59 protein-coding genes and 1 pseudogene (2 of these 60 only partly in view) are annotated in these 55,668 nt (G+C 61.5%); 3 read left to right on the top strand and 57 right to left on the bottom strand.

Going from position 1 to position 55,668, the window contains the following annotated elements:
- From IF690_RS29265 to IF690_RS06855, 38 genes are all read right to left on the bottom strand, one after another.
- A protein-coding gene (locus IF690_RS29265) for a phage tail assembly chaperone (RefSeq protein ID WP_502710166.1) crosses the window boundary here: on the bottom strand, positions 1-82 show its 5' end (the start). 569 nt of this gene lie to the left of the window's left edge; 82 of the gene's 651 nt are visible here — the first part of the coding sequence; the start codon lies at positions 80-82; its stop codon lies off the left edge, out of view.
- 12 nt (positions 83-94) lie between these two features.
- A complete protein-coding gene (locus tag IF690_RS07035) occupies positions 95-1,306 on the bottom strand; it encodes a carbohydrate-binding protein CenC (protein WP_202699518.1) in 1,212 nt (403 codons plus the stop codon).
- Between the two features lie 72 nt (positions 1,307-1,378).
- Positions 1,379-1,864, bottom strand: a complete 486-nt coding sequence (locus tag IF690_RS07030) for a tail fiber assembly protein (protein ID WP_202699517.1) — start codon at positions 1,862-1,864, stop codon at positions 1,379-1,381.
- Between the two features lie 2 nt (positions 1,865-1,866).
- Positions 1,867-2,787 carry a gp53-like domain-containing protein gene (locus tag IF690_RS07025; RefSeq protein WP_202699516.1) on the bottom strand — a complete coding sequence of 307 codons (921 nt, stop codon included), beginning with the start codon at positions 2,785-2,787 and terminating at the stop codon, positions 1,867-1,869.
- Between the two features lie 167 nt (positions 2,788-2,954).
- On the bottom strand, positions 2,955-3,446 hold the full coding sequence (locus IF690_RS07020) for a phage tail assembly chaperone (protein WP_202699515.1): 492 nt from the start codon (positions 3,444-3,446) through the stop codon (positions 2,955-2,957).
- Complete coding sequence (locus IF690_RS07015; protein WP_202699514.1) at positions 3,446-4,366, bottom strand: glycine-rich domain-containing protein; 921 nt, start codon at positions 4,364-4,366, stop codon at positions 3,446-3,448. The genes IF690_RS07020 and IF690_RS07015 overlap by 1 nt, the downstream gene beginning before the upstream one ends.
- A gap of 96 nt (positions 4,367-4,462) precedes the next feature.
- The gene (locus IF690_RS07010; RefSeq protein WP_202699513.1) at positions 4,463-4,969 is read right to left on the bottom strand and encodes a phage tail protein; all 507 of its coding nucleotides are present in this window, start codon (positions 4,967-4,969) and stop codon (positions 4,463-4,465) included.
- Positions 4,966-6,126, bottom strand: coding sequence for a phage tail protein (locus IF690_RS07005; RefSeq protein ID WP_202699512.1), 1,161 nt, complete (start codon positions 6,124-6,126; stop codon positions 4,966-4,968). The genes IF690_RS07010 and IF690_RS07005 overlap by 4 nt, the downstream gene beginning before the upstream one ends.
- An 11-nt stretch (positions 6,127-6,137) precedes the next feature.
- On the bottom strand, positions 6,138-6,737 hold the full coding sequence (locus IF690_RS07000) for a YmfQ family protein (RefSeq protein WP_062823510.1): 600 nt from the start codon (positions 6,735-6,737) through the stop codon (positions 6,138-6,140).
- Entirely contained in the window at positions 6,725-7,765 is a 1,041-nt protein-coding gene (locus tag IF690_RS06995; RefSeq protein WP_202699511.1) for a baseplate J/gp47 family protein, read from the bottom strand. Before IF690_RS06995 ends, IF690_RS07000 begins: the two co-directional genes overlap by 13 nt.
- Entirely contained in the window at positions 7,755-8,153 is a 399-nt protein-coding gene (locus IF690_RS06990; protein ID WP_009047315.1) for a phage GP46 family protein, read from the bottom strand. Before IF690_RS06990 ends, IF690_RS06995 begins: the two co-directional genes overlap by 11 nt.
- The gene (locus tag IF690_RS06985; RefSeq protein WP_009047314.1) at positions 8,153-8,662 is read right to left on the bottom strand and encodes a phage baseplate assembly protein V; all 510 of its coding nucleotides are present in this window, start codon (positions 8,660-8,662) and stop codon (positions 8,153-8,155) included. Before IF690_RS06985 ends, IF690_RS06990 begins: the two co-directional genes overlap by 1 nt.
- A gap of 111 nt (positions 8,663-8,773) precedes the next feature.
- Positions 8,774-9,814 carry a phage baseplate assembly protein gene (locus IF690_RS06980; protein WP_202699510.1) on the bottom strand — a complete coding sequence of 347 codons (1,041 nt, stop codon included), beginning with the start codon at positions 9,812-9,814 and terminating at the stop codon, positions 8,774-8,776.
- Between the two features lie 3 nt (positions 9,815-9,817).
- Complete coding sequence (locus IF690_RS06975; RefSeq protein WP_202699509.1) at positions 9,818-11,056, bottom strand: DNA circularization protein; 1,239 nt, start codon at positions 11,054-11,056, stop codon at positions 9,818-9,820.
- Positions 11,043-13,118 carry a phage tail protein gene (locus IF690_RS06970; protein ID WP_202699508.1) on the bottom strand — a complete coding sequence of 692 codons (2,076 nt, stop codon included), beginning with the start codon at positions 13,116-13,118 and terminating at the stop codon, positions 11,043-11,045. The genes IF690_RS06975 and IF690_RS06970 overlap by 14 nt, the downstream gene beginning before the upstream one ends.
- A gap of 130 nt (positions 13,119-13,248) precedes the next feature.
- Positions 13,249-13,545 (bottom strand): phage tail assembly protein, encoded by a 297-nt coding sequence (locus IF690_RS06965; protein ID WP_202699507.1) that lies wholly within the window; start codon positions 13,543-13,545, stop codon positions 13,249-13,251.
- Positions 13,542-13,889 (bottom strand): phage tail tube protein, encoded by a 348-nt coding sequence (locus IF690_RS06960; protein WP_007923973.1) that lies wholly within the window; start codon positions 13,887-13,889, stop codon positions 13,542-13,544. Before IF690_RS06960 ends, IF690_RS06965 begins: the two co-directional genes overlap by 4 nt.
- 66 nt (positions 13,890-13,955) lie before the next feature.
- Positions 13,956-15,452 carry a phage tail sheath subtilisin-like domain-containing protein gene (locus tag IF690_RS06955; protein WP_202699506.1) on the bottom strand — a complete coding sequence of 499 codons (1,497 nt, stop codon included), beginning with the start codon at positions 15,450-15,452 and terminating at the stop codon, positions 13,956-13,958.
- A complete protein-coding gene (locus tag IF690_RS06950; RefSeq protein ID WP_007923975.1) occupies positions 15,452-15,634 on the bottom strand; it encodes a DUF2635 domain-containing protein in 183 nt (60 codons plus the stop codon). Before IF690_RS06950 ends, IF690_RS06955 begins: the two co-directional genes overlap by 1 nt.
- On the bottom strand, positions 15,631-16,215 hold the full coding sequence (locus IF690_RS06945) for a phage tail terminator protein (RefSeq protein ID WP_202699505.1): 585 nt from the start codon (positions 16,213-16,215) through the stop codon (positions 15,631-15,633). The genes IF690_RS06950 and IF690_RS06945 overlap by 4 nt, the downstream gene beginning before the upstream one ends.
- Before the next feature lie 143 nt (positions 16,216-16,358).
- The gene (locus IF690_RS06940; RefSeq protein WP_202699503.1) at positions 16,359-17,375 is read right to left on the bottom strand and encodes a phage late control D family protein; all 1,017 of its coding nucleotides are present in this window, start codon (positions 17,373-17,375) and stop codon (positions 16,359-16,361) included.
- A 9-nt stretch (positions 17,376-17,384) separates the two neighbouring features.
- Entirely contained in the window at positions 17,385-17,597 is a 213-nt protein-coding gene (locus IF690_RS06935; protein WP_009042420.1) for a tail protein X, read from the bottom strand.
- Positions 17,590-17,973: a phage tail protein gene (locus IF690_RS06930; protein ID WP_202699501.1), complete on the bottom strand. Its 384-nt coding sequence runs from the start codon at positions 17,971-17,973 to the stop codon at positions 17,590-17,592. Before IF690_RS06930 ends, IF690_RS06935 begins: the two co-directional genes overlap by 8 nt.
- Positions 17,973-20,180 carry a phage tail tape measure protein gene (locus IF690_RS06925; protein ID WP_202699499.1) on the bottom strand — a complete coding sequence of 736 codons (2,208 nt, stop codon included), beginning with the start codon at positions 20,178-20,180 and terminating at the stop codon, positions 17,973-17,975. The genes IF690_RS06930 and IF690_RS06925 overlap by 1 nt, the downstream gene beginning before the upstream one ends.
- 128 nt (positions 20,181-20,308) lie before the next feature.
- On the bottom strand, positions 20,309-20,920 hold the full coding sequence (locus IF690_RS06920; protein WP_202699482.1) for a phage tail assembly protein: 612 nt from the start codon (positions 20,918-20,920) through the stop codon (positions 20,309-20,311).
- Between the two features lie 126 nt (positions 20,921-21,046).
- Positions 21,047-21,553 carry a phage major tail tube protein gene (locus IF690_RS06915; protein WP_009042415.1) on the bottom strand — a complete coding sequence of 169 codons (507 nt, stop codon included), beginning with the start codon at positions 21,551-21,553 and terminating at the stop codon, positions 21,047-21,049.
- Positions 21,553-22,719 carry a phage tail sheath protein gene (locus IF690_RS06910; RefSeq protein WP_202699480.1) on the bottom strand — a complete coding sequence of 389 codons (1,167 nt, stop codon included), beginning with the start codon at positions 22,717-22,719 and terminating at the stop codon, positions 21,553-21,555. The genes IF690_RS06915 and IF690_RS06910 overlap by 1 nt, the downstream gene beginning before the upstream one ends.
- A 2-nt stretch (positions 22,720-22,721) precedes the next feature.
- Positions 22,722-22,943 carry a hypothetical protein gene (locus IF690_RS06905; RefSeq protein ID WP_202699478.1) on the bottom strand — a complete coding sequence of 74 codons (222 nt, stop codon included), beginning with the start codon at positions 22,941-22,943 and terminating at the stop codon, positions 22,722-22,724.
- A gap of 99 nt (positions 22,944-23,042) precedes the next feature.
- Entirely contained in the window at positions 23,043-23,474 is a 432-nt protein-coding gene (locus IF690_RS06900) for a phage tail protein (protein WP_202699476.1), read from the bottom strand.
- 11 nt (positions 23,475-23,485) lie between these two features.
- Complete coding sequence (locus tag IF690_RS06895; protein ID WP_202699474.1) at positions 23,486-25,045, bottom strand: phage tail protein; 1,560 nt, start codon at positions 25,043-25,045, stop codon at positions 23,486-23,488.
- The gene (locus tag IF690_RS06890) at positions 25,046-25,681 is read right to left on the bottom strand and encodes a phage tail protein I (RefSeq protein ID WP_202699473.1); all 636 of its coding nucleotides are present in this window, start codon (positions 25,679-25,681) and stop codon (positions 25,046-25,048) included.
- The gene (locus IF690_RS06885; protein ID WP_202699471.1) at positions 25,678-26,673 is read right to left on the bottom strand and encodes a baseplate J/gp47 family protein; all 996 of its coding nucleotides are present in this window, start codon (positions 26,671-26,673) and stop codon (positions 25,678-25,680) included. The genes IF690_RS06890 and IF690_RS06885 overlap by 4 nt, the downstream gene beginning before the upstream one ends.
- A complete protein-coding gene (locus tag IF690_RS06880) occupies positions 26,670-27,002 on the bottom strand; it encodes a phage baseplate protein (RefSeq protein ID WP_007924012.1) in 333 nt (110 codons plus the stop codon). Before IF690_RS06880 ends, IF690_RS06885 begins: the two co-directional genes overlap by 4 nt.
- A 13-nt stretch (positions 27,003-27,015) precedes the next feature.
- A complete protein-coding gene (locus IF690_RS06875) occupies positions 27,016-27,624 on the bottom strand; it encodes a phage baseplate assembly protein V (protein WP_202699452.1) in 609 nt (202 codons plus the stop codon).
- 3 nt (positions 27,625-27,627) lie between these two features.
- The gene (locus IF690_RS06870) at positions 27,628-28,152 is read right to left on the bottom strand and encodes a hypothetical protein (RefSeq protein ID WP_202699444.1); all 525 of its coding nucleotides are present in this window, start codon (positions 28,150-28,152) and stop codon (positions 27,628-27,630) included.
- Positions 28,153-28,373: 221 nt separating this feature from the next.
- Positions 28,374-29,138, bottom strand: a complete 765-nt coding sequence (locus tag IF690_RS06865; protein ID WP_202699438.1) for an N-acetylmuramoyl-L-alanine amidase — start codon at positions 29,136-29,138, stop codon at positions 28,374-28,376.
- Positions 29,139-29,304: 166 nt separating this feature from the next.
- Complete coding sequence (locus tag IF690_RS06860) at positions 29,305-29,652, bottom strand: phage holin family protein (RefSeq protein ID WP_053277657.1); 348 nt, start codon at positions 29,650-29,652, stop codon at positions 29,305-29,307.
- Positions 29,653-30,190: 538 nt separating this feature from the next.
- A complete protein-coding gene (locus tag IF690_RS06855) occupies positions 30,191-30,925 on the bottom strand; it encodes a LexA family transcriptional regulator (protein ID WP_202699436.1) in 735 nt (244 codons plus the stop codon).
- A 187-nt stretch (positions 30,926-31,112) separates the two neighbouring features.
- Here IF690_RS06855 and mutS point away from each other — a divergent pair, with 187 nt between their 5' ends.
- Both mutS and fdxA read left to right on the top strand, forming a co-directional pair.
- On the top strand, positions 31,113-33,692 hold the full coding sequence (gene mutS / locus IF690_RS06850) for a DNA mismatch repair protein MutS (protein ID WP_202699434.1): 2,580 nt from the start codon (positions 31,113-31,115) through the stop codon (positions 33,690-33,692).
- 142 nt (positions 33,693-33,834) lie between these two features.
- Entirely contained in the window at positions 33,835-34,158 is a 324-nt protein-coding gene (gene fdxA / locus IF690_RS06845; RefSeq protein WP_023969808.1) for a ferredoxin FdxA, read from the top strand.
- A 189-nt stretch (positions 34,159-34,347) separates the two neighbouring features.
- On the opposite strand, the gene IF690_RS06840 is transcribed toward fdxA, so the two are convergent.
- From IF690_RS06840 to IF690_RS06795, 11 genes and pseudogenes are all read right to left on the bottom strand, one after another.
- On the bottom strand, positions 34,348-37,434 hold the full coding sequence (locus tag IF690_RS06840) for a beta strand repeat-containing protein (protein ID WP_202699428.1): 3,087 nt from the start codon (positions 37,432-37,434) through the stop codon (positions 34,348-34,350).
- A 248-nt stretch (positions 37,435-37,682) separates the two neighbouring features.
- Positions 37,683-38,377 (bottom strand): annotated as a pseudogene (locus tag IF690_RS06835) (IS3 family transposase); the annotation flags it as partial.
- Positions 38,361-38,498 (bottom strand): hypothetical protein, encoded by a 138-nt coding sequence (locus tag IF690_RS29260; RefSeq protein WP_502710165.1) that lies wholly within the window; start codon positions 38,496-38,498, stop codon positions 38,361-38,363. The pseudogene IF690_RS06835 and the gene IF690_RS29260, both read right to left, overlap by 17 nt.
- Before the next feature lie 491 nt (positions 38,499-38,989).
- Positions 38,990-39,994 carry an RNA polymerase sigma factor RpoS gene (rpoS, locus tag IF690_RS06830; protein WP_007924026.1) on the bottom strand — a complete coding sequence of 335 codons (1,005 nt, stop codon included), beginning with the start codon at positions 39,992-39,994 and terminating at the stop codon, positions 38,990-38,992.
- 106 nt (positions 39,995-40,100) lie between these two features.
- On the bottom strand, positions 40,101-40,934 hold the full coding sequence (locus tag IF690_RS06825; protein WP_202699426.1) for a peptidoglycan DD-metalloendopeptidase family protein: 834 nt from the start codon (positions 40,932-40,934) through the stop codon (positions 40,101-40,103).
- 209 nt (positions 40,935-41,143) lie between these two features.
- Complete coding sequence (locus IF690_RS06820; protein WP_193725245.1) at positions 41,144-41,779, bottom strand: protein-L-isoaspartate(D-aspartate) O-methyltransferase; 636 nt, start codon at positions 41,777-41,779, stop codon at positions 41,144-41,146.
- A 41-nt stretch (positions 41,780-41,820) separates the two neighbouring features.
- Positions 41,821-42,570, bottom strand: a complete 750-nt coding sequence (gene surE / locus IF690_RS06815) for a 5'/3'-nucleotidase SurE (RefSeq protein ID WP_202699425.1) — start codon at positions 42,568-42,570, stop codon at positions 41,821-41,823.
- A complete protein-coding gene (gene truD, locus IF690_RS06810; protein ID WP_023969805.1) occupies positions 42,558-43,616 on the bottom strand; it encodes a tRNA pseudouridine(13) synthase TruD in 1,059 nt (352 codons plus the stop codon). Before truD ends, surE begins: the two co-directional genes overlap by 13 nt.
- A complete protein-coding gene (gene ispF / locus IF690_RS06805) occupies positions 43,613-44,086 on the bottom strand; it encodes a 2-C-methyl-D-erythritol 2,4-cyclodiphosphate synthase (protein WP_007924033.1) in 474 nt (157 codons plus the stop codon). The genes truD and ispF overlap by 4 nt, the downstream gene beginning before the upstream one ends.
- 52 nt (positions 44,087-44,138) lie before the next feature.
- On the bottom strand, positions 44,139-44,990 hold the full coding sequence (gene fghA, locus IF690_RS06800; protein ID WP_189635829.1) for an S-formylglutathione hydrolase: 852 nt from the start codon (positions 44,988-44,990) through the stop codon (positions 44,139-44,141).
- Positions 44,991-45,073: 83 nt separating this feature from the next.
- Positions 45,074-46,186, bottom strand: coding sequence for an S-(hydroxymethyl)glutathione dehydrogenase/class III alcohol dehydrogenase (locus tag IF690_RS06795; protein ID WP_016705316.1), 1,113 nt, complete (start codon positions 46,184-46,186; stop codon positions 45,074-45,076).
- A 108-nt stretch (positions 46,187-46,294) separates the two neighbouring features.
- Here IF690_RS06795 and IF690_RS06790 point away from each other — a divergent pair, with 108 nt between their 5' ends.
- Complete coding sequence (locus IF690_RS06790; protein WP_023969803.1) at positions 46,295-47,191, top strand: LysR substrate-binding domain-containing protein; 897 nt, start codon at positions 46,295-46,297, stop codon at positions 47,189-47,191.
- 50 nt (positions 47,192-47,241) lie between these two features.
- Here IF690_RS06790 and ispD read toward each other — a convergent pair whose 3' ends face one another.
- The 8 genes from ispD to dnaE form a co-directional block, all read right to left on the bottom strand.
- Positions 47,242-47,949 carry a 2-C-methyl-D-erythritol 4-phosphate cytidylyltransferase gene (gene ispD / locus IF690_RS06785; RefSeq protein ID WP_202699423.1) on the bottom strand — a complete coding sequence of 236 codons (708 nt, stop codon included), beginning with the start codon at positions 47,947-47,949 and terminating at the stop codon, positions 47,242-47,244.
- Positions 47,946-48,224: a cell division protein FtsB gene (gene ftsB, locus IF690_RS06780; RefSeq protein WP_007924039.1), complete on the bottom strand. Its 279-nt coding sequence runs from the start codon at positions 48,222-48,224 to the stop codon at positions 47,946-47,948. The genes ispD and ftsB overlap by 4 nt, the downstream gene beginning before the upstream one ends.
- A gap of 173 nt (positions 48,225-48,397) precedes the next feature.
- Entirely contained in the window at positions 48,398-49,687 is a 1,290-nt protein-coding gene (gene eno / locus IF690_RS06775) for a phosphopyruvate hydratase (RefSeq protein ID WP_009042397.1), read from the bottom strand.
- Between the two features lie 157 nt (positions 49,688-49,844).
- A complete protein-coding gene (gene kdsA / locus IF690_RS06770; protein WP_009047224.1) occupies positions 49,845-50,690 on the bottom strand; it encodes a 3-deoxy-8-phosphooctulonate synthase in 846 nt (281 codons plus the stop codon).
- Between the two features lie 5 nt (positions 50,691-50,695).
- A complete protein-coding gene (pyrG, locus tag IF690_RS06765) occupies positions 50,696-52,327 on the bottom strand; it encodes a CTP synthase (protein ID WP_202699421.1) in 1,632 nt (543 codons plus the stop codon).
- A 274-nt stretch (positions 52,328-52,601) separates the two neighbouring features.
- Entirely contained in the window at positions 52,602-53,930 is a 1,329-nt protein-coding gene (gene tilS, locus IF690_RS06760) for a tRNA lysidine(34) synthetase TilS (RefSeq protein WP_202699414.1), read from the bottom strand.
- A gap of 119 nt (positions 53,931-54,049) precedes the next feature.
- The gene (locus IF690_RS06755) at positions 54,050-54,997 is read right to left on the bottom strand and encodes an acetyl-CoA carboxylase carboxyltransferase subunit alpha (RefSeq protein ID WP_202699412.1); all 948 of its coding nucleotides are present in this window, start codon (positions 54,995-54,997) and stop codon (positions 54,050-54,052) included.
- 139 nt (positions 54,998-55,136) lie between these two features.
- Positions 55,137-55,668, bottom strand: partial view of a DNA polymerase III subunit alpha gene (dnaE, locus tag IF690_RS06750; RefSeq protein ID WP_202699410.1) — the 3' end only. It continues 2,993 nt past the right edge of the window; only the last 532 of its 3,525 coding nucleotides appear in the window; its start codon lies off the right edge, out of view; the stop codon is at positions 55,137-55,139.

Here is a 55,668-nt window from a genome sequence, read left to right as displayed (position 1 = left end):
AATCGCGGTTAGCCAAGTCTTCTGGAATAAAAACCGAATCGGCAAGGCGATAGACCCCATTAGCGGTCAGTTGATAGCTCATATGGTTTTATCCCTATAGTTCGGCATCTGCCGTTGCATGGATGTAATAGGTCTGAGGTGCCACTGCCACATCCGAATTATCCACCCAGGCCCCTCGTGTAGAGACTGAATAGGGACGCGCATTGCCTGACGAAATCGCATCGCTCCCGGAGCGCCACTGACCAACAGTTCCGCTTTGCGAGATCCTGTACAGGGCAATGCTGGGAGTCGTTCTTTTTTCTACCTTGAAAGACCACTGTGCCAAAGGTTGAGAAGAGAAGCCTGCCTGCCCTTGCTTGACTATTGATACAAGAGCCCCAGCAACAGAACTTGATGTGTCGCCTGGCTGAATGTCCTGTCTGAGTGTCTTCTCGTAATAACGTTGACACAGTATCAACTCATCGGCGGGAGTTCTAAATTCAAAAGGCGTTGAAATCGCGCCTTCTTCAAGTTGAATTTGCGCCAGATCGATTGTTTGCAGGACATTCAATGGCAAATCGAAGGCCAACCTAAGAGAGTCGTTCTCCGCACCGCCCAGGACTTTGCCTGCAATCGATGGGATTTTCACAGTCGCTGTATAACGCGTCCATGCACTGGTCAACTTAAATACCCCCACCGTCGTGACCACAGATTCCGAACCACCACCAAAAAACTGGGTGACTGTCACCGTGATGTTTCTCTCTGCATCGGCTTTCGCCCAGAAAGTCACGGTTGCCTGCTTTCCGGTTAGAGTTCTGACAGACTCAATATATTGAGAAATCTTATGTGTATTGGCCCCTGCACCGGCCGTGACTTGCTGCCAACGTAGAAAAAATCGCGGTTCATTGGGAACTTCTTTTTGTCCCAAAGTAAAGTTCTGACGCGAAATATTGACTCCAGCATTGCCGTTCCAGTCACAACGAAACCGATCTGCAACATATCCTCCAATATTGGTCCCCTGGTTAGCGGGCCCACGCTGCCAAATATCGAAGTTCCCATTAATCACATGATTCTTTCGATAGACCTGAACCGGAAATGCTTGCAACGGATCCAGCTTGGCCAGTTCTTTGATGGCCAGCGTCAGTTGATTATTCTGATTCTCCACAGGAGACATTCCTGCCGCATCGATTGCATTAACAATCTCTTGAGTGACCGCATTCCCCCAACTCGCGGGGATCAGAGATCCTGGCGTTCCAGCGATCGGATTTTCATCGACAAACTTTCCGTTTACCAAACCAGCACTCGGCACACTCTTTGGGTAGTCCACTGTCTAGCTCTCTTACAAATCAAACATAAAAAATTTCAGCGTTCGGCAAAGCCCAACACGGAACCGACAAACTCAAACGGACTCGGTCACCTGCACCGGTTTTCTCACCCTCTTTCTTTTCACCGTCGCTCCCGTAGTACCGGAAGTCATTCGCAGCACGGGTCGATCCGTGACGGCAGGAAACTTGCGAGATTTTGGCCAGCTGCGCAGATCGCAGCGATAGGCTTGCAGGGCGTTGTAGTCGGCATCGGACAAGGTGGTGACGGCTTGAGACTCCAGTTCATCGCGGTGCCGGGCGACCGACGCATCGGTCTTGAGCAGTTCCGCGTCTCGCCAAGCGCGTTCAATTGAAATCAATTGTTCAGGCGAGGGGCCGGCAGGGTCGACAAGAATGGGCGCGCCGTTGTCATTGGCCGCAATCCGCTTGCCCACGCCCTGCCCGGCAAAGAGTTCGGCATATTCAGCCTGGCTAATCTCAACTGCGCCCTCTGGCGGAGAATCATTGGAAAATGCGACCACATCAAAACCAAGGGTCTTTGCATAAAAATAAATCTTCATGATTATCGCCCCCACACAATAATTCGCCCGGATATAGCCGCGGCCACTTTAATGACCCCAACTTCGACCGATCTGACACGGGCAACCGCTGTTGAAGTATTGGATGCACTCAGATCAAACGACCAGACCGTGACATTCGCCCCACCCCAGCCGGTTGGGTATGCTTCGTCTGCAATACCTCCCAATATTGCATTGGGAAATTTTATGGGTAATGACAGGGACATAACTCCATTGGCGTCAGACCCACCTATCACCCATTGTTCAATCAAGCCACTCGGATATTTTTGATAACCCGCTGTCGAAAGTTGCGCCCCATACAACGCTGAGTATTTAAGACTGGCCGTACCATAAAGGGTCCAGACACCTGACTCCCGAACCAGATTTGCGCTTTCCCCACTACTCATCACAATGGAATTCAGAAAATTCCCTTGTGGGCTGATTTGCGCCCCACTCTTGCTAGCAATGGTAACTACTGCACTATTACGGCAATGCAAACTGATGGTTGCGCCATTTGGAACAGTCGAAACATCCGGTAGGGTGACGGTATAACCGGTAGTCCCACCCAGGCCGATCGAACAACCGACATCGGCAACGGTCAGTTGCGTGCTTTCCGATATTCCTCGAGCGCTGGAGTAATTACCCAGCGCGCGCTGTACAAACTCTGGAGTAGCGACCGAACGACTTACATCAAAGCGCGGAGGTGTAGAAAAAAGTTTTGAACTTTGCAACGCACCCAGCAGTTGATCATTCGCCCCCTCGTCCGGCGTCATACCCGCCGCCTGAACTACACCGAGAATCTCTTGGGTAACGCTATTCCCCCAACTTGCCGGAATAAGCGAACCTGGCGTACCGGCCAGCGGGTCTTCATCAACAAACCTTCCATTCACCAGCCCTACACTGGGCACACTCTTTGGATAATCCAAGGTCTTGCTCCTGATAATAAATTCTGTTGGCCCACCTGCGGACCGGGATCATGAAGCGGCCAACTGCGCGCCCATAAAAAACGCCCGCTTGAAGCGGGCGTTTTTATTGATGAGCGCGATACAGATAAATACGCTGCCGGTCCACTTGAAATGAACGCAGCATTCGATCAATTGGCTGTATGAAAAAAACTCACTGACCACGCTGGAATCGACGGTCGGGCGGTCATCTCGGGAAAGCTATCGGATGTCGGCCAATCGCGCAGTGCCTGGCGATACTCGAGCAACTCCAGATACTGTTTCGCCGTCAGCGTCGTGCCCCGCCCCAGCTCCTGTTCATCGCGATGGCGGGTCACCAGCCATTGGCTGGTCGATAGCATCGATTGACGCCAGTTGCGCTCCTGAACCAGAGCATCCTCGTCAGTCGCCTTGACTCGCACTTCGGGAGCAAGCGCCACTGCTGTCGCCACATCCACCACGGGGGAAAGCGACGCAACCTGTCCAGGAAGGTGGATCGGCTTCCCCAGCTCAACCTCGACGCCTTCAGGAACAGCGACCATCGAACTCAGAAAATCCGCGGCAAACAGCTGGGAAATCATGAAGCCACCGGTCTCGATCAGCTCGACGACAACGTCGTCTTCGACTCGTGCATAGAGGGCCATTATTCGTACTCCCAGATTTCACAAAAGGCGTTGCCGCCGGAGCCACTCACATACGAAGCAGATGGATGGCTCGAACAGCTGCCGCTGCCGCCAGAACCTCGCTGACCCGCATTGCCATTGCCATTCACCCCGTTGAAGGGGCCGCCGCCATCGAACGGGCTGGCGGCTCCCCATCCAGAAAGCAGACCCCAATTGGGATTGCTCATCGCATAACCACCCGTTGCACCACGCGCATTGGCAAGGTTGCCACCCGTTACGACTTGGCCGCCCATGCCGCCCTGGACAAATCCAGGGGTGTTCGACACGAAGGTCAGAATCTGCCCCCCTCCTCCCCCTGCGGCGCTCATGAGGCTGCCAAACGACGCAGCGCCTCCCGCGGCCCCCATACTGGTTCGAGCGGCCCCACCGGCACCCAGTGTGATGGGTACACCCGCCAACATTTCCGGAGTCACGTCGTAAAGACTCTCCGCATAGGCGCCAGCCCCTCCGCCACCGCCCAGGCTTTGATAAGTGGCCGCTACCGGCGGACAACCGGCGCCGGAACCGCCCGCCCCCACCAGTCGGACACGAATCCGTCTGGCCTTGGGGCTGGGGCGATAAACCGTGACGCCGACGGTGTCGAACTGCTTGACCGCCAACAGGCGCCCGCCGGCATCCGTGATGCCATAACCGCTCAAGGTGGTCGGGGTGTTTTTCAATTTGTTGAAATCCACCAGCGCGGCAATCGCCAACGCCAGTTGATCGTTCTTTGCCTCGTCCGGCGCTAGGCCGGCGGCCTTGATGACGCTGAGGATCTCTTGCGTCACCCCGTTGCCCCAGGCAGCAGGAATCAGGGAGCCTGGCGTTCCGAGAAGCGGGTTCTCGTCGACAAACCAACCATTGACCAGCCCCACACTGGGAATACTTTTTGGATAGTCCATATCATTGTCCTACGATCCCGCTTACCGGGGAGCCTCGTACGTAAAGGCACTCACCTATGCCATGAGTGCACTGAATGTCCTGCAGCAAGGCACGACTCAGCCACTGACAACCTTGCCAATCGCCTGGATCGCTGCCTCGCAGGTGTCTTTTGCCGCATCCTGCTTGCCCTTGCCGGCCTGGGCCCGAATACGCTCTTTTGCCTGCAATCGCAGCGTGCGAAGTGCGAGCAGCTTGCTGTTGAGCTCGGCCGCCTTGTCGAGAATCTGGTCGGCCGCTGCCTTGGCGGTACGGCCTTTCACCACCCAGGCGCTTACCGCGAGGGGCACTGCCTTTTTCGGGTACCCGGCTTCCTTGAAAGCCTGGGCGTCGCTGGCGGCCTGGGCATACTCCGCGGCCTTGAGCGGATCACCAACCAAAGCGGCACGGGCGCTGTCGGCGATGGCATCGACCCTGGCACACAGGCGCTCGGTTTCCTGCTGCTCCAGCAGGACTGCTTTCGCAGCGTCCAGAACCCAGTTTTCCCCATCCCAGTCATGGGCAACGGAGGGCTGTGCAGGACGCAGGCCGTCCTCAAACTGATGCATCTCTTGAATGACTCTCATCGGATCAGTTCCCAGGACAGTTGAAGATTGACGGCATTGGAAAAGTTGACGGCGATACCGGCGCTGTAATCGGTGATCGGGTGGGTCTTGATGCCCATGCTCATCAACAGCTCGTCGCTTTCGGCGTTGTTAGCCCCCAACAGGTGTTCCGCCTGATAAGCCTGCCAAAGGGAGCGCAATTGGTTGTGATCGAAGCTGGCGGTCAATGAGGAAACCGTCACATCGCCCACCACGTTGTTGGTGAATAAGCTGCAAGGGGTTGGATTCGCTGGGTCCGTCCAGCCTGCCGCATGGTTCGAACTGTTGGGCGAAACCGGTGACAAGTAGCAATAGTTACCGCCCAGCCAACCAGCCTGAGGGAATGCCAGGGAAGTAACAGCGCTGGCGGACGGCGTCGGGTTGCCCGCGACCAGACGCGCAGCACGGGCATGCGGGTCGAGGGGCAGGAAGACAGTTCCCGAACCATTCAAGGTCTGGCTCCAGCTCAGGCGCGCCCGGTTGTAGATCTGTCGCACGACAGGTGCGGTACCCGGTACACCGGTAACCACCCAGGCCACGCACATATCCAGCGGCGTCGACTGGAAACCGCCGCCGGCACTGCCATTGACGACGCCTTTAAGCGAGTCGGGAGTCGTGTCATAGACGGTTCCGCGCTGCATGTAGAACGTCAGCACGCCACCTATCACTTGGGCCCTGAGGAAATACCCCGAGCTGGGCAACAAGTCCGCGCTGCTCCAGGCACTGGTCTGGAAGGTACGCGAACGACCCAATTGCCCGGCCAGCACTTCCTGGCCGAGGCTGACGTACACGCCCGCCGGGATCGATACCCTGCCGCCACTGGTCGAAACTGCGGTCGGCGTCACCGCCAGACGCGCGTCGGCCGTTGCCACGGTCGGCAACGCCAGGGCATTGAGCGGCAACGCCAGGTCCTGATTCCAGCCTTTGGCAGCGACGGTCTGGATCGCCAGCAGCAACTGGTCAGTCTTCACCTCGTCCGGCGTCAGTTCAGCCGCCTTGATGACATTCAAAATCTCCTGGGTCACCCCGTTCCCCCAGTCCGCCGGAATCAGCGATCCCGGGGTGCCGGTCAGCGGGTTCTCATCGACGAACCTGCCGTTGACCAACCCGGCACTGGGCACACTTTTCGGATAATCCATCGGTCTATCCCCTAGTCATAATTGATGTGCACCCGCGTATGGGCCGGTGCGCTGCGGTGGATCTGGCATTCCAGGGCGGAGCCCGGGTTCATGCCGAAACGCTCGCCCCAGTAACTCGCGCCAAAGCGCCGGCCCAGGAGCAGTCGTCCACCGGTGTTGAGCGTCCACATGAATTGCGCCTGCCAGGTGCCGAAATGCGCGTCACCAAACCGTGCACGGCCCATGCGCGGGGCTTCGTGCTCGGTGATGGTGGCGTTCGGATAGCCCTGGCTACGGGCGATCTCGATGTAGTAGGCGAGCGCCTGGCTGCCGACGGCCAGCAGTCGCCGGCGCACCGCCAGGCGGCGGTCGTCGAACAGCGGGGTCGGCCCCAGGCAGGGGTCGGGCAGGTTCATCACCCGTTCCCAGTCCGGTACCAGCTCGCTGGCGCCGGCCGGGTCCATTTCGTTGAGCAGGTCGGCGGCACGAGCGTCGAGACGGGCCAGTTCCTGGGAGACGCCTTCGAGCACCTCCTCGAGTTCCGGCACCCGCTCCGGATCCCAGGCCGGGCCGCTGGGCAGCAGGCTGCGCAGCTGGCTCTGGTACTGCGCGGCGGTTCTTACTCCAGCCATACGCAACCTCCGAACGTCAGCAACTGGTTACTGGCCGCAGGGACATCCGCGATCGGCGCGCTGAGCCGGTGATCGTTCTCGCCGGCGGCACTGCTGATGGCCTCGCGGATATGGCTGATCAACAAGGTGTCGCCCAGGCCGGCCTCGCGGTTGTGCAGATCGCGCAACTGGGCCTCGACCGCCGCGCGCACTGCGCTGGTGTCCGGTGACAGCCGCAGGCTGTAGGTCACCGGCAATTGCTGCGGTGCCAGCACATGCAACTCGGCCGTCACCGGGCGCAGCGGTTCGATGTAGGCCTTTACCTCCGCCAGTTGTTCGGCATTCGGGATCGGTTGCGCATCGTCATCGCGCATCACGAACAGCCCCACGGTGCCCGGCCCCAGGTAGCTGCCACGGCACCAGGCGCGGGTGATGCCCGGGCACTCCAGCGCCCAGGTTTCATAGTCCTGGGCCGAGCCGCCGTGGGGGATGATGCGGTAGGAGCGGATCACCCGCGCGCGCAGCGATTCCAGGCTTTCCGCGGCGACGCCGCCGCTCAGGCCGGGGGCGAGCACGCTGAAGCTGTTGCCGATGCCCTGGATCGGTTGCACCGGGATCAGCTCCAGGCCGGCCTCGGCATTGCCCAGGGTGCCGGCGTCGAGAGCCTGGACGGTGGTGCTGTTGTGGCCGGCGCTGGTGGTGCGGGCGGCGGTGACTTTGTAGGTGCGGCCGTCACTGGCCTGCAGCAGGGTATCGACGTCCAGCACCGCGCCCGCCGCGGCGCTGAAGCCCACCGAACCGCTGGCCGCCTGGGCGGCCTTGCGTGGCTGGTTGAGGCGCAACGCGGCGATGCGTTCCAGGGTCGATTCGTCGGCCTTGTCCGGCAGGATCTGATCGGCGATCCAGTCCAGGTAGCCGTAGAGGCCATAGGCGGCGCCACCAAGGGCGCGGGCCAGCACTTGCGCATCGGACTGGCGCAGCGCATCGCTGGCCAGGTCGCTTTGGGTGCGCTTGATCAGCACCGGCAGCGAAGGGGTATCAAAGGGCATAGGTCACCTGCCAACTGTTATCGGGGTTGATGTCCAGGCGTTCACCGTTGGCCAGGACCAGCGTCGTGCGCAGGTTCAGGCGCTGGTCGTCGAGACGTTCGCTGATGATCTCGACCGCGCTGCAATGGCCATCGTCGATCAGCCATTGCAGGGCTTCGCGGGCATAGAACTCGGCGTCGAGCTGGGTCTGGCGGGTGAGCTTGACCCGCCGCAGCAGCCACAACCGCGAGCCGATGCGGTCGTCGGCCACGGTGGGAAAGCTGTCGCCCCACCAGCCGAAGCGCTCCTCGTCATCCAGTGGGTCGTCGTCCGCTGCGCGGCGCCAGGTGAACAGGCTGATCAGCACGGCACGGGTCAGTGCGCGGTGCAGGTCTTGGCTGATGAACATCATTGGCCTCCCGCCGGCGCGCCGGTCTGCCCGCTACCCGACTGCACGCCGCCATGCACGTGCTGGATCTGGCTGATGCCGCCAGCGACCTGATCGCCCTGGGAGACGATCTTGCCGGTCTGGGTCAGGGTCGGGGTGTCGATGTGCACCGCGCTGCTGGCGCGGATATTGAGGGTGGCGGTCTCGATGTCGATGATCCGCCCGCGCTTGAAATGAATCTTGTCGCCTTCGTCGGTGTAGATCGCCACTTCGCCGGGGGCCAGGGCCTTGAGGCGAAAACGGCGGTCGGCGACCACCAGCACGACGGCATGGGAGCGATCGCCGCCGAGAAAGGTGGCGATGCCTTCGGCGCCGGCCAGCGGGTTGCTGGTGAAGCCGTAGGGTTCGAAATGCTCCATGTCGTCGTTCACTTCGCCGGCGGTCAGGCGCATTTGCAGCGATTGCAGTTTGTTGGCCGAGTTGGCGAGCACGACGGTGCCGCGCGCCAACAGGCGTGTCAGTAGGCTCATGGGTTCTCCTTGCCTTTTGTAGGAGCGAGCTTGCTCGCGATAGCGACCTTGCAGGCACACCGCGTCGCCCCCATCGCGAGCAAGCTCGCTCCTACAGGTAAAGGGGCGGCATCAGGTTTTGGGGGGTACGGGACTGGCGTCGAAGGTGTGGGGCGGCGCCACCTGCAGGGTGGTGATCGAGCCCTGCTCGGAGAGCGAGTAGGTGACTTTGGAAATCAGCAGGTCCTGGTCGAAACCCAGCACCGGGTCGATCACCCGCACCAGGGTGTTGTGGCGCCACAGGTCGCCGTTGCTCTGGCGCCAGCCCTGCACCTTGTAGGTGCTGGTCAGGGCCTTGCCGGTGCGGATGGCACTTTCCCAGTCGGCCCGTTGCTGGGCCAGCTCCTGGGTCAACTGCGCCGGCTCATTGATTACCGTGACCCGCTTGCGCTTGGCCGCGCTGTCGCGGGCCACGCCCGACACTTCGCTGACCGCGGCGCCGCTTTTCTGGTCGTTTCCCTTGTGCTGGCCGATTACCCGGTACTCGGAAAACACCTGGCTGAAGTCCATCGGCGCGCTGGCCGCGAGGATGTTCTTGCCCAGCTCCAGCACATCCACCGCGCGCCCGCCGCTGCCCGGCCGGGCCAACAGCACCCGGCCTTCGGCGTCGTCGGTGGAGAACACCCGGAACAACGTCAGCAGGCGGTCGATGGACTGGAACACGGTTTCCCCGGGCACGATGCTGTGGCTGCTCAAGCGCGTGGTTTCCGCGATCTCGCTGACCACCCCGACGCCGTAGGACGCGGCCAGGGCCTGGACGATTTTCAGCAGGCTCTGTTCGCGCCATTGGCCGGGCTGGTTGATCGCCGCGCAATCCACCAGGTCCTGGGTCAGGGAGCTGCCCTCGATGCTCAGGCCGATCTGCCGACCGTCATAGCTGATCGGCGCCTTGAACACATGACCGCTGAGCAACAGGTCGGCGCCGATCCGCACCTGGCACTTGGCGCCGGGACGGATGCGCTGGTCCAGGGTCTGCCCCGGCCATTGCCAGGTCACGTCGAGCTTGAAGGTGCGAAACTGGCGCTCCAGGTCGGCGCTGATCTCGACGCTTTTCCAGCCGCCGTAATCCTGGCCGTCCACCGTCAGCAACACCCGGTTATCGAAGTTGCTCATGGCTCACTCCCCCGCCACTTTGACGTTGGTCGGCGGCAGGAAACCGGGATGGGCCACGCCGTTGCGCTGCTGCACTTCGGCCGCTCGGGTGGCATCGCCGAACAGCCGGTAGGCGAGCACCACCGTCGGCAGGCTCTGCATCGGGTTCTTGACCACCAGCCGCACACCGGACGAAGCCACCGCGGTGAGATGGCCGTAGACCAGCTGGCGCAAGCCGTTGAGCACCTCGTAGTGCACAGCATCGGCTTTCTCCGCCGCCTGCCAGATCGCTTCGTTGATCGAGTTGCGCAGCGCCAGCACCTCATCGGCCACCGGCACTTCCGCACGGGTCACCGGCTGGATCGCCTGTTTGGCCAGTGACGGCGTGCCGCTCAGCTTGACCGCCGGGGTCGCCACCGGCAGCGACGCCACGGCCTGGGCGATCCGCACCAGCACAGCGTCCTGCACCAGGTCCGCCATGGCTTGCGCCGCGGCGGTGGTGTCCTTGCCGGTGGTGAGTTTCGGCGTGTCGATCTTCTTCACCGCCTCGACCTGCTGCGAGACATTGGCCAGCACGCCGCGATAACCGTTGCGCGCATAGTCCTTGAGGTCCTTGATGTCCCCCAGCAAGCCCTTGAACTCGGCGCTCACTTCCTTGGGCAAGTCCTTGATCGCCCGCACCAGCAGGTTGAGATCGCGGTAGGTGTCGATCAGCGGCTTGAGCTCCTGCTCGATAGTCTGGTAGACCTCCTTGAGGCTGTTGCGCAGATCGGCGATGCCGATGCGCGCGGCCTTGACCAGGGTCATGGCCTCCTCGAAGCGGCGCACCGCCGAGCCGATAAGGCTGTCGGCCGACACCAGCAACAGCTGCCGGGTGTTGACCGTGGCGCTGGGGAACTGCAACGGCTGGTCGGGGTAGAACTTCAGGGTGAAGGTCACCAGGCCGCCGTCCTGGCGGCTCTGGGTCATCTCGCATTCACCGACCTTGACCTGCAGGCGCCCCAGCCACGGATGCACCAGTTCGCCACTGCCCTGCTCCAGCGCCTGGAGCAACTTGTCGCGCTGTTCCAGGCAATCGGCACCGACGATGAACGCCGTCAGGTCGTGGGTCCGTGCCTGCCGCCCCAGGCTCTCGTAGAACGGCAGGTCACGCTGCGGGTACTCGTGCAACTGGCCCTTGTGGCCGACCGGGGTTTTCGCCTGGTCGACCCAGAACCCGACGCCACGAAACGACGCCGGCAACAAACGATCACGCCAGCTCATTGGAACCTCCTAGCGAAAGTGAGCGATAGCCGACACGCGACGACAGCGCCACGCCGGGTTGGTTGATTTGTGGCGCGCTGGTACGCAGGCCCGCCGGGGCGTTTTCGAAGCTCACCGTCAGCCCGCCCTGCAATTGCGTGCGGTTGTTGGCCGCGCTCTGTTGCAGCAGCGAGGTGGAGCTTTGCGGCAAGCTGCCGGAAAGCGCCGAAGAACCCGGCACCGGCTGGCCGCCACCAAAAAACGCCGGCGCCAGCGCGCCTTTGCCTTCGGCATTGGTTTGCCGCTGCGCCTCGGTCAGGTTTTCGACCTTGCCGGTGACGCGGGCGACGAAGCCGGCGAAACCACCGTCGAACAGTTCCCTGATCGGTGCGATCACCGCCTGCAGCCGTTGCCACAGGCTACTGAACCACTCGGTGATCGGCTCCCAGTTCTTGATGATCTGCCCCAGGGGCGACCACTCGAACATACCGCGCATAAACTCGATGGCCGGCGCCGCCAGGGCTTTCAACACATCCCAGAGGGCCGCGAACACGTCGCTGATGGGCTGCCAGTTGGCAATGATCTGCCCCACGGGCGACCACTCGAACAGGGTGACAAAAAAGTCCTTGATGAGCTGCGCCGCGCTTTTCAGGGTCGCCCAGATGGCGTCGAAGTAGGTGCTGATCGTGCCCCAGTTATTGATCACCAGCCCCAGTGGCGAGGTATCGAACAATGTGACGAAGAAGTCCTTCACCTGTTGCGCCGGACCTTGCAGGCCGGCCCAGAACGAAGCGAAGTAGGCGCTGATGGCGCCCCAGTTATTGATCACCAGCCCCAGCGGCGAGCTGTCGAACAGCCCGATGAAGAAGGCCTTGACCCGTTGCGCCGGACCTTGCAGGCCGGCCCAGAGCGAGGCGAAGTAGGCGCTGATGGCGCCCCAGTTGTTGATCACCAGCCCCAGCGGCGAGCTGTCGAACAGCCCGATGAAGAAGGCCTTGAGCCGTTGCGCCGGACCTTGCAGGCCAGCCCAGAGCGAAGCGAAGAAGCCGCTGATCGCTCCCCAGTTGTTGATCACCAGCCCCAGCGGTGTCCAGTCGAACAGGCCTTTGAGGAAGTTCATCGCCGGAACGGACAACGCCTTGAGCAACTCCCACAGCGCCGAAAACAGGCCGCTCAGGGGCGTCCAGTGTTCAATCACCAGCCCCAGCGGGGTCCAGGAAAACACCTGTTTGAAGAAGTCGACCACTGACGCGGCCATGGTCTTGAGCTGTTCCCAGAGACCGGCAAAAAAGCCTGTGATCGATCCCCAATTGGCGATCACCATGCCCAGCGGCGTCCAGTCGAAGACCGTCCTCAACCCCGCCATCAGTTGTGTGGCGGCGTCCTTGATGCCCGCCCAGAGGGTGACAAAAAACGCCGACAGCGGCTCCCAGTTGGCCACGATCAGGCCCGCCGCCACAGCGATCCCCAGGGCGATCAGGCCGATGGGCGAGGCCAGCAGGCCGCTGCTGAACAGGGTCACGGCGGACGAAGCCAGGGTCATGGCGCCACGGATCGCGGTGAAGGCCAAGGCCCCGGCGGCGAGGCCCTGGACCAGCTGCGGGTTGCTTTCAATGACCTTCGCCACAAAGCCCAGCAGCGGCTGCACGGCGGTCACTACCGAGTTGACCGCCGGCAGCAGCGCGCTGCCGAACTTTTGCGAAATGTCGTCGACGCTGTCGCCAAACGCCTTCAGGTTGGTACCCGTCTCGCCCAACACATCCTTGGGCGGTTCGATGCCCTGGGCCACCAGCTTGGCTCGCGCCGCCTGGTTCTCGAATTCGATGGCGGAATTGACTCCCGCCACGAAGGGCGCGGCCAGGCCACCGCCCTTGATCAGGCCGGAAAAATCCAGCCCGCCCAGGCCGCTGTCTTCGATGCTTTTCTTGAAGTTGCTGACTTTCGAACGAACCTCGCCCAGCTCGGCGTCCAGTTTCTGCATGCCTTGCATGACCACCTGCATGTTCACCGTGGTCTGCACATGGGTCACGCTCAGACGCTGTTTGATGCTCGTCTGATTCAAGCTTTGATTGATGTTCGCCATCACTGCACCTGCTGCATCGCATTGATCCGTTGCGCGTGCTCCAGGGACTCCCGGAGCACATCCAGTGGCCTGGCCATCATCTGTTCGGGGTCAACCTTCCAGAACCAGGCCAGGTCATAGGCAACCGCGATCAGGTCGCTGATGGCTCCGATGCCGCACTCATGAAAAAACTCGCGACCGCCCAGCTCAGGGCGTTGAGGTCAGCCAGGTCCAGCTGGTTGACCGAGGACGGAGGGATGCCGGCACAGACCGCGATGTACTTGGCCGCGACATCCATGTCGAGGCTGACTTCTTCGCTCTTGTCGATCTTGTACGGCAGCGCCTTGATCACCCGCACTTCCTGCACCGTCGGGCGACGCAGGGTCAGTTCGGTCAGCGGTTCGCCGTGGGCTTCGATGGCCACACGCAGCTTTACGCTATCGCTCATTGCCAGGTCCCCTTGATGCCTTCGAACTTCAGTTCGATGCTCGCGTCGTCACCCTTGGAAACCGGCTCTTCCACCAGGTAGGCGCCAGCCAGGACGTAGACCTTGCCGTTGCTGAACTCGCAGGTGACGGTCATGTCGGAACCGGCCACCAGCTGCTTGAGCGGGAAGTCCGGGGTGTGCAGCGCCGTGACCTTGAAGGACGGGGCAATGTCGGTTTCCTTGTAGAAACCCGGCACGATGGTTTCCCGTTTCACGGACATCAGCGGTGCTTCGCAGCCGCCGTTGATGGTCAGTTGAGCGCCGTCCACTTTGACGTAGCAGGTGCCCGCAATCAGTTGACCCATGGTGTTTCTCCCAAAAAATGAGCCCGCGCGGGGCGGGCTGGAAAAGCGCAGTGAAAGAGGCTCGGCTTAGGCCGCCGCGTCGTACTGCAGACGGAATTGGTTGAGCAGCGCGAACACTCGCAGGCCGTTGATGTAGTCCGGCGGGAACAGCACGTTGACCCGGCTCGGGTCCTGGCTGTCGCGCTCGACGATCAGGTGCTCGGCGAACAGCTCGGCGTTCTCCACGTGGCCTTCCAGTTCGAGCTTGGCGTACTGGGCGATCAGCTCGCCGCGGATGGTGCTCGGGGTGACGATCGGCTGGCCGGCGCCGAAGCGGGTACCGTCGGCGGCCAGTTTGTGGCGCCCGTACTTGCTGGTGATCACGCTTTGCAGGCGACGCACGATAAAGGCCGACTGGTGCATGGTTTCGCTGTCCAGGTAGGAGTTGTCGGCCTGGCCGTAGGCGTTCTTCTGGTAGGTGGTGATCGAACGCTGGATGCGCACGTAACCGCCTTCGTAGTAGGCGGTGGCGATGCCGTAGCTGAGCAGCGACTGACGCTCGGTCAGGGTGAAACGCTCGCTGGCCGGCGCCGGATCGACGCCCGGCAGGCTGCCGCTCTGGGTCGGACGGCTGGCATCGGCGGAGATGAACACCGAGGTGCGCGCGGCCAGCGCGGCGGCCTGCACCCAGAACGGCTGCGGTACGCCCGGCTCCAGGGCCTGGATGGTGATGTGCTGGTCGTTGCGGGCCTGGCCGGCCGCCACCAGGGTGCCGACGGTGCCGCGCTTGGCGCTGTAGACGTGACCGAACAGTTGCTTGGCCCAGGACCAGCGACCGGTGCTGTCATCCATGACGGCTTGCCAGGCGTTGAGGGTCGCGGTGTCGGTCCACGGCATGCAGATGAACTCGAAAGGCTCATCGCCCAGGGCCGCCAGGGCGGCGACCTGATCCGGCACGCCGGCGCCGCCGGCCATTTTGCCGACCGTCACGCTCAAGCCAGCCGGGGTTTCTTCGCCGTTGCTCTTGCCCAGGCGGTTGAGCTGCAGGCTGATGTCGTTAGCGCTGTCGCCGGTCCATTTGGCGGTCAGGGTCAGGGTGCCTTCGACCGCCGCGGCGCTCACCGACAGGTCGGCGGCGGCGTTGATTTTCAGCGCCAGCGCACTGGCCGCCTGGGCTGCGGTAGCGGCATTGACGATGGCGGCCTGAACCCGCGCACCACCGACATACAGGTTGAGCACGCCGCTTTCGCTGGCGGTGCCGGTGAACGTCAGCTCGGCCTTGGCCACGCTGCCTTCGACGTTGTGCAGCGGCAGGCACCAGATCTCACCGACCGGGTCGGTCTTGCGCCAGGTCTCGTACATGGAGGCGAGCATCGAGCCCTGACCGCCGATGCGCTTGGCCAGCGCGACGCTGGATACCAGCACCAGCTTGCCGGTTTCGGCAGGCGCGACGTTGTCGTTGACCTGGGCCACGATCAGTCGGCGCATGGCCGAAGAAGCGCTATTGGCCGCCGAATTGTCCATCTCGGCGTAGAACAGCGGCACACGAATGTCCGCCGGAATGTTGCTGAATCCGATCGCCATTATTTGGCTCCTTGTGGTTTGGCCGCCTTCGCGGCCTTGAGGGTGATATCGCCATCGGCCAGACGCCGGCGCCACCAGGCGTTGTCGTCGACTTCACGGCCTTCCAGCGGCAGCAGGTCGCCGGCTTCGGGGTCCGGCACGGCGCGGCCCGCGGCCGGCAGCACAGTGATGCGTTTGCTCATTGCGTTACGTCTCCAGAGAAAGTCAGTTCCAGGCGCCCGTCGGGCCCCGGGTGTTGCAGGTTGGGGTCCGCCGGATCGATGGCATCGACCCGTACCGTGACCCCGGTAAAGGACGGCAAGCCGTCCAGTTCACGCTCACGCCAGGTTTCCGCCGGCTGGCTGGCCAGGTTGCGTCCCAGCTGGAACTCGGCGAAAAAGCGCAGCTGATAGAACAACCGCGTGGCGCTGAGCGAAACCAGCTCGCCACCGTCGTATTCGATCGGGTTGTAGTCCGCGCCCGGCTTGAACCCCACCAGCGCCCGCCACGCCTCGGCACGCAGGCTTTCGAGTTGCTCCAGGGCCTGCCGGGCGTCGCTGGCATCCAGCACCAGGGTGATCACAAAACGGTCGCGGATGGCCTGGCGGGTAACGTTCTGCCCGGTGCTGGGGCTGGCCAGATCGGCGATCGGCGTCACATGGGCACTGGGGGTGGGCAACGCGGTATTGCTTTGCAGCAGCGCGAGATCGACGCCGACGGCCACCTGATTGGCCAGGCCGGGGCAGTGATCGCGCAGTTGCGTGAGGATCGGAGTGATCTTCATGAAGAAGCTCCAAAGCTGAGTGAATGAAGAAACCGTCGGACGCGGCCACAACGGATCGCCCAGGCAGCGGGTCCCCGGGCAACAGGATGGAGCCGTAGAAAAGAAGGACGCGGGAGAACAGGAGGCCGGGCAAGGCCCGACGATCAAGGCTGCTGTTCCAGGCAGGTTGCCTCGATCATGCAGCGATAGTTTTTCTCGCGACTGCCGCTGGCGGTCACCTTGTCGATCGACCAGGTGCCCTGCATGAACGCTGGCCAGCTGTCGTCCAGCAACACCAGCCCCTCGGCCGACAGGGCCGGATCGCCGGGACAGTCGAGCTTGAGCTTGATCGCTTCACGCTCGATCCGGCGCATCGCCCCTTGGGCCGCGCTGCGCGCCTCGCCCTCCCCCGGGTAACGCTGGCGCAGGGTCTGAAAGGGAGCCTGCCCCAACTTGACCACACGCTCCTTGCCGGCCGCCAAATCCCACCAGCTGGCCTGGCAGCCCTTGTGCTTGGCCCGGCCGTTCTCATCGATGCTGGCGGAGATGAACGCCGGATCCCCCGGGCGGTTATCCCGGGTGACGCTCAAGCGCACCGGCGAAAGGATTTTCCCGGACAGCGACTTCGCCTGCCCTCGCAGCGCCAGCACATACATCTCGTTGAGCGGCTTGGTGACGGCATCGTGCGGCCGCGCAATGCGCGTCAAGAAGCTCATGTCGGTCTCGTTGCACTGATCGACATGCGCGATAGGGATCGAGTCCAGTTCGGGCGCCACCCGGGGTGAAAAACCGTGGCGGGAAGTCAGCTGGCGAAACAGCGCGCCGAGGGTCGTGGGGCCATGGCTGGCGGAGCGGCGCTGCTTGAAGCCGGTCGCATCCGCCACCTTGAAGGGGGCTGCCGTGGCCACCAGGGTCAGGCGCGGCGGAAACAGGTTGGGCGTGCGCCGGGTGATGATGAACTCGCCACGATCCACCAGCCCCGACTCCAGATACCCCACCCGCAGTCCGACTTTCCCACCCAGCGCGGGGAGCCCTTCCAGGCCGTCGATATCGAGGGTCAGCGTGAGCTGGTCGGACTCGATACCCGCCGCGTCGATGTGCGTCCAGGCGATCAGCCGTTCGTTGAGGCGCGCGGCATTGGCGCCATAGAGCTCGATGCTCGGGGTGAATCCCAGGGTCATATGCCCTCCTTAGTCCCAGGCCGAGACCGGGGTCGCGGCAACCGGCCGGGACTCGATCTCGGGCACTATCACCCAGACGCCCGCCGGCAGCACCGGGCCCTTCTCGGCCAGCAGCGGATTGAGGCGCCAGAGCGCTTCCTCGACCGCATCGTCGCAACGCCCCACCTCGCGATAGAGCAGCAGGTTGACCGAATCGCCGGCAATACTTCGAACCCTACGCATTGACGAATTCCTCAAGGTTGATGGTCCAGTTGATCACCAGCGCCGTGCCGTCATCGATGATGGAGGTCTGCACCTCCGTCACCAGGTTGACGCGCCAGCGCCCCCAGTTGCGGCCGATGCCATCGACCAGCGGCAAGGGCACACGGGCGGCCTGCAACTCGCGCAGTTGGTCCAGGCGCGCCATGCCCGTGGCGTACATCGACTTGCCACTGATCTGCAGCGTTTCCAGCTTCTGCCCGGCCTGCTGCGATTTCGGCTTGCTGGTGATGATGTCGATACTGGCCCAGCCACCGTCCGTCTTGCGTTCAAGCCGTTCGTAGGCGAAGCCGGTGGACAGGCCGAAAATGAAATTGCCCAACGCCATCTGCTGTCGCATCACATCACTCCATCGGTCAGGGCCACATCGCGCCGTACCGCGAGCGGGTTGGTCATCATCAGAGGCATGACCTGCATCTGCATTTGCTGGATCACCATGTCCACCAGTTGCCTGGAGGTGGCCTGGTCCTGGCCGTAGATATTGATGACCGGGGCGAAGGTGACCTGCTGGCTGGAAGCCGAGCTGGCTGCGAGGTTCTTGCTCACTTCATCCGGCGACTTCAAGCGGTTCGCAACCTCGCCCCCCAGGCGACCGAGCGCTTCGCTGCCCAGCCATCCGCCAATGGCCCCGCCAACCAGCCCGCCGACAGCCGTACCGAGGATCGGCACGACGCTGCCCAGGGTCGCGCCCAACGCGGCGCCGGATGTGCCACCGGCCCAGGCACCGCCCAAGGAACCCAGGCCGGAACCAATGGCCCTGGGGTCGCGGTTACGCACACCCCCGAACACATCCAGGCCGGCCCTGAGCAGGTTGAGCGGCCGACTGACCACCCGACCGGTCACTGCCCGCAGGCCGGCGAAACTGCCACGCAGCCCACGGCCAATGCGCGACATCAGCCCGGCGCGTGGCGCAGTGGTGGAGGTGTTTTTGGGGGCGGGTTTTGCCGCATTGGCTTGTTTCTTTTGCTGCTCTTTCTTTGCTTGCTTGTCCTGCCGCCTTCGCTCTTGTCTGTTCTGGCCACGGGTTTCGCCACCACCCGGAGGACCGCCACAGCAGCCCCCGCCTTCGCTGAACAGCTTGCCAATACTCGACGGCAGGCGCGGAGCCGCGAGGCTCAAGAGTTTCTTCGCCACCTGGGTAAAGACTTCGTCCAGCACCGACTTGAGCAGGCGCCCCACCACCGGTGCGATGGCCGCCCCAGCCAAGGCCAGGCCGGCAGCGATCTTCGGAAACTCCGTAGCCAGGCTGCCCAAGCCATCGACCACCCCACCGATAGGCACCATCGCCCCTTCCGCCACTGGCGCGAGGGCGGAACCGAACGCGCTGTTCATCCGGTTCAAGCGGGCGTCGAAGGTATTCGCCTGGGCCGATGCGGACTGGCGTACCGAGCCCTTGTCGCCCAGCTCGGAGGTGGCGTACTGCTGCTTGTCGGCGACCTGCGCCAAGGCCTTTTGAACTTCAGGCAGCTGTTGCGCCAGGCGCAACGCCGCTTCATCCGCGCTGCCGAACAGGGTCGCGGCCAGCGTGGAGCGTTCCCGGCTCGGCAAGTCAGGCGCTTGCAGCGCCTCCAGCACCTTGGTCAGACCGCCCGCCCCATCCAGCTTCAACGGGTCGATGTGCAACCGTTGCAAGGCCACTTGCTGCGCCTCGGACTTCGGTTCGCCCTTGCCCAGCACGGCAGCGATGCCTTTGAGCGCAGCCCCGGCATCGGTCTTCTGCGTGCCGGTGTTGAGCAGTGCCGCCGTCAGCGCCGCCGCCTGCTCCGGGGCCAGCCCCGCCGCCGTGGCAGCCGCGCCATGCCGTTGCAGGATCACCCCGATATCGGCCGCCTCCGCGTCTCCCGGACGCTTGCCGAGGTGGTGGGTCGCATCCGCCAGATCGAGCGCCTGTTTACGATCCAGGTTCATCGAAGTGCGCCAGCCGGCCATCATGTCCCCGGCGTCCTTGGCTGGCATCTTGAACGCGGTTGCCGTGAGCGCGGCGTCACCGGCGAATGCCGTCAGCGTCTGCCGTCGAGTCGCGTCTTTATCGTCCCCGATCCCGGCCTTGGCAGCGGCGTATTCAAGCTTCGCCAGATCGACCGCCGTGGTTCCACCCGCGACGATCCCTCGATAACTGGCCATGCGGTAGTTATCTTGCGCGAGCTCCTCGCGCTCATTGCCAGGGAGATAAACCACCCTGCCCAGATCGGCCAGCGCCGCATCCATCGCCATCGCCGACTTGAACAGGCCAGGCGCTTGAATACCACCAGCGGCCTTGTCCGTGGCGTTAGCGCTACTCGCCTCGGCCTTGGCGCTACCGGAGGATGCCAGCTGCAACGGACGTTGCGACGACAGCGTCAACTTCAACGAGTCGATGGCCGTGGTCAGCAGACGAATATCCACGCTGGCGGTATTCAGGGCCAGGATGAAACCGCTGGATAACAGGCCGGTATTTGCCTGGCTCGCCACGGCTGTGCCCGGGTCGCCTGGCTGGCCGGCGCCAGCAGGCGCCAACCAGGACGGCTGCATGCTGGCGTTCTTGAGCGAAAACTGATTGTTCGCCATCCCGCTCTACTCCTCTTTCACGCCAAGGCGAGTGATCGCGATGTCGTAGCGGCGCAAGGCCTTGCCAGCGTCCCACTCCAGGATTTGCGTCTCACTTACCGAGTAAATGAGCGGCACCACATCGAGAATCACTTCGATGTCGCGCTCCGAAAGAAGGCCGCCGGTTTGTTTAAAAAATCGTCGATGCGCTCTTGCAACTGCGTCCAGTCAGGCACGCTGAGCAACGCCAGGTCGGGCAGCATCAGGCCGGTGCAATGCGCGGTGATGAATTCGGCGCGTTCCTTGGTGGTCTTGAGCTTCTTCATCACCTTGGTCGCTCGCAGCGCGGGCATTTCCAGGGTCAGGGAAGTCAGGCGCTGACCCGCCACATCGAGTGGCAACAGCAGGTTCACCTGATCCAGGCCGTCCTGCGCCGACGCATCGTCGAGGGTGTCGCTGGCCGCTTCGGACTCGGCGCCCTGCTGGAGGAAATACGCAGCCGGGCGCGTCGACATGTCGTGGACGTACTGAGCGATGCTCACGTAGTCCGGGCGCTTGAGCTGATCCAGCTCATTGGCCGACAGGCCGGTGGCCAGCTTGGCCAGCTCGAAGAACTGATCGTCCTCATCGTCGCCGGCGCGGGCCAGCGCTTCTTTCTGCGCGGCGTAGAACAATGGCTTGAGCTGAATCTGCGCGATCTGCGACTCGTCGTCGGCAGTGATCGGGCACAGCAGGGCATGGATCGGAGGCGTCCAGGACATGAATGAATTCCTATGTAAAAGGTAGGAGCGAGCAGGCTCGCGACAGGAGATGAACAGCGCTTGCGATGCGGGCTGTCAGGCCGTCATCGCGAGCCGCTCGCGCCTACAGAGGGGAAGTGTCGCGGGTTACGGCATCAGTACGGCGCGGCGGGCGTCGCCGAGAATGTCGACGCCGCTGAGCACGAACTTCTGGGTGCGCACGTCGATATCGATCACCGGCACGCCGTTCTCGATACGGTTGTAGGTGCGGCAGGCGAGTTCCAGGGTGGTGGTGGGCTTCTCATTCATCTTCATGGCCGTTTCGGCCAGGGATTTCAGCTTGCCGCCCACGGTGTGGTAGGTGAACCAGGTCTTGCCATCCTGGTCCTGGCCCGCCTCGCGGACATTGAGCAGGATGTCGTCACCCAGCTTCACGCCCAGCGCCAGCATGATTTCCGGCCCCAGCCCCTGCAGCTTGAGGGTGGCCGTCAGCGCCTTGCCGCTCTTGGCCATTTCTTCAGCGATGAAGCGTCCACCGGTCATCGCTTCCATTTCGAATTCGATCTTCGGCGGGGTGAACTCTTCCACGGTCGCCGACAACGGCAGGCCTTGCAGGGTGGCCGCGATGGCCTGTCTTACGCGGTTGGTAAACATTAGAGAACATCCTCCAGGAACTGCTCGATGATTTCATCGCGGGCGTTGAGCTGATACACCATGTGCTCGTTCGGCGCGTAGCGGCCGTAGTCGATGACCACGTACCAGGTACCGTTCTTGTACTTCTCGACGCTGTTCAACTCGGGGTGCAGGTACACGCTGCCGCCCGGGATGGTTTCGTCGGCGACCAGGGTCTGCAGCCAGTCGTTGATGCGCTTGACCTCCTGGTCCATGAAGGACTTGGTCAGGTTCTTGGCCATGGCTTTCTGCCCGGCCTTGACCAGCTTGCGGCTGATGGCGTCTTCCAGGCCGACATAGCTGATGAACTTGCCGGTGATGGAGCGGTTACCCAGCAGCGAGAAGCCGCCGAGCACGGTGCGGGCGTAGTAGCTGACGCCGTAGCGGTTGAGCAGGTCGCCCTCGGTCGAGGTGTCGAGGATGTTGTATTCCACGGTCCGCGACACGTCTTCGGCGTAGGTCACCTGGTTGCCCGGGCTCTCCCACTGCTTGACCTTGGCCAGCGCGGCGATGGCCAGGCTCGACGGCGCCAGGAACACGTTCTTCTTGGCCGCCTTGGAGTACACGGCCGGCATGTTGTGCACCACCAGGCAGCGGTCGAAACCCAGGTCCGCGCCGCCCAGCTCCTTGCTGTAGGTCACCTGGTCGGCGACCGAGACATCCTTGCCATCCAGCACCACACGGGCCTTGATGCGCTTGCCGAACGAGGCGAACTCGCCGGCCACCGCCTTGCTGCCGGTGAAGCCCGGCGCGCCGATGATGGTCAGGTCTTCCGGGACACTGCCCAGGGCCGCCAGGCCGAGCTTGCGGCCGGTGGTGGCGTCGACGCCGCCGATCACGTTGTTGACGGTATCGGCCGGGGTCGCGCCCTCGTCGACGATCACCACATAGACCGGGACCTTGACCACTTTGAGGATCTGGTACACCGCGTGATACAGGGTGCCTTCCTCGGCACCGGTCGGGTCCAGCAGGGCCTGGGTGGTGAAGCTGTTGATGCGAAACGGCGCATTGCGCGGAATCAGCGGGTCGGCCTTCGGCGCGGTGCCGACCAGACCGATGACGTTGTCACCCAGGCCACCCATGGCCTCGGGGGATTCGGTGGCATTGACGGTAATGCCGTTGTGCTCGAAGTTCAGAACCTCAGCCATGGTTATTCAGCCTTCTTGGCAGCGGCCTTCTTGGCCTGGGTGGACGGGGTGGCCGCTTCGGCCTGTTGGCGCGCCGCAAGGACGCTGGTCAGTTCCAGGCGGCCGGCGGCACGCAAGGCACTGGCCTCGACATCGAGCAGTTCAAGCTGTTGGCCGGCATTGGACCAGTGGCCGCCGCCGGTGGGGAATGGGAGGAGCACGGTGTAGGTTTGGCGGTTAGCCATTTCAGTCTCTCCAGATACGAAAAAGCCCCAGGTGAGTGGGGCTGTTGGGTGTTGTGTGTTGCTTTACGGATAAGAAAACGCCCCGTCGGTGCGGGGCGTTTATTGGAGCTGTTCAGCCAGCCAATCGGGTGCAGAGGGGCGGTGATCGATCAACGGAAAGTCATCCGACTCGGGCCAATCGCGAAGAGCACGACGGAATGACTGCAATTGCATGTATTGCTCCATTGAGAGAGTCGTTCGCCCCCCCTCCTCTTGCTCGTCACGGTGACGAATAACCGCCGCGTCCGTTAGCAAAAGCCTCTGAGAACGCCAGAAACGTTCAAGTGCTGCCGAGCGCTCGATAAGATCAACCCCAAGTGCTGGCAAAACCACAACACGGCCATCCTTGACAGAAAGTAAATCGCCAGGCTGACGCGCCATGGCCGCAGTGAAATCTTCTTCAAAAACGTCAATAGCATCGTCTGGAATATCATCTTCCCGATAACCAAAGTCGTCAGGATAAAACTGTCCCTTAGTTGGGCTGAATTTCATGTCAACAACTCCTAACGGCCAATAGCTTGCCAACGAATAGAAGTATCAGTAGTCCAGCTAGCAGCAGCATAAAAACCATTATTAGTTTCACCGGTGGTCACTATCACAACTGACGGACAGCCTGCACTATTGTGAGTGGCCACAACACCGAACAATTCATTTGGAAAAGGGATAGGAAAGGCGTTGTAGGTACTTTTCACAATTGAGTTGCCGAACGCGCAATGATTTGCGTGACCACCCGCGCTACCATCCCCCCACATACGAATTAAGCCATTCGGCATACGTTCATAGCCATTCCGCGCAACTAAGGCTTTACCAACCCCACCAACCACTCGATATGAAAAACCCGGTTCGCCAACCGAAGCACTGGACATGACAATGAACTCGCAGGCGCTGCCGTTCCTCAGGACATATGAAGATGACACCATCTGTGCTGCTGGCCCTGCAAACCTCGAGTTTGGCGCCGTTAGCGAAACGTCCCCTCCGACAGCCTCAAGGTAGAAGCTCGTTCCTAAAGGAAGCGTGTTTGCGTCAGGGAGCGCGTATGCCTGTGCAGCCCCGCGGTTAAATCCAATGTATTTTCCGGCATCAGACACTGGGACCGTTCCGCTTACCGCCTGGTAGTCGATGTAGCCGCTGCGACTGCCCTGAGCCAAGCGAACGAATTCGGTTGTGGCAAGCAACTTGGAGTTATTAAAGCGCGAAGGAGTCGGGCCGGTAGGACTCCCCACAAATGCCGGCGAAAGCAGACGTGCGAAACCCGCTGTCACATCCTGAAAAGCGAGCGCGGTAGTACCCAATACAATCTGACCATCAGTAATCAGTTGCCAGATCGTATCGGCCTGCGTCACCCCCTCCTCTACCGAAATCGTCAGGTTCGGGGTTACCTTGGCGTTGTTATCCGCATCTTTTGCACGAGTCCATAGTTCATTGGCAACGACATAGATACCGTTGTCCTTAGCCAGGGTCTGATTCTTGACAAGCACCCGATCACCAGCCAGCACCGCGACACCATCAATCATCTGCGCAGCGCTTAAGACGATATTCCCTGTGGTCGACGCCCTCACTGACTGCTTCGCGTCGAGCTTCGCCAACTCATCGGCGACATATCCAGTCACCCAAGCCCGCGTCGCCTTGACCACCGTATCGTCGATCAGCAAGGTCACCAGCGACGCATTACTGGTCTCGAAAATCGAGCGGATATAGAACTCTTTCCCCGATCCCGAAGTCGCCAGCACCGGCTTGAACGACTCCGGATACTTGACGATGGCGTAGAGAATGCCGGTGTCGGTCCACAGCCCCGCTTCACGCACATACCAGCCACCGACATCCGACGGGATGGTCACTTCGGCCAGCAGCCAGCTGGGGTTCTTCTCGTCCTGGAACAGCGCGTTCAACGGGCCGCGCCAGACTTCGCGCTTGAGGGCAGTGTCGGTCGCCGCCGGGTTATAGACCGCGCCACCGCCGTCACCGACGGAAATCTGCGACAGCTTGATCGGTACGCCTGCCGCCTTGCAGGCGGTTTCGTAGGCGATCCCCGCATTTGTGAGCAGGGTGTAATAGTCGGCCATTTAGGACCCCTGAGGATAAATAGTGGATGTTTCGACGGCGTACAGGCCGGCGGCCATAAAGGTTTCGCCCGATGCCTCCAGCCCTTCGATGAAAACCGGATAGACCGTGGTCAGCTCACCGCAAAAGGTCGCGGCGCCGATGACGTGGCTGCCGAAGGCACTCAGGCCGACCGACACCGAGAGAATGTCCCGTTCGCTTTTGGCATCGGCCAGTCGGCGGTCGAGACGGGCGTCGATGGCTTCGCTGTAGGGTTGTTCGGTAAAAGCACGCACAGAGAAGCTGTAGGGCGCGCCGGGTGGAGTCTGTTCGTACCAGGCACGGATTTCGGGGCGCAGCTGCAGCCCCTTGGCGGCGTTTTCCAGCGCCTTGCGGGTGCCGGCTTGGCGCGCAGTGGGCCAGGCCAGTTCTACCGTCAGGCGCTTTTCCGCTTCCGGCGCATCGCTGCTCCATTCGGCGACCCCACGATCCGCCGCCAGATACGGCAGAAACGCGACAGGCGTTGCGTTCGGCTTCATCAGTTCGGGAAACGGCGGCGCAATGCGATCGAGCAAGGCACCGAAACCCAGGTCGAGAGCCCGTTCCAGCGCCGAACTGTTGGCCGGAAGCAGCGTCGGGCAAGGTGTCTGATCAGTCATATCGTCATCACCTCAACCTCGACCGCCGTGCAGTACGGCGCCTGAAACGCCGTGGTGACGATAGGTGCCAGCGGCTCGAGGATCTGCAATTGCACGGCTCCGGCGCTGTGCAGCGTGTAGTCGATCCAGCTCGGGTCGACCCGCCCTTCCAGGCGATGGCAGTTGTCGGCATAGGCCTGCAATTGCTGTTGTGCAGCGACTTTGGTCAGGCCCGAATCCGGCCCCGAATTGATCTTGGCCACGACGCGGATCTTGTAGCGCTGTATGTCCGCGCCCTGCACCGTCACCCGATCCGTTTCCGGCTTCACATCCGGTCGCGCAAAGTGTCGGCGCACACCGTCGAGCAACGCCTCGGACGGCGTGCCGTCGCCTTCCCGCGAGAGCACGGTGACCTGCACTTCCCCCGGTGCGGTACGGCGGCCGTTGCCATCCTTGACCTGGGCGGCGAAGCCGTCCGGATCGAAGGTGTAGGTGACGGTCACCACGCCCGCATCGCTGGAGTCCACCTTCACCGTCGGCCGCTCGCCAAGGGTGAAGACTTCGCGGCGGTACTGCATGCGCGAACCGGCGGCTGGCGCGTGGGGCGCCAGGTAGTAGCGCAGGCGTGCATCCTGGTCGCTTTCGTAGACCGCGGGGACCGGCGGAAAGGCCGCCGGGTCGCCCGGGTCGAGCAACTGCCGCTCCAGGCCCATGTCCGCCAGGCGTGCATCGAGGTTGCTGCCGGTAGCCCACCAGGCCAGCATCTGTTTGATGCGGGCGTTGTACTTGCGTTCGTGGGTTTGCAGGCGCACGCAGAACGCCTCGAGGGCCATGCTCAGCAACTCGCTTTCATTCTCAAGGCTGACCTTCAGCTTGGCCGCGCTTTCGGGCGAGCGGGCGCCGACATATTCGACGACGAAGCTCTTGAACTCGGCGAGCAGGTCCTCGAAGGCCTCGACAGTGACGATCGCCGGCTCGGCCAGCTGGTTTTGCCCCGGTATCAGCATGCTCATGTCACGACCTCGAACGTCTGTTGGCGGTTTTTCCAGGTGCCGGCGAAACGCAACAGCAGCCCGGCGCCGCGCCGGCTGGCGACTATGACCTGCGGTTCGAAATCGCCGATGCCGTTCTGCTCGTTGTAGAACGCCTGCGCGGCATGGCTCTGGGCGAGGATCAGCAGGTCATCGCCGAGGTTCTGGCCCAGCAGGTCGGGAATCAGCGAACCGTACAAAGGGCGCTTCTGCCGGGTGCCCAGCGGCGTGGTCAGGGCACGGGTCGCGCGCTGCACGAACTGCAGCCAGTCATCGACCGCGGCGCCGGTGTTTCTATCGACTCCAATCATGGAAAGCCTCTTATCAAGGGCTGATAACGCGGCCCTGGTGTTCCACCAGGGGGCCGCTGAAGTGGATGCCGGCGCTGTCGAGCAAGATGCCGACCGCGCCCAGCCGCAACTCGATCGCCTCGGGCTTCATCGCCAGCCGGGCGGGACCGATGCTCAACTCGACCGCCTCGCGGGAGGCGGTGAGCGCGGTCGGGCCGTTGCTCCAGCTCAAGACATGGCCGGCATCGTCATAACTGCTTTGGGTGCCATCGGCGTATTGGCGGCGGGTCAACGCGGCCAGGGTCGACACCGGTGGAAAGCGGTCGCAGTTGAGGCCGAACAACGCCACCGACTGAGCCCCGCCGTCGCCGCCACCGTAGTTGAGCAGCAGGCACTGCTCGCCCACGGAAGGAATGCGCGATTCGCTTTGCGCGCCGGCGCTGGGGTTGAAGAACCGGATCGCCGGCGTCAGCAGTTCTCCGTGTCTGACCCGGCAGGTGTTGCTGGCCGCATCGACCGCCTGGCACACACCGATCCGGCAATGGTTTTCCGCCCGCCGATGCAAGTCATCGAGTTCGCTTTCCATTTCGGCCAATCGCTCGATGATCGGCCCCAGCTGCATGCGCAGCAGTTCGTCAAACATGGCTCAGCCCTCAAGTGCTTGGTATTGGTCGGGGTCGTCGATGTTCGAGACTTCCCAGGTACGGGCGAACTTCGGTATGCCGGTCGGGTCGTCCAGCAATGGCTGCCCGAGGAACAGTGTCTGGGTGAACGACAGCGTCCAGGCGGCGTATTGCTGCTCACCGCGAATCAGGGTCGAGGGCAGGCCTTCGAGGTTCATGGGCAGGTCGCACTGCGCTGCCGGCAATCCCCAACGGTTATCCGTGGCCAGGTCCTTCAGCGCACTGGCCAAATCACAGGCCTCGAACCCGGAACGCTCATCCCCTACAGCCGTCACCGCTTGCAACGAGATCGTCAAGACATGGGCGATACGCCCTTCCTGGCTGCGCAGGCCCGGGGCATCGCGCTCGATCGCCATCAGCACCCAGGCCTGGTCGAGCACCGCATCGAAGTCCTGGTGACTGCCAACCTTGAGGCCAAGGCCCGCTCCTCGCAGGGTCTCGGCAATGGCGAAAAACAGCTGCGACGGCTTGTCGATGACTGCGGGCATAGGAAGGATTCCTGTTCAGATATCAGGGATTTCGGTCGCTGAGGGGCGCCGCGAATGTGGCGTGAGATGAAGGAGCGGCCAACGCCGATTTGCGCAGGGCCCTGCTCGCCAGATCGGTGCACGACGTCGCGGAGGGCCGGGTGATGCAACGGAGGACTCGCGAGACTTCGCTGAGGCCCGGCATCACCTTCGATGGAGACCTCAGCCCTGATTTCGCCGGATCAGGCGTACTTCTCGTTCAGCGCATAAAGAATCGCGCAGGTTTCCACATCCAGTTTCCCGGTGTAGTTCTTCGGCCTGAAGTGCATCTGGAAGGCCCGTACCAGCGACTGGAAGAAGTCATCCGTTGCCTGGGCCGGCACGCCATAACCATAGGTGGCGAAAGCCTTGAGCACTTCGGCACGCTCGGGCAGCCCGGCAGCGCGGAATTGCTGGACGTATTTCTTCTTGGTCGGCTCGTCGTACCAGGCGCCGATGCCGGCCTTGTAGAGTTCTTTCCAGGGCAGCTTGGGGCCCGGATCGGATTTGCGGCCCACCGCGATATCGGAGTGGCCCACCACGTTTTTCGGCGACATGTCCGGATAGCGCTGGAGAATATTCACGGCCAGCTGCTTGAGCGCCTCGATCTGCGAGCGTTCGTAATCCGGGAAAGTGAAGATGCCATTGACGTCGGTGGCCTGGTTGACGATCTCGATGCCGAGGGAGGTGTCGTTCAAGCCACTGCGGCCGGCCCAGTCACTGACCCCGGCATGCCAGGCACGGTCTTCTTCGGCCACCAGGTTGAAAATCCGTTGTTCCTGGAAACCCGCGGCCTGATAGGTCGGATCCTGCACCGCCGGAATCAGGTAATGGGCGCTCGCCGCACCGGTGGTCAGGGCCTTGACCGACGCCTCGAAGTTCAGGGCCGTGTAATGCAGCACCAGGAACCGCACCCGCTTGTTGTAAGGCGCAAGGGTGCGATAGCTGTTGTAGTCGATTGGGATCATGGTTTGCCTCTGTTTGAAACGGATGGATGGACGGCGCAAGGCCGTACCTGGCGCCTCCCTGCCGGGAGGGCCGATTGAGCTCGTTCAATGCGAGTACGCGTCCTGCGTCAGGCGGGTATCACGGCAACGTCGACTCAACGGATCGACGATCTGTTCTGGTCGTTATTCAGGAGTCCGAGCGGGAGTCCTTGGGCGGCACTTCGCACACACCCAGCCGCTTGGCCGCCCAGCGCTCGTAGAGGCCGATGGCCACGTCGGCGCCCGCCATGGCGGTCAGGCAACCGAAAGCGCCAGCGGTCCAGATCGATACACCGGCGGCGTACAGCAGCATGATGGTCGAGACCCCGCAGATCACGCAGGCCCCGGAGCGCAGGGCCAGGCGCCGCAGCAACAACCAACCGCGGGCGCCCTCCTTGTCGGCGCGCCACATTTCGCCGGACACCCCACCCACCAGGGCGAGGACGATGACAAGCCAGATCGGCATGTCCAGCAACGCTTGTTGCTCGTTTGTCATGTCACGCCTCCTGGGGTGATTGATGAGTAATGGATGTTGGGTTCAAACGTTTTCTCTTGAGGTAGGCATTCCAAAAAGCCCGGCAATCCGCCGGGCTTTTCAGAATGCGATCCTTCGCCTTCCTTTCATCCTGTAAACAAAAATCATCCTGTGAACAAAAAGGAAGCTGACTTTTCGGCGCTACTGGCGCGGTACGAGTCCATTCAAATTGTTTTTCCGACCGCGGTCCCTGCCCGCCGGATAACTGCTCTTGGTGCTTTACGCTGCACACCCGGGTCAGTTGCCAACCCTCTGAACCGTCGAGGCCGGTTCATCGCTGCCTTTGCTTTTGCCACTAAAGAGCGGTGTTGCTCGCCGCTGTCGGGCGGCTTGGAATGAATAATATGCATGTATGCATATACAGTCAATGCACAAATGCATTTATTTATGCGCATGAAATGCACACGCGCATGAAGGCCGCATAAATAAAGGCGTGGAGGGTTTTCCGCGGGCACAAAAAAGCCCGCTCGATGGCGGGCTTTGGCGTTATGGGCTGCGGTTAACGGGCGTACATGCCCCACCAGAAGACGTGACCGAGGATGACGATCTGCTCTTCCTGCATTTCCTGGAAGCTGTAGTCCTCATCCGGGTGTTCGTCGCGGTTGAAACTGCGCAGGCGAATACCGGAAGGCAGGCGATAGAGCTGCTTCACCCGCAGTTGGCCGTTGTGGTTGATGGCATACAGGTCGCCGTCGATGATGTCGCCGATACCGCACTTGCCGGCATTGACCCCCACCGTGGCGCCGTCGCGCAGCACCGGCAACATGCTGTTGCCGCGTACCGTCACGCATTTGGCCTGGTCGAACTGCACGCCATTGTGCCGCAGGCTGCGCTTGCCGAAGCGCAGACTGGAGCGCTCGCTTTCCTCGATGACGAATCTTCCTGATCCCGCAGCCAATTCAACCTCGCGAAGAAAGGGGACCGATACCTCGTCGTCATCGACGGGGGTATCGTCGTCCCACAGACTTATGTCCTTGAGTTCCGAATGCGGATCGGCCGACCGGGCAGAGGCGACAGCCACACGCCCGCGCAGTTGATCGGTGCTCACCTGGAAGTACTCGGCGATCCGCGAGATGTGTTTGTCCGAAGGATCGACAATCTTGCCGCTGAGGATCCGCGAAAGGGTGGATTGAGGCACGCCGGTACGCCGATGGAGTTCCGTGGGGGAAATGCCATCGCGATCGAGCAGCTCTCTTAAGACGGTAGAAACGTTGCGCTTTTGCATAACGCGCATATTGCGGGTTATTTTCGCCGATGACAAATGCTAAAATGCATACCCATGCATAAAACACCCGTAATCCGGCTGGGCTCATCCCTGCGAAGGTCGGACCGCCCATGGTAACCTTGCGCCCATCGCGAAAAAGCCGGGCCCATGCCCCCTGCTTTTGCCCACCCTTTCAACGAATCAACCTGACGACCCGATGAATAAAGCGCTCACCGATCTGTCCTCCCACACGCCGATGATGCAGCAGTACTGGCGCCTCAAGAACCAGCACCCCGACCAGCTGATGTTCTATCGCATGGGCGACTTCTACGAAATCTTCTATGAAGACGCAAAGAAGGCCGCCAAGTTGCTGGACATCACCCTGACCGCGCGCGGGCAGTCGGCTGGCCAGGCGATTCCGATGTGCGGGATTCCTTATCACGCCGCTGAAGGTTACCTGGCCAAGCTGGTGAAGCTCGGCGAGTCGGTGGTGATCTGTGAACAGGTCGGCGACCCGGCCACCAGCAAGGGCCCGGTGGAGCGCCAGGTGGTGCGGATCATCACCCCGGGAACCGTCAGCGACGAGGCCCTGCTCGACGAGCGCCGGGATAACCTGATCGCAGCGGTGCTGGGCGACGAACGTCTGTTCGGCCTTGCGGTACTGGACATCACCAGCGGCAATTTCACGGTCCTGGAAATCAAGGGCTGGGAAAACCTGCTGGCCGAGCTGGAACGCATCAACCCGGTGGAACTGCTGATCCCGGACGACTGGCCGCAAGGCCTGCCGGCGGAAAAACGCCGTGGCGTACGCCGTCGCGCGCCCTGGGACTTCGAACGCGACTCGGCCCACAAGAGCCTGTGCCAGCAGTTCTCCACCCAGGACCTCAAGGGTTTCGGCTGCGAGAACCTGACCCTGGCCATCGGCGCCGCGGGCTGCCTGCTGAGCTATGCCAAGGAAACCCAGCGCACCGCCCTGCCCCACCTGCGCAGCCTGCGTCACGAACGCCTGGACGACACCGTGGTGCTCGACGGCGCCAGCCGGCGCAACCTGGAACTGGACACCAACCTCGCCGGCGGCCGCGACAACACCCTGCAATCGGTGGTCGACCGTTGCCAGACCGCCATGGGCAGCCGCCTGCTGACCCGCTGGCTGAACCGCCCGCTGCGCGACCTGAAAGTCCTGCAGGCGCGGCAGACCTCGATCGGCTGCCTGCTGGACGGTTACCGCTTCGAAAGGCTGCAACCGCAGCTCAAGGAGATCGGCGACATCGAGCGGATCCTCGCCCGTATCGGTCTGCGCAACGCCCGTCCCCGCGACCTGGCGCGCCTGCGCGATGCCCTGGCGGCGCTGCCGGAACTGCAAGTAGCGATGACCGAGCTCGAGGCCGAGCACCTGAGCCAACTGGCTGTGACCACCAGCACCTACCCGGAACTGGCGGCACTGCTGGAGAAAGCCATTATCGACAACCCGCCGGCGGTGATCCGCGATGGTGGCGTGCTGAAGACTGGATACGACGCCGAGCTGGACGAGCTGCAATCGCTGAGCGAAAACGCCGGCCAGTTCCTTATCGACCTGGAAGCCCGGGAAAAAGCCCGTACCGGCCTGGCCAACCTGAAAGTCGGCTACAACCGGATTCACGGCTACTTCATCGAGTTGCCCAGCAAACAGGCGGAACAGGCCCCGGCGGATTACATCCGGCGCCAGACCCTCAAGGGCGCCGAACGCTTCATCACTCCGGAGCTCAAGGCCTTCGAGGATAAGGCGCTGTCCGCCAAGAGCCGCGCGCTGGCCCGCGAGAAGATGCTCTACGAAGCCTTGCTGGAGACCCTGATCGGCCACCTGCCACCACTGCAAGACACCGCCGCGGCCCTGGCGGAGCTGGACGTGCTGAGCAACCTGGCCGAGCGAGCGCTGAATCTCGACCTCAATTGCCCGCGTTTCGTCAGCGAGCCCTGCATGCGCATCACCCAGGGGCGCCACCCGGTGGTCGAGCAGGTGCTGACCACGCCGTTCGTGGCCAACGACCTGAGCCTGGACGATCAAACCCGGATGCTGGTGATCACCGGCCCGAACATGGGTGGTAAATCCACTTATATGCGGCAAACCGCGCTGATCGTGCTGCTGGCCCATATCGGCAGCTTCGTGCCGGCGGCCAGCTGCGAGTTGTCCCTGGTGGACCGTATCTTCACCCGGATCGGCTCCAGCGATGACCTGGCCGGTGGTCGTTCCACCTTCATGGTGGAAATGAGCGAAACCGCCAATATCCTGCATAACGCCACCGAGCGCAGCCTGGTGCTGATGGACGAAGTGGGTCGCGGCACCAGTACTTTCGATGGTCTGTCCCTGGCCTGGGCTGCAGCAGAACATCTCGCCCAACTGCGGGCGTATACCCTGTTCGCCACCCACTACTTCGAGCTCACCGTCCTGCCGGAAAGCGAACCGCTGGTGGCCAACGTGCACCTCAACGCCACCGAGCACAACGAGCGCATCGTGTTCCTGCACCATGTGCTGCCAGGCCCCGCCAGCCAGAGCTATGGCCTGGCCGTGGCCCAGTTGGCGGGGGTTCCGAGCGATGTGATCGTCCGTGCCCGCGAGCACCTGAGTCGCCTGGAGACCACCAGCCTGCCCCATGAAACGCCGTCTCCGCTACCGGGCAAGCCCTTGGTCCCGCAGCAAAGCGACATGTTCGCCAGCCTGCCGCACCCGGTCCTCGATGACCTGGCCAAACTCGATCTGGACGACATGACCCCGCGCAAGGCACTGGAAATGCTCTATACATTGAAGACACGCATCTAACGCTGATGCTTTCAAGCTGTTAGAATCTCGCGCGGTTTGGGATGCTGCGGGCTATTAGCCTGGTCCGCAGACTATCGCTCCCGAACCTGGCGACCCCGTCCTGAAGGGGCTCCGCCGCCGCCGCCTGAGGAGAGAATTAGAAATGACCTTCGTCGTCACCGACAACTGCATCAAGTGCAAGTACACCGACTGCGTAGAAGTCTGTCCGGTGGACTGCTTTTACGAAGGCCCGAACTTCCTGGTGATTCACCCGGATGAGTGCATTGACTGCGCGCTGTGCGAGCCTGAATGCCCCGCTGTAGCGATCTTCTCCGAGGACGAAGTTCCGGAAGAGATGCAGGAATTCATTCAGTTGAACGTTGAGCTGGCCGAAATCTGGCCCAACATTACTGAAAAGAAAGATTCCCTGCCCGATGCCGAAAAGTGGGATGGTGTCAAAGGCAAGATCAAGGATCTCGAACGCTGATTGCCTCGCGTTCCCCCCAAAAGGCCCCTTGCGGGCCTTTTTGCTGTTCCGGATTCACTTTTACATGTCTCGTCCTGAAATAGGTGTAAACCTTATTCAGGACGAGACAATGCATAAAAAAGGGATGAATCCCTCAATGGACTCATCCCTTTCACTGGGCAACCTCAACAGGTTGAGAACATCAACCGATCAACCGAACATGGCGAACGCATCACTATTGGCTGGCAGACTGATGATTTGGTTGTCCGCCGTCTGGATCTGCTCGATGGTGTCGGAGCCGGCGAACCAGTCCTTGAGACGCACACCTTCCTGTGGAATATCCCCGACAGCAACGCTCGACCGGTGCAGGTAGAGGTCATCGCCGACACGATCCACCAGCAGCTCGCTGGCGCTGATGTTCGACAGGATCAGCTTGTCGCCGCGGCTGGCACCGTCATCCTGGATGGTCGCCAGGGCCCGAGTATTGACGGTGTAAGTGTCGTCGCCCTCGCCGCCAAACGCCGAACCGCCACCCTGCAGAACCAGCCTGTCGTCGCCTGCCCCGCCGAACAGCAGGAAGCCCGAACCGGTACCAGTCAGCAGATCGTTGCCTTCACCACCGTCGGCCATGCCACGCACCACCGTGATGACGTCGCCGCCCGCCTCTCCATAGGCACGGCTGCCTTCGTCATTGACCACCGTGACGATGGTGTCGTTGCCGTTGCCGCCATACAGGATGTCGGCCTGCGGACCGCTGGTCAGGCCATCAAGGCTGAACGGCCCGATCTGGGAAACCAGACCGCCGTAGAGGTAGTCGTTGCCGTCACCACCGTAGATGACATCGTTACCCAACCCGCCTTCCAGATAATTGACGCCGGCATCGCCGGTCAGGCTGTCATTGAAGTGACTGCCCACCACACGCTCGATGTTGGTCAGCACGTCGCCCTCGGCATCACCGCCCTGGTTGACGTTGGTTTGCAGATTGATCGTGACGCCCGTCGCACTGGTGATGTACCAGGCACTGTCCTGGCCTTCGCGACCATCGATGATGTCCGCGCCGAGTCCCCCCATGAAGACGTCCCCCAACCGCGAGCCCAGTAGCGTGTCGTTGAAGTGGCTGCCCTGGAAGATTTCAATGTTGGTGTAGGTATCACCCGCCGCATCGCCCTGGTTGGCCCCACTGGTCAGGTCGATAGTGACAGCACTGTCCGCCAGCTCATAACTGACCAGATCCTGACCCGCGGCACCGTCCAGCCCCATGGCGGAAGTTGCACCGTAGAAGATGTCATTCAGGTTGGAGCCCCTGATCGCTTCGATGTCGATATAGGTATCACCGGCCGCGATCCCGGAATGCACACCGGTTTTCAGGTTGATGCTCACCGCCACTTTGCTGTCAAGGTAGCCTGCGGTGTCATAACCGGCGCCGCCGATGAACTGATCGGCGCCCGCGCCACCGTACAGGGTGTCGTTGCCCGAACCACCGGTGATGACGTTGTCGAGGTCGTTGCCATAGCCGATGAAGGCCTTGTTACCGAGGTAGGTCAGGCGCTCGACGTTGGCCGCCAGAACGGTACCGCTCGGATTGATCACGGTCACACGCACTTCGTCGTTACCGCCACCGGCCTGCTCGACGATCGTCGGCGTCACGCCGGTGCTGATGTAGTAGATATCGTCGCCCGCGCCACCCTCCAGGCGGATCGCAGTGGCGGTGGCATCCGGACCGGAAGTCAGGATGTCGTTGAACGCCGAACCGATGACATTCTCGATGCTGGTCAGGGTAGTGCCTTCAGCGTCCCCGCCCTTGCCCACTGCACCGATACCCAAACGGACTTCAACATTCACCCCGGCAGACGATGTGGAGTAGTCAACGGTGTCGACACCCGCCCCACCATCGAAGTCCATGCCCCCGCCGTTACCCACGAAGGTGTCACTGTAGTTCGAACCCTTGATCGTCTCGATCTCGGTATAGGTGTCGCCCACGGCGATGCCGGTGTTCATACCCGTCTTGAGGTTCACCGTCACCCCGGCCTTGCTGTCGGTATAACCAGCAATGTCCACGCCGGCACCGCCAATGAACTGGTCAGCGCCCGCGCCACCGTACAGGGTGTCGTTGCCCGAACCACCGGTGATGACGTTGTCGAGGTCGTTGCCATAGCCGATGAAGGCCTTGTTACCGAGGTAGGTCAGGCGCTCGACGTTGGCCGCCAGAACGGTACCGCTCGGATTGATCACGGTCACACGCACTTCGTCGTTACCGCCACCGGCCTGCTCGACGATCGTCGGCGTCACGCCGGTGCTGATGTAGTAGATATCGTCGCCCGCGCCACCCTCCAGGCGGATCGCAGTGGCGGTGGCATCCGGACCGGAAGTCAGGATGTCGTTGAACGCCGAACCGATGACATTCTCGATGCTGGTCAGGGTAGTGCCTTCAGCGTCCCCGCCCTTGCCCACTGCACCGATACCCAAACGGACTTCAACATTCACCCCGGCAGACGATGTGGAGTAGTCAACGGTGTCGACACCCGCCCCACCATCGAAGTCCATGCCCCCGCCGTTACCCACGAAGGTGTCACTGTAGTTCGAACCCTTGATCGTCTCGATCTCGGTATAGGTGTCGCCCACGGCGATGCCGGTGTTCATACCCGTCTTGAGGTTCACCGTCACCCCGGCCTTGCTGTCGGTATAACCAGCAATGTCCACGCCGGCACCGCCAATGAACTGGTCAGCGCCCGCGCCACCGTACAGGGTGTCGTTGCCCGAACCACCGGTGATGACGTTGTCGAGGTCGTTGCCATAGCCGATGAAGGCCTTGTTACCGAGGTAGGTCAGGCGCTCGACGTTGGCCGCCAGAACGGTACCGCTCGGATTGATCACGGTCACACGCACTTCGTCGTTACCGCCACCGGCCTGCTCGACGATCGTCGGCGTCACGCCGGTGCTGATGTAGTAGATATCGTCGCCCGCGCCACCCTCCAGGCGGATCGCAGTGGCGGTGGCATCCGGACCGGAAGTCAGGATGTCGTTGAACGCCGAACCGATGACATTCTCGATCCCGGTCAGGATATCGCCTTCGGCATCACCACCCCGCCCGACCAATCCGACACCCAGGCGCACATCCACTTTGACCCCTTCAGCAGACGCCGAGTAATCGATCGTATCGACGCCGGCAGCACCATCGATCCTGTCTGCCCCGCCACTGCCCTTGATGACATCATTGCCCCCCAGGGCATTGATCTCATCATCGCCACTGGTACCCGTCAGCGTGTCCGCGCCGTTTGTCCCATTTATGACTGCCATCATTTCTTCCTTGCCTTGTTTGTGAACCGGTACGGGCCTGCGAGGTGATCACACGTCATCACGGCGCAGTCTTCGAAAACAGAGAATGGGTTGATATCGACAGGAAATCCCCAATGCATGAGCCATGGAGAGAAAATCTATCAAGACTGATGCTCATACGAATTTCAAAGGCAAAAAAGGCGACTGCAAAGTCGCCTTTTTTTCAGGGGATTGTCTAGTCCTGAAATAGGTTTACACCTATTTCAGCCTCAAAACGCCCGATGCATCGCATCGGGCGTTTTGTATTTCAGCGACAGATGAGGTCGCTCGTTGTTATAGATCTGCACCGACTCGTGCACCATTAGGATGGCCTCTGCAAAGTCTTTGGGGCGATGCAGCAATAACTCGGCTTTCAAAATCCCCTTCACACATTCAGCCAGCGCATTTTGGTAGCAGTCGTAGCCATCGGTCATTGAGCAAGTGATGCCGTATTTGGCATGCAGCGGTTGATAAAGCTCGGAGCAGTATTGGCTGATGCACCAAGCGTTGCTCAGTTGTCCGCTGCTTGAGGGCGTTACTGAACGCCTGGATCACCCATTCAGTGTGCAAGCCTTCATGAACATGATGCCCCACGATTTTTCGAGAGTACGCATTGGTGATCACGCTCAGGTAAGCCACACCCGTTTGTGTCGGTAAGTAGGTGATATCCGCTCCCCATACTTGCTCTGGCGCCCTGGCGATTATCTGTATAGGCCCTTCTTTGAGCAGGTTGGGATGCCGGCGAAAGCGATGATGGCTGTCCGTCTTTTATATAGGCCCGCCTGCGCGGAACCAGTGCGCACTGATCTCGCAAGATATCGAGCAAACGCTCTCGACCAACCTATACAGACACTTCTGGCTCAGTGTGTATTAGCTTGTGAAGCTTTCGGGTGCCAAGGCGTGGTTGTCTAAGTCGCTTTTCCCTGAATGCCGTAGCGCTCTTGAGCCTCCTTATAACTCAACTCGCCTTTTTCGACCTGATCGACGACCGACAATTTAAAGGTCCGTGTGTAGTCACGCTGACTGCGCCTTTTTCCTGCATTCATTACTCCCTCCTGAGAATGGGTCAGAAGGTGTAAATCTTATTCAGGACAAAACAAACAGGCAAAAAAAGGGGCGGTATGACCCGCCCACCTTTTTTCCCTAGTCCCTGTGTTCCTTTTCATCATCCTGATGAATCGCGTCCTGCGATGTCCTGTCCATCATCCTTGATGGCTGTGTCTATCCGTCGACACAGGGCTGATATTAGAGCGTTTCCATGACAGAGCAATGGCACTGACAGGCAGGAAAAGTGTCGAACACAGCTCTACAACTTAAAATAAGTTCTTATTAATCAACTGGATAACTAAAAACCCCAGGTCAAACAGACAACTTTCATACTGCATAAAAACCGAACACTTACGAAAGAGTAAGCCTTTGCTTACATGCTCTTTCAGCTATTGAACACGCACCTGCGTACTTCATCTGGCTCCTATCGATCACCCAATAAAAAGCCCCGAACGTGTCGGGGCTTTTCACGGCAGGATTGCTCGTACCGTTACTGGAACAGCGACTCGCTGGAGAGGCCGTTCTTCTCGAGGATCTCACGCAGACGCTTGAGACCTTCGACCTGGATCTGGCGTACCCGTTCTCGGGTAAGCCCGATCTCCAGGCCCACATCTTCCAGGGTGCTGCTCTCGTGGCCGCGCAAGCCGAAGCGGCGAACGACCACTTCACGCTGCTTGTCGGTCAATTCGGAAAGCCACTGATCGATGCTTTGCGACAGGTCGTCATCCTGCAGCAGCTCGCACGGATCGGTAGGACGATCGTCGGTGAGGGTGTCCAGCAGGGTTTTATCCGAATCCGGACCCAGCGAGACGTCGACTGAAGAAACCCGCTCGTTCAAGCCCAGCATGCGCTTGACCTCACCCACCGGTTTCTCCAGCAGGTTGGCGATTTCTTCAGGGGAGGGTTCATGGTCGAGTTTCTGTGTCAGCTCCCGTGCTGCCCGCAGGTAGACGTTGAGCTCTTTGACCACATGAATCGGCAGCCGGATAGTCCGGGTCTGGTTCATGATTGCCCGTTCGATGGTTTGACGGATCCACCAGGTGGCATAGGTCGAGAAGCGGAAACCGCGCTCCGGATCGAACTTCTCCACCGCCCGGATCAAACCGAGGTTGCCCTCTTCGATCAGGTCCAGCAGCGAAAGCCCACGATTGACATAACGTCGGGCGATTTTCACCACCAGACGCAGGTTGCTTTCAATCATGCGCTTGCGCCCAGCCGGATCGCCACTTTGCGACAGACGCGCAAAATGAACTTCTTCTTCCGGAGAGAGCAATGGGGAAAAGCCGATTTCATTGAGATACAGCTGCGTCGCGTCGAGCGCTCGCGTGTAATCAATGTACTTGTGTTGTTTCAATGAAGCGGAGTGTTTGGATTTGGCACGAACTGAAGGTACAGCAGATCCCTCATTCGACATCGAATCAGTGGCGATATCCGTCTCCATAAGGAGAACTTCATCGTCGATGTCAAACTCCGGCACTTCTTTACTGAGAGCCATTGTTATAGTCCTTTGGTGAGTTCGACCTCAGGCTCAAGCGACGCCTTTATCCTTGGCAGCGCTGGAACCTGTTCCCTCTACGTGACGGAACAGGCTTGGTAACGGATCAACGACGTGGCAGGAATTGCAGCGGATCTACAGGTTTACCTTGTCGGCGAATCTCAAAGTGCAGTTTCACCCGGTCTGTACCAGTTGATCCCATCTCGGCAATTGTCTGTCCGACTTTGACCTGCTGCCCCTCCCGAACCAACAGCCTACGGTTGTGGCCGTAAGCACTGACGTAGGTATCGCTGTGTTTGATGATGACCAGTTCGCCGTAGCCCCTTAAGCCACTCCCGGCGTAAACCACCGTCCCATCAGACGCAGCTAAAACAGGCTGTCCCAAATCCCCGGCGATATCAACGCCTTTATTCAAACTACCGTTTGAAGAGAATTTTCCAATCAGAATACCGTTCGCAGGCCAGCCCCAGCCCTTTGGCGCGGGGCCTGCGGGCGGTATTGGAGCCGGCGCGGGCTGGCTCGCAATCGTTGGCGCGGCCCCTGCCGGACGACGAATTACCGTGGTTTTACTTGAAGAAGATGCACTGGAAGCCGACTTTGTCACCACTGCTGTCGGTGCCGAACCCGAGCGACCGTCGAAGCGGATGGTCTGCCCAGGGTGAATGGTGTAGGGCTCGGCGATATTGTTGCGCGCGGCCAAGGCCTTGTAGTCCCAGCCATAACGGAAGGCGATCGAAAACAGGGTGTCGCCGCGACGAACCGTGTATTGCCCCGTGGTCACCGTCGGGCGCTGCGGTACCGCACTGGTGCGATCGACGACCCGGGCGCTGCTCGACTTATTGCTCGAACACCCGACCAACAGAGAACTCAAGACAAGGCCAATCACCAGTCGCTGAAAGCTTGTTGTACCCATACGCTGCGCAATGACTGTGAGACTCACCCGCCGCTCCCTTTGTGGTGGTTGAAGATAAATAGTGCCTGGCTCAGGCATAAAATGTCGCAAGTATAACCGGCCACCCGCGCTTTACTCCCGGCAAAGCGAAATCGGCAACTACAGGCATATCGATCAGGGCTCAAGGTTACTTAACCGATTGATCAAGCTGTAAGACCAAGCCGATCAGACAGAATTCACCCGCTCCAAACAAATGCTCAGGCCAACGGCCCGTTGAGCAAGGGAACGAAACGAACCGCGCCGAGAACCTGCCGCGAAAACCCCTGTTCTTCACGAATGACCAGCATCAGTTGCTGTACTTCGCCGGCCCCGACCGGAATCACCATCCGGCCACCCGGCGCCAATTGGTCCAGCAGGGCCTGAGGGATGTCGGTGGCGACCGCCGTCACGATAATCCCGTTGTACGGCGCCAGCGCCGGCCAGCCTTCCCAGCCGTCGCCCCAGCGGAATACCACGTTGCGCAGGTTCAGCTCGACCAGGCGTTCCTTGGCCCGATCCTGCAATACCTTGATGCGCTCGACCGAGAACACCCGCTCCACCAGTTGCGACAACACCGCTGTCTGGTAACCCGAGCCGGTGCCGATCTCCAGCACCTTGTCCAACGGGCCGGCCGCCAGCAGCAACTCGCTCATGCGCGCCACCATATAAGGCTGCGAGATCGTCTGGTTGTGCCCGATCGGCAAGGCCGTGTCTTCATAGGCGCGATGCGCCAGGGCCTCGTCGACAAACAGATGCCGCGGCGTACGCCGAATGACTTCCAGCACCCGGGCGTTGGACAAGCCTTCATCGTAAAGACGCTGGATCAGGCGTTCGCGGGTACGCTGGGAAGTCATCCCGATACCGCGACGCAACAAATCGTCCTGTTCGCGAGCCATCAGCGCAGCCCCTCCAGCCAGCCATCAAGACTTCTGAAAGCATCATTGAAGGTGCGGTCGAGCTGCAACGGCGTGATCGAGACATAGCCCTGCATGATGGCGTGGAAGTCCGTACCCGGGCCGCCGTCCTCGGCGTCCCCCGCCGCGGCGATCCAATAACCGGCCTTGCCGCGCGGGTCGACCGTCTTCATCGGCGCCGCCGCCCGGGCGCGATGGCCCAGACGGGTCAACTGAATGCCACGAATGTGATCGAGGGGTAGATTCGGGATGTTCACGTTCAGCACGGTACGTGGTGGCAGATCCAGCTGCCCGTGGGCCTCGACCAGTTTGCGGGCGAAATAGGCAGCCGTCGGCAGGTTGTCCGTCAGACGCGAGACGAACGAAAAGGCGAACGCCGGAAGCCCCAGAAAACGCCCTTCCAGGGCCGCGGCGACGGTGCCGGAATACAGCACGTCGTCACCCAGGTTCGCCCCGAGGTTGATTCCGGACACCACCATGTCCGGATCGCGCTCCAGCAGCCCGTTGAGGCCCAGGTGCACGCAGTCGGTGGGGGTGCCATTGATACTGATGAAACCGTTACTCAAGGTATGCGGGTGCAACGGCCGGTCCAGCGTCAGCGAACTGCTGGCGCCACTTTTGTCCTGGTCCGGGGCGATCACCACACACTCGGCGTAATCCGCCAGCGCAGCATGAAGCGCGGCGAGACCGGGTGCTGTTACACCATCGTCGTTAGAAATCAGAATACGCATGGGCTGTCCGTCTGCCCCACCGGCACCAGATCGACGAGTTCACGCACCAATACGGTGGCGAAGCATCCGGCCGGCAGGACGAATTCCAGTTGCAGAATGTCAGGCTCGGGATAATGCCACGTCAACCCGCCAATGGGCAGCCGCAGGATGCGACGTTCGTGGCTCATTCCGGCTTTAATCAACCAATCGCGCAGATCCGCTTCGCCGGCAGCCACCTGCTGCTCCAGCAGATGCGTTGCCCCGGCGGCAGGCGATTCACCCTCGCCCCACTGCGGGCCGGTCGGGTGCAAGTCGAGGATGGCCAGGCGCGGATCGCTGCATTCGGCTTCGCCGGCCGGGAAAAAACTGCGGCTGTCGGTGAAGGCCAGCAGGTCGCCGACCTGGGCCCGCTGCCAGCTGCCATCGGCCACGCGCGCCGCCAGCACCTGGTTGAACAGATAGCTGCGCGCGGTGGAAAGCAGCCGCGAACGCACGTTGCGCTGTTCCGGCAAGGCCTTGCGGGCGGCCCAATCGCGGGCATCGACCAGGTTGCCGCCGTTGTGGCCAAAACGCTGGGCGCCGAAATAATTGGGGATGCCGTGTTTGGCGATCGATTGCAGGCGCTCTTCGATTCCCACCTTGTCTGCCTGCAATTCGGTCAGGCGCAGGGTAAAGCCGTTGGCCGCATGGGCGCCGCGTTGCAACTTGCGCTTGTGGCGGGTCAGCTTGAGGATCTTCAACGTGTCGTTTTCAGCCGCCGACAGGTCGGGGTCGGCCTTGCCAGGCAGTTGGATGCTGAACCACTGCCGGGTCAGCGCCTGGCGATCCTTCAAGCCGGCATAGCTGACGGTGCGCAACGGCACGCCCGCGGCCTTGGCAATCCGTCGCGCCGCTTCTTCGGTGTTCAGGCCGCGCTTTTCCACCCACAACCACAGGTGTTCGCCTTCGCCGGTCAGGGGAATGTCCAGGACTTCGTCGACCTGGAAGTCTTCGGCGGTGGCCTTCAGTACCGCGCGGCCCAGGGCTTCACCATAGGCCCGCGGGCCCAACAGTTGCAGTTCGTTCATGCGCGCAGCAACAAGGCAACGGAATGTACGGCGATGCCTTCTTCGCGCCCGACGAAGCCGAGCTTTTCAGTGGTGGTGGCCTTGACGTTCACTTGATCCAGCTCGACTTGCAGATCCGCGGCGATCAGCGCGCGCATCGTTTCAATATGGGGGGCCATCTTCGGCGCCTGGGCCACGATGGTGTTATCGACGTTGCCGACCTTCCAGCCCTTGGCATGGATCAGTGCGACGACATGACGCAACAGCGCACGGCTGTCGGCGCCCTTGAACTGCGGATCGGTGTCCGGGAAATGTTTGCCGATGTCGCCCAGTGCGGCCGCACCCAGCAAGGCATCGCTCAGAGCATGCAACAGCACGTCGCCGTCGGAGTGGGCGAGCAGCCCGAAGCTGTGTGCAATACGCACACCGCCCAGAGTGATGAAATCGCCTTCAGCGAAACGGTGCACATCGTAGCCGTGGCCAATACGCATAAAAAAACGCCCTGATTGAGTCAGGGCGTGATTCTACCTGCTTTGGCGGACATTAGGCGCTCAGAGCGCGCGCATGATGCTGCAGGTGGTCGCCAATGAAGCTGGCGATGAAGAAATAGCTGTGGTCGTAGCCGGGTTGCAGGCGCAACGTCAACGGATGCCCCGCGGCTTTCGCCGCCTGTTGCAGTACTTCGGGCTTGAGCTGATTGGCCAGGAAATCGTCACGATCGCCCTGGTCCACCAGCAACGGCAGCTTTTCGCTGGCCTCCTGAATCAGCACGCTGGCATCCCATTCGCGCCAACGGGAACGCTCTTCGCCCAGATAACGGGAAAAGGCTTTCTGCCCCCACGGGCAATCCATCGGGTTGCTGATCGGCGCGAAGGCCGATACCGACTGGTAACGTCCCGGATTGCGCAACGCGCAGACCAGAGCACCGTGGCCGCCCATGGAGTGCCCACTGATGCCGCGCTTGTCCGAGGCCGGGAAATGCGCCTCGACCAATGCCGGCAGCTCCTGCACCACATAGTCATGCATGCGGTAATGCTCGGCCCAGGGCTGCTGGGTGGCATTCAGGTAGAACCCGGCCCCCAGGCCGAAGTCCCAGGCGCCATCCGGATCGCCCGGCACGCCAGGGCCACGCGGGCTGGTATCCGGCGCGACGATGATCAACCCCAGCTCGGCGGCCAGGCGCTGGGCGCCGGCCTTTTGCATGAAGTTCTCGTCGGTGCAGGTCAGGCCGGACAACCAGTACAGCACCGGCAGTTTACCGCCCTGCTCTGCCTGTGGCGGCAGGTACACGGCAAACACCATGTCGCAGCCCAGCACCTCGGAATGATGCTTGTAGCGTTTGTGCCAGCCGCCGAAGCTTTTCTGGCAGGACAGGTTTTCCAGACTCATGGGCATTTCAGCCGCATGCTTCAAGCGTCAAGCTGCAAGTTGGCGGTGATCGCTCTTGCAGCTTCTGGCTTGCCGCTTGCCACTGCTCCTTAGAAATGAATGACGGTACGGATGCTCTTGCCTTCGTGCATCAGGTCGAAGGCCTTGTTGATGTCCTCCAGCCCCATGGTGTGGGTAATGAAGGTGTCCAGCGGAATTTCGCCGGTCTGGGCCATTTCCACATAGCTTGGCAGCTCGGAACGGCCACGCACGCCGCCGAACGCCGAACCGCGCCAGACGCGGCCGGTAACCAGTTGGAACGGACGGGTGGAGATTTCCTGGCCGGCACCGGCCACGCCGATGATCACCGACTCGCCCCAGCCTTTGTGGCAGCACTCCAGCGCGGCACGCATCAGCTGCACGTTGCCGATGCATTCGAAGGAAAAGTCCACGCCACCGTCGGTCATGTCGACGATGACCTCCTGGATCGGCCGGTCGAAGTCTTTCGGGTTCACGCAATCGGTGGCGCCCAGCTGTTTGGCGATTTCGAACTTGGCCGGGTTGATGTCGATGGCGATGATCCGGCCAGCTTTGGCTTTCACGGCGCCGATCACCGCCGACAGGCCGATGCCGCCCAGGCCGAAGATCGCCACGGTGTCGCCGGCCTTGACCTTGGCGGTGTTGATGACCGCGCCGATCCCGGTGGTGACGCCGCAACCCAGCAGGCAGACTTTTTCCAGAGGCGCCTCTTTAGGGATCTTGGCTACCGAGATTTCCGGCAACACGGTGTACTCGGAAAAGGTCGAGGTGCCCATGTAGTGGAAAATCGGCTGGCCTTTATAGGAGAAACGGGTGGTGCCGTCCGGCATCAGGCCCTTGCCCTGGGTGGCGCGGATCGCCTGGCACAGGTTGGTCTTGCCCGACAGGCAGAATTTGCACTTGCCGCATTCCGGGGTGTACAGCGGGATCACATGATCGCCCACCGCCACCGAGGTCACGCCCTCGCCGATGGCCTCGACCACGGCACCACCTTCGTGACCGAGGATCGACGGGAAGATGCCTTCCGGGTCCGCCCCGGACAGGGTGTAGGCGTCGGTATGGCAAACGCCGGAAGCGACGACCCGCAACAACACCTCGCCGGCCTTGGGCATGGCGACATCGACTTCAACGATCTCAAGGGGTTTCTTGGCCTCGAAGGCAACGGCAGCGCGCGACTTGATCATCCTGGGTCTCTCCAGCGAATAAAAACGAGACAGGGAGTGTAAAACAGCGCCTGGCGATGAATAATTCGAACAAAAGCAAAACATTATTGCCGTACAGGGATAATCGTCATGAATGAGAACCGCTGGGAAGGCATCGATGAGTTCGTCGCCGTGGCCGAGTGCAGCCAGTTCACCGCCGCCGCCGAACGCCTCGGGGTGTCGTCTTCTCATATCAGCCGGCAGATCGTCCGCCTGGAAGAACGACTGCAGACCCGCCTGCTGTATCGCAGTACTCGCCGGGTGACCCTGACCGAGGCCGGGCAAACTTTCTTGCAGCATTGCCAGCGCCTGCAGGACGGGCGCGAAGAGGCGTTGCGCGCCGTCGGCGACCTGACCAGCGAACCCAAGGGCATGCTGCGCATGACCTGCGCAGTGGCCTACGGCGAGCGTTTTATCGTGCCGCTGGTCACCAGTTTCATGGGGCTTTATCCGCAACTGCGGGTGGATATCGAACTGAGCAACCGCCCCCTGGACCTGGTGCATGAAGGCCTGGACCTGGCGATCCGCCTCGGTCGCCTGCAGGATTCACGACTGGTGGCGACCCGCCTGGCGCCACGTCGCATGTACCTTTGCGCCTCGCCGTCCTACCTGGAGCGTTATGGCCGCCCCCACAGTCTGTCGGAGTTGAGTCGGCACAACTGCCTGATCGGCAGCTCGGACATCTGGCAGCTGGAGCAGGACGGGCGCGAGTTCTCCCAGCGGGTGCAAGGCAACTGGCGCTGCAACAGCGGGCAGGCCGTGCTGGATGCAGCGCTACAGGGGGTCGGCCTCTGCCAGCTACCGGATTATTACGTACTGGAACACCTGCATCAGGGCAGCCTGATTTCCCTGCTCGAGGCGCATCAGCCGCCGAATACCGCGGTGTGGGCGCTGTACCCGCAACAACGGCATCTGTCGCCCAAGGTGCGCAAGCTGGTGGACTATCTCAAGGAGGGGTTGGCCAAACGGCCGGAGTACCAGGATTGATCCGTAGCGGCTACCCCAGCCGCAGCTACAAGAATCAGCAAAACCAACGCTCAGCGGCGATTGGCCCAACGCTGGCGCAGCCACTCCAGGTCTTCCGGGCGGGTCACCTTGAGGTTGTCCGAACGTCCTTCGATCAGGCGCGGCGCCTGGCCGGCCCACTCCATTGCCGACGCCTCATCGGTAATCGCCACATCCGCCACCAGGCTGTCGGCCAAGGCGCGATGCAAGGCGCCAAGACGGAACATCTGCGGCGTATAGGCTTGCCAGATCAGGCTGCGATCCACGGTTTCCAGCACTCGGCCGTGCTTGTCGATCCGTTTCAGGGTGTCCCGGGCCGGCACCGCGAGCAGGCCACCCACGGGGTCATCCGCCAGTTCGCTCAGCAACTTGTCCAGGTCATCCCGGGATAGGTTCGGCCGTGCGGCGTCGTGAACCAGCACCCAGTCTTCATCGGCAGCGCCCTGGGCGTGCAGATGGAGCAAGGCATTGAGGACCGATCCGGAACGCTCCGCGCCACCTTCGACCCGCTGGATCCGTGGGTCGTTGGCACAGGCCAGGGCCGGCCAGTAAGGATCGTCAAGCGCCAGGCTGACCACCAGCCCCTTCAGGGCAGGATGGTCGAGGAAACAACCGAGGCTGTGTTCGAGAATAGTGCGCCCGCCCAGTTGCAAATATTGCTTGGGACGGTCCGCGGCCATGCGGGCACCGACGCCCGCGGCAGGAATCACGGCCCAGAAGGCCGGTAGAGACTGAATCATTGGGCCAACTGGTAGAGGGTCTCGCCCTCCTTGACCATGCCCAATTCATGACGAGCCCGCTCTTCCACGGTCTCCATGCCTTTCTTCAATTCCATGACTTCCGCGTCGAGTACACGATTGCGCTCCAGCAAGCGCTCGTTTTCAGCGCGCTGATCGGCAATTTGCTGAGTCAGGTCGGTTACCTGCGCCAAGCTGCCATTCCCCACCCAGAGGCGGTACTGCAGGCCAGCCAGCAGCAAGAGCAAGACGAGGAACAACCAATTGGGACTGCGCATCGAATATCGGGTATCCAGTGAAAAAAGACAGCCATGCCAACAACTTCGAACCTACTGACAGCATGAAGCCTGGAAGAACCAGGCTTGTGCTCTTAAGGCATCAGATTAGTGGTAAAAAACCTCGCTGATGCGATTTTTCTGACCCAATCCGGTGTCTTTGTACCATCTACCGCTTAACCGCGAAACTCACTGCGGCCGTTGTACTTGGCCTTGCCATTCAATTGCTCTTCGATACGCAGCAATTGGTTGTACTTGGACACACGGTCGGAACGGCACAGCGAACCGGTCTTGATCTGGCCAGCCGAGGTGCCCACGGCCAGGTCGGCAATGGTCGAATCTTCGGTTTCGCCGGAACGGTGCGAAATCACTGCAGTGTAACCGGCTGCCTTGGCCATCTGGATGGCTTCCAGGGTTTCGGTCAGGGTGCCGATCTGGTTGAACTTGATCAGGATCGAGTTGGCGATCTTCTTGTCGATGCCTTCTTTCAGGATCTTGGTGTTGGTCACGAACAGGTCGTCACCTACCAGTTGGGTCTTCTCGCCGATCTTGTCGGTGAGGATCTTCCAGCCAGCCCAGTCGGACTCGTCCAGACCGTCTTCGATGGAGATGATCGGGTAACGCTCGGTCAGGCCCTTGAGGTAGTCGGCGAAACCTTCAGCGGTGAACACCTGGCCTTCGCCGGACAGGTTGTACTTGCCGTCTTCGAAGAACTCGCTGGCCGCGCAGTCCAGAGCCAGGGTCACGTCGGTACCCAGCTTGTAACCGGCGTTGGCCACGGCTTCGGAGATCACTTTCAGGGCGTCTTCGTTGGAAGCCAGGTTCGGCGCAAAACCACCTTCGTCACCCACGGCGGTGCTCAGGCCACGAGCCTTCAGCACGGCTTTGAGGTGATGGAAAATCTCGGTGCCCATGCGCAGGCCTTCGGAGAAGGACTTGGCGCCAACCGGCTGCACCATGAACTCCTGGATGTCGACGTTGTTATCGGCGTGCTCGCCACCGTTGATGATGTTCATCATCGGCACCGGCATCGAGTAGACACCCGGGGTGCCGTTCAGGTTGGCGATGTGTGCGTACAGCGGCAGGTCCTGGTCCTGTGCCGCCGCCTTGGCCGCGGCCAGGGACACGGCGAGGATCGCGTTGGCGCCCAGGGTTGCCTTGTTGTCGGTACCGTCCAGCTTGATCATCGCCTGGTCGAGGGCTTTCTGGTCGCTTGGATCTTTACCCAGCAGCAGGTCACGGATCGGACCGTTGATGTTGGCTACGGCCTTCAGTACACCCTTGCCCAGGTAACGGCTCTTGTCGCCATCACGCAGCTCCAGCGCTTCACGCGAGCCGGTGGAAGCACCGGACGGCGCGCAGGCGCTGCCGATGATGCCGTTATCGAGAAGCACGTCCGCTTCGACGGTGGGGTTGCCACGGGAGTCGAGAACTTCACGACCTTTGATGTCGACGATTTTTGCCATTGTTGTAAACACTCCAAAGTTGACGAAAACGACGCAGCTGAAGGGAATTTCTTTACCGCCGGCAAGCAGGGAACAGGGGGCAGACTTGCGGACGATAAGGCTCAGGCCCGCGGGCCTGAGCATTTAATCGTGCGGTACTTTACCGGAGAAATCGGTTTTACGCGGTCTCTACCGTCGGAAAACTCTTAACCAGTTCGTCCAGGGCCTTGAGCTGGGCCAGGAAAGGTTCGAGCTTGTCCAGGCGCAGGGCGCATGGACCGTCGCATTTGGCGTTGTCCGGGTCCGGGTGGGCTTCCAGGAACAGGCCGGCCAGGGACTGGCTCATGCCGGCCTTGGCCAGGTCGGTGACCTGGGCACGACGACCGCCGGCCGAGTCGGCACGACCACCGGGCATTTGCAGCGCGTGGGTCACGTCGAAGAACACCGGGTATTCGAACTGCTTCATGATGCCGAAGCCGAGCATGTCCACCACCAGGTTGTTGTAACCGAAGCTCGAACCACGCTCGCAGAGGATCAACTGATCGTTACCCGCTTCTTCGCACTTGCTCAGAATGTGCTTCATTTCCTGGGGCGCGAGGAACTGGGCTTTCTTGATGTTGATCACCGCACCGGTCTTGGCCATCGCGACCACCAGGTCGGTCTGGCGCGACAGGAAGGCCGGCAACTGAATGATGTCGCAGACCTCGGCGACGACCGCGGCCTGGTAGGGCTCGTGGACGTCGGTGATGATCGGCACACCGAAGGCTTGCTTGATGTCCTGGAAGATGCGCATGCCCTCTTCCAGGCCAGGACCACGATAGGAAGTCACAGAAGACCGGTTGGCCTTGTCGAAACTGGCCTTGAACACGTAAGGGATACCGAGCTTTTCGGTGACCTTCACGTACTCTTCGCAGACCTGCATGGCCATGTCACGGCTTTCCAGCACGTTCATGCCACCGAACAGCACCATGGGCTTGTCGTTGGCAATCTCAATGTCGCCGACGCGGATGATCTTCTGTGCCATCGGGGTTACGCCTTCTTCTCGTGTTGAGCCAAAGCGGCCTTGACGAAGCCACTGAACAGCGGATGGCCGTCACGTGGAGTCGAGGTGAACTCAGGGTGGAACTGGCAGGCGACGAACCATGGATGGTCCTGCGCCTCGACCACTTCAACCAGCGCGCCATCGCCGGAACGACCGGAAACCTTCAGGCCGGCGTCGATCAGCTGTGGCAGCAGGTTATTGTTCACTTCGTAGCGGTGACGGTGGCGCTCGACGATCACATCCTTGGCGTAGCAATCGTGCACCTTGGAACCGGCTTCGAGCAGGCATTCCTGGGCGCCGAGACGCATGGTGCCGCCCAGGTCGGAAGCTTCGGTACGGGTTTCGACGGCACCGGTGGCATCTGCCCACTCGGTGATCAGGCCGACGACCGGGTGACCGCTGGCGCGATCGAACTCGGTGGAGTTGGCGTCCTTCCAGCCCATGACGTTACGAGCGAACTCGATCACGGCCACTTGCATGCCCAGGCAGATACCCAGGTAAGGCACTTTGTTCTCGCGAGCGTACTGGACGGCGGTGATCTTGCCTTCCACGCCACGCAGGCCGAAACCGCCTGGAACCAGGATCGCATCGACGCCTTCGAGCAGCGCGGTGCCCTGGTTCTCGATGTCTTCGGAATCGATGTAACGCAGGTTGACCTTGGTGCGGTTGGTGATGCCGGCGTGGCTCATCGCTTCGATCAGCGACTTGTAGGCATCCAGCAGCTCCATGTACTTGCCGACCATGGCGATGGTGACTTCGTGCTCGGGGTTGAGCTTGGCGTCGACCACTTTTTCCCACTCGGACAGATCGGCACCGTTGCATTGCAGGCCAAAACGCTCGACGACGAAATCGTCCAGACCCTGGGCGTGCAACACGGCCGGGATCTTGTAGATGGTGTCGACGTCTTCCAGGGAGATCACCGCACGCTCTTCAACGTTGGTGAACAACGCAATCTTGCGACGCGAGGACACGTCCACCGGATGATCGGAGCGGCAGATCAGCACGTCAGGCTGCAGGCCGATGGAGCGCAGCTCTTTCACCGAGTGCTGGGTCGGCTTGGTCTTGGTCTCGCCAGCGGTGGCGATGTACGGAACCAGGGTCAGGTGCATCAGCATTGCGCGCTTGGAACCGACTTCGACGCGCAGCTGGCGGATGGCTTCGAGGAACGGTTGCGACTCGATGTCACCCACGGTGCCGCCGATCTCCACCAGGGCCACGTCGGCATCGCCGGCGCCCTTGATGATGCGACGCTTGATTTCGTCGGTGATGTGCGGAATCACCTGGATGGTGGCGCCCAGGTAATCACCACGGCGCTCTTTGCGCAGCACGTGCTCGTAGACACGACCGGTGGTGAAGTTGTTGTTCTGGGTCATGGTCGTGCGGATGAACCGCTCGTAGTGGCCCAGGTCCAGGTCGGTCTCGGCGCCGTCGTGGGTGACGAACACTTCACCGTGCTGGAACGGGCTCATGGTGCCCGGGTCGACGTTGATGTACGGGTCCAGCTTGAGCATGGTGACCTTAAGTCCCCGCGCCTCCAGGATGGCCGCCAATGAAGCCGAGGCAATGCCTTTCCCCAATGAAGAAACAACACCGCCCGTGACGAATATGTAGCGCGTCATGAAAAACCCTAGAAGTCTGCGTTAAAGCGGTCCGAGCCGCCGGGGAAAGCGAAGGAAGGCCGAAGCCCCCGATCACCTGCATTAATCACAGTGCACCTTTCAAAAAAACCGCCGCGTTGGGACAGACCGGAAGAGAAAACACCGGTACGTTGCTCGCTACACATTTTTTGGAATCGCCCAGCAAAGACTGCTTGGTAATCGGCAACTCCTGCAATTCAGGCGAATCCACAGAAGTTGTATCAAGAAGGGAGCGTAGTCTACCGGAAAGGGACTTTCAGCTCAAACCTTGATCGCTCGAAGGCGGTTGCCAATGCAATTGCCAACCTTCATGGGCATTTGCGTCAAGACCTGGCAGGTTCGCCACCGCAAGCAGTTGCTCGCCTCGATACAGCAGCGGCAATCTGCCACGGACGAAGGCAGGCAGTCCTGCCTCGTTGAGCAGGCGCTTGAGGTCGCGGTGACCGCGCCCGGGCAATTGCATCACCTCGCCCCCCTGACGGTAACCCACCTGCAAGGGCCCTTGCGGCGCCTTCCCAGTGAAGTGCAACTGCCCATTGCCTGGTAACGACAGGGGCGCAGCAGTATCGAGCCAACTCGGTACAGGCAGTGCAGGTCGCAGCCAGCTTTCCGACAACCACCAGACGCGCCCTGCCGCCCGCTGCAACTCGCCCTGCCCCAGCCGCCATACCGGGCGGCTGTCGCCCGCAGCATCGCGCAGCGCCTGCCAGCCCGCCCAGTGGTCGCTGTCGGGCAACGGCGTGAACCGGCTCAGCCAGTGACTCAGGGCATTGCGCTGACGCGCCTCCGACAAGCCGACCAAAGGCGCCAGTGCCAGGGATGGCAAGCCCAGCCACTCGAACTCGGCGCCCCCAGGGGCCTCTTGCAGATCTATGATCGCCAGCTCATCCAGCAACTCCCGGGCCTCACGCAAATGCGCCGCGCTGCGCGCCATGCTGCTGGCCGCTTGTGGCCAGCGAGCGGTCAGCAACGGGAACACCTGATGACGCAGGTAATTGCGAGAGAACTGCCGGTCCTGATTGGAGGGGTCGTCGATCCAGTGCAGCTGGTGATCACGAGCGTAGCGCTCCAGCTCATCGCGGGAGACGTCGAGCAAAGGCCGCAGCAAATGCCCCCGCCCCAAGGCACGCGCCTCCGGCATGGCGGACAAGCCCCTGACGCCGGCCCCACGCAGCAGGCGGAACAACAGGGTTTCCGCCTGATCGTCACGGTGCTGGGCCGTCAGCAACAGTTCATGGTTGCCGGTTACCTCTTCGAACGCGGCATAACGCGCTTCCCGTGCGGCGCGCTCCAGGCTGGCCCCCGGTTGCACCTGCACCGCCACTATTTGCAACGGCACCCCCAAAGCTTCGCACTGGGCTCGACAATGCTCCGGCCAGGCGTCAGCCGCAGCCTGAAGGCCGTGATGCACATGGATGGCGGTCAACGGGGGAAGTGTGTGTCGCTGCCTGAGTTCGGCAAGCAGATGCAGCAGGACGGTGGAGTCGAGGCCACCGGAGAATGCGATGCGCCAGACCGATCGATCCAGCCAGGGCAGGAGGCGCTGCAGCAGTTTTTGCGTAAGGACGGTATCGAATGGGCTCATGAATGGACCGGTTCCTGCGTAGAGACCGAGCTTGCTCGCGGTGCCTGAAAAGCCTCGACCCGAATGGCCGAGGCGCCCATTTCGCGAGCAAGCCCGCCCCTACAAGGAGCGTCGATCTCTCAGAGACCGTAGCTCATCAGGCGATCGTAACGACGCGCCAGAAGGGTGTCGTTATCCATCTTCTTGAGCATCGCCAGCTGGGAAGTCAGCTCGGCGCGGATCAGAGCAGCAGCTGCAACCGGATCACGGTGCGCGCCACCCAGCGGCTCGCTGATGACCTTGTCGACAATGCCCAGGCCTTTCAGGCGCTCGGCGGTGATGCCCATGGCTTCGGCGGCATCCGGTGCTTTCTCGGCGGTTTTCCACAGGATCGAGGCGCAGCCTTCCGGCGAGATCACTGCATAAGTGGAGTACTGCAGCATGTTCAGCTGATCGCAGACACCAATGGCCAGCGCACCGCCAGAACCGCCTTCACCGATCACGGTGGCGATGATCGGGGTTTTCAGGCGCGCCATGACCCGCAGGTTCCAGGCGATTGCCTCGCTCTGGTTGCGCTCTTCGGCATCGATGCCCGGGTAGGCGCCCGGAGTGTCGATGAAGGTCAGGATCGGCATTTTGAAGCGTTCGGCCATTTCCATCAGGCGGCACGCCTTGCGATAGCCTTCAGGACGCGGCATACCGAAGTTGCGACGGACTTTCTCGCGCACTTCACGGCCTTTCTGGTGGCCGATGATCATGACCGGCTGGTCGTCCAGACGAGCAATACCACCCACGATCGCAGCGTCGTCGGAGAAGTGACGGTCGCCATGCAGTTCGTCGAATTCGGTGAAGATGTGCTCGATGTAGTCCAGGGTGTACGGACGACGCGGGTGACGCGCCAGGCGTGCGATCTGCCAACTGGTCAGCTTGCCGAAGATGTCTTCGGTCAGGGTGCTGCTCTTGTCCTGCAGGCGGGAGATCTCATCGCCGATATTCAGCGAATTGTCATTACCGACCAAGCGCAACTCTTCGATCTTGGCTTGCAGGTCGGCGATCGGCTGTTCGAAATCAAGAAAATTCGGGTTCATAGGCGTCCGTCTTGGGTCGACGTCCAAGAGTGCTTGGGCCGGCCGGTTGTCTATTCGCGCCCTACCTTAAGGGAGAGGCGCGTTCAGGTCGAGATTAAAAATTCGGGTCGAGATCGGCGCACTTTATGGCGCCAGACCGTCAACGGTATTGGAGGAAGACGTTGTCTCGCCCGAACTGGTCACGCAGGGCTTGAATCAAGGCGTCCGCCGGATCGATCCGCCAGGCTTCGCCGAACTGCAGCAAGGCCTTGGCGTCCTCCTTGGTGTACTCCATGGAGATCGGGCAAGCGCCGCGATGGCGTTTGCACAGCTCCCCCAGCCAGCGTAGCTGATCGCCCTTGAGGGCCTCGGTATGCACCTTCAGGCGCAGGCTTTCCGCCAGGTTGGTACGAGCATCCTCCATGCTCATCACCCGCTTGACCCGCAGGCGCAGGCCGCCGGAGAAGTCGTCGTTGCTGACCTCGCCCTCGACCACCACCATCGCGTCGGTCTGCAGCAGGGACTGCGCGGAATGGAAGGCATCGGCGAACAGCGAGGCCTCGATCCGCCCCGAACGATCGTCAAGGGTAATGAACCCCATCTTGTCGCCCTTTTTGTTCTTCATGACCCGCAAGGCAATGATCATGCCCGCGACGGTCTGGGTATCGCGCGCCGGCTTCAGGTCGACGATA

This window comes from Pseudomonas sp. SK3(2021) (genome assembly GCF_016772375.1).
GTDB classification, from domain to species: domain Bacteria; phylum Pseudomonadota; class Gammaproteobacteria; order Pseudomonadales; family Pseudomonadaceae; genus Aquipseudomonas; species Aquipseudomonas chlororaphis_I.
The sequence above is the reverse complement of the archived record's forward strand: the minus strand, read 5'-3'. Positions and strand labels throughout refer to the sequence as shown.

What these genes read in the sequence shown, in the direction of transcription:
- IF690_RS07030 (WP_202699517.1), bottom strand. Translation starts at nt 1,864, where the DNA reads ATGAAGATTTATTTTTATGCAAAGACCCTTGGTTTTGATGTGGTCGCA.
- IF690_RS07020 (WP_202699515.1), bottom strand. Translation starts at nt 3,446, where the DNA reads ATGGCCCTCTATGCACGAGTCGAAGACGACGTTGTCGTCGAGCTGATC.
- IF690_RS07015 (WP_202699514.1), bottom strand. Translation starts at nt 4,366, where the DNA reads ATGGACTATCCAAAAAGTATTCCCAGTGTGGGGCTGGTCAATGGTTGG.
- IF690_RS07010 (WP_202699513.1), bottom strand. Translation starts at nt 4,969, where the DNA reads ATGAGAGTCATTCAAGAGATGCATCAGTTTGAGGACGGCCTGCGTCCT.
- IF690_RS07005 (WP_202699512.1), bottom strand. Translation starts at nt 6,126, where the DNA reads ATGGATTATCCGAAAAGTGTGCCCAGTGCCGGGTTGGTCAACGGCAGG.
- IF690_RS07000 (WP_062823510.1), bottom strand. Translation starts at nt 6,737, where the DNA reads ATGGCTGGAGTAAGAACCGCCGCGCAGTACCAGAGCCAGCTGCGCAGC.
- IF690_RS06995 (WP_202699511.1), bottom strand. Translation starts at nt 7,765, where the DNA reads ATGCCCTTTGATACCCCTTCGCTGCCGGTGCTGATCAAGCGCACCCAA.
- IF690_RS06990 (WP_009047315.1), bottom strand. Translation starts at nt 8,153, where the DNA reads ATGTTCATCAGCCAAGACCTGCACCGCGCACTGACCCGTGCCGTGCTG.
- IF690_RS06985 (WP_009047314.1), bottom strand. Translation starts at nt 8,662, where the DNA reads ATGAGCCTACTGACACGCCTGTTGGCGCGCGGCACCGTCGTGCTCGCC.
- IF690_RS06980 (WP_202699510.1), bottom strand. Translation starts at nt 9,814, where the DNA reads ATGAGCAACTTCGATAACCGGGTGTTGCTGACGGTGGACGGCCAGGAT.
- IF690_RS06975 (WP_202699509.1), bottom strand. Translation starts at nt 11,056, where the DNA reads ATGAGCTGGCGTGATCGTTTGTTGCCGGCGTCGTTTCGTGGCGTCGGG.
- IF690_RS06970 (WP_202699508.1), bottom strand. Translation starts at nt 13,118, where the DNA reads ATGGCGAACATCAATCAAAGCTTGAATCAGACGAGCATCAAACAGCGT.
- IF690_RS06965 (WP_202699507.1), bottom strand. Translation starts at nt 13,545, where the DNA reads ATGAGCGATAGCGTAAAGCTGCGTGTGGCCATCGAAGCCCACGGCGAA.
- IF690_RS06960 (WP_007923973.1), bottom strand. Translation starts at nt 13,889, where the DNA reads ATGGGTCAACTGATTGCGGGCACCTGCTACGTCAAAGTGGACGGCGCT.
- IF690_RS06955 (WP_202699506.1), bottom strand. Translation starts at nt 15,452, where the DNA reads ATGGCGATCGGATTCAGCAACATTCCGGCGGACATTCGTGTGCCGCTG.
- IF690_RS06950 (WP_007923975.1), bottom strand. Translation starts at nt 15,634, where the DNA reads ATGAGCAAACGCATCACTGTGCTGCCGGCCGCGGGCCGCGCCGTGCCG.
- IF690_RS06945 (WP_202699505.1), bottom strand. Translation starts at nt 16,215, where the DNA reads ATGAAGATCACTCCGATCCTCACGCAACTGCGCGATCACTGCCCCGGC.
- IF690_RS06940 (WP_202699503.1), bottom strand. Translation starts at nt 17,375, where the DNA reads ATGACCCTGGGATTCACCCCGAGCATCGAGCTCTATGGCGCCAATGCC.
- IF690_RS06935 (WP_009042420.1), bottom strand. Translation starts at nt 17,597, where the DNA reads ATGCGTAGGGTTCGAAGTATTGCCGGCGATTCGGTCAACCTGCTGCTC.
- IF690_RS06930 (WP_202699501.1), bottom strand. Translation starts at nt 17,973, where the DNA reads ATGCGACAGCAGATGGCGTTGGGCAATTTCATTTTCGGCCTGTCCACC.
- IF690_RS06925 (WP_202699499.1), bottom strand. Translation starts at nt 20,180, where the DNA reads ATGGCGAACAATCAGTTTTCGCTCAAGAACGCCAGCATGCAGCCGTCC.
- IF690_RS06920 (WP_202699482.1), bottom strand. Translation starts at nt 20,920, where the DNA reads ATGTCCTGGACGCCTCCGATCCATGCCCTGCTGTGCCCGATCACTGCC.
- IF690_RS06915 (WP_009042415.1), bottom strand. Translation starts at nt 21,553, where the DNA reads ATGTTTACCAACCGCGTAAGACAGGCCATCGCGGCCACCCTGCAAGGC.
- IF690_RS06910 (WP_202699480.1), bottom strand. Translation starts at nt 22,719, where the DNA reads ATGGCTGAGGTTCTGAACTTCGAGCACAACGGCATTACCGTCAATGCC.
- IF690_RS06905 (WP_202699478.1), bottom strand. Translation starts at nt 22,943, where the DNA reads ATGGCTAACCGCCAAACCTACACCGTGCTCCTCCCATTCCCCACCGGC.
- IF690_RS06900 (WP_202699476.1), bottom strand. Translation starts at nt 23,474, where the DNA reads ATGAAATTCAGCCCAACTAAGGGACAGTTTTATCCTGACGACTTTGGT.
- IF690_RS06895 (WP_202699474.1), bottom strand. Translation starts at nt 25,045, where the DNA reads ATGGCCGACTATTACACCCTGCTCACAAATGCGGGGATCGCCTACGAA.
- IF690_RS06890 (WP_202699473.1), bottom strand. Translation starts at nt 25,681, where the DNA reads ATGACTGATCAGACACCTTGCCCGACGCTGCTTCCGGCCAACAGTTCG.
- IF690_RS06885 (WP_202699471.1), bottom strand. Translation starts at nt 26,673, where the DNA reads ATGAGCATGCTGATACCGGGGCAAAACCAGCTGGCCGAGCCGGCGATC.
- IF690_RS06880 (WP_007924012.1), bottom strand. Translation starts at nt 27,002, where the DNA reads ATGATTGGAGTCGATAGAAACACCGGCGCCGCGGTCGATGACTGGCTG.
- IF690_RS06875 (WP_202699452.1), bottom strand. Translation starts at nt 27,624, where the DNA reads ATGTTTGACGAACTGCTGCGCATGCAGCTGGGGCCGATCATCGAGCGA.
- IF690_RS06870 (WP_202699444.1), bottom strand. Translation starts at nt 28,152, where the DNA reads ATGCCCGCAGTCATCGACAAGCCGTCGCAGCTGTTTTTCGCCATTGCC.
- IF690_RS06865 (WP_202699438.1), bottom strand. Translation starts at nt 29,138, where the DNA reads ATGATCCCAATCGACTACAACAGCTATCGCACCCTTGCGCCTTACAAC.
- IF690_RS06860 (WP_053277657.1), bottom strand. Translation starts at nt 29,652, where the DNA reads ATGACAAACGAGCAACAAGCGTTGCTGGACATGCCGATCTGGCTTGTC.
- IF690_RS06855 (WP_202699436.1), bottom strand. Translation starts at nt 30,925, where the DNA reads ATGCGCGTTATGCAAAAGCGCAACGTTTCTACCGTCTTAAGAGAGCTG.
- mutS (WP_202699434.1), top strand. Translation starts at nt 31,113, where the DNA reads ATGAATAAAGCGCTCACCGATCTGTCCTCCCACACGCCGATGATGCAG.
- fdxA (WP_023969808.1), top strand. Translation starts at nt 33,835, where the DNA reads ATGACCTTCGTCGTCACCGACAACTGCATCAAGTGCAAGTACACCGAC.
- IF690_RS06840 (WP_202699428.1), bottom strand. Translation starts at nt 37,434, where the DNA reads ATGGCAGTCATAAATGGGACAAACGGCGCGGACACGCTGACGGGTACC.
- IF690_RS29260 (WP_502710165.1), bottom strand. Translation starts at nt 38,498, where the DNA reads ATGAATGCAGGAAAAAGGCGCAGTCAGCGTGACTACACACGGACCTTT.
- rpoS (WP_007924026.1), bottom strand. Translation starts at nt 39,994, where the DNA reads ATGGCTCTCAGTAAAGAAGTGCCGGAGTTTGACATCGACGATGAAGTT.
- IF690_RS06820 (WP_193725245.1), bottom strand. Translation starts at nt 41,779, where the DNA reads ATGACTTCCCAGCGTACCCGCGAACGCCTGATCCAGCGTCTTTACGAT.
- surE (WP_202699425.1), bottom strand. Translation starts at nt 42,570, where the DNA reads ATGCGTATTCTGATTTCTAACGACGATGGTGTAACAGCACCCGGTCTC.
- truD (WP_023969805.1), bottom strand. Translation starts at nt 43,616, where the DNA reads ATGAACGAACTGCAACTGTTGGGCCCGCGGGCCTATGGTGAAGCCCTG.
- ispF (WP_007924033.1), bottom strand. Translation starts at nt 44,086, where the DNA reads ATGCGTATTGGCCACGGCTACGATGTGCACCGTTTCGCTGAAGGCGAT.
- fghA (WP_189635829.1), bottom strand. Translation starts at nt 44,990, where the DNA reads ATGCCCATGAGTCTGGAAAACCTGTCCTGCCAGAAAAGCTTCGGCGGC.
- IF690_RS06795 (WP_016705316.1), bottom strand. Translation starts at nt 46,186, where the DNA reads ATGATCAAGTCGCGCGCTGCCGTTGCCTTCGAGGCCAAGAAACCCCTT.
- IF690_RS06790 (WP_023969803.1), top strand. Translation starts at nt 46,295, where the DNA reads ATGAATGAGAACCGCTGGGAAGGCATCGATGAGTTCGTCGCCGTGGCC.
- ispD (WP_202699423.1), bottom strand. Translation starts at nt 47,949, where the DNA reads ATGATTCAGTCTCTACCGGCCTTCTGGGCCGTGATTCCTGCCGCGGGC.
- ftsB (WP_007924039.1), bottom strand. Translation starts at nt 48,224, where the DNA reads ATGCGCAGTCCCAATTGGTTGTTCCTCGTCTTGCTCTTGCTGCTGGCT.
- eno (WP_009042397.1), bottom strand. Translation starts at nt 49,687, where the DNA reads ATGGCAAAAATCGTCGACATCAAAGGTCGTGAAGTTCTCGACTCCCGT.
- kdsA (WP_009047224.1), bottom strand. Translation starts at nt 50,690, where the DNA reads ATGGCACAGAAGATCATCCGCGTCGGCGACATTGAGATTGCCAACGAC.
- pyrG (WP_202699421.1), bottom strand. Translation starts at nt 52,327, where the DNA reads ATGACGCGCTACATATTCGTCACGGGCGGTGTTGTTTCTTCATTGGGG.
- tilS (WP_202699414.1), bottom strand. Translation starts at nt 53,930, where the DNA reads ATGAGCCCATTCGATACCGTCCTTACGCAAAAACTGCTGCAGCGCCTC.
- IF690_RS06755 (WP_202699412.1), bottom strand. Translation starts at nt 54,997, where the DNA reads ATGAACCCGAATTTTCTTGATTTCGAACAGCCGATCGCCGACCTGCAA.